At 66.6% G+C, this 56,129-nt stretch carries 55 protein-coding genes and 1 tRNA gene (2 of these 56 only partly in view); 34 read left to right on the top strand and 22 right to left on the bottom strand.

All coding sequences use genetic code 11. The annotated features are described in order from the left end of the window. Both KIT25_12920 and KIT25_12915 read right to left on the bottom strand, forming a co-directional pair. A protein-coding gene (locus KIT25_12920) for an anthranilate synthase component I (protein UYN97772.1) crosses the window boundary here: on the bottom strand, positions 1–978 show its 5' portion. It extends 555 nt beyond the left edge of the window; only the first 978 of its 1,533 coding nucleotides appear in the window; the start codon lies at positions 976–978; the stop codon falls past the left edge of the window. A gap of 2 nt (positions 979–980) precedes the next feature. Continuing rightward, positions 981–2,921 (bottom strand): SurA N-terminal domain-containing protein, encoded by a 1,941-nt coding sequence (locus KIT25_12915; protein UYN97771.1) that lies wholly within the window; start codon positions 2,919–2,921, stop codon positions 981–983. Positions 2,922–3,036: 115 nt separating this feature from the next. Here KIT25_12915 and tpiA point away from each other — a divergent pair, with 115 nt between their 5' ends. The 5 genes from tpiA (at position 3,037) to KIT25_12890 (ending at position 7,622) form a co-directional block, all read left to right on the top strand. Continuing rightward, the gene (gene tpiA, locus KIT25_12910) at positions 3,037–3,792 is read left to right on the top strand and encodes a triose-phosphate isomerase (protein ID UYN97770.1); all 756 of its coding nucleotides are present in this window, start codon (positions 3,037–3,039) and stop codon (positions 3,790–3,792) included. A 21-nt stretch (positions 3,793–3,813) separates the two neighbouring features. Next, a complete protein-coding gene (gene secG, locus KIT25_12905; GenBank protein ID UYN97769.1) occupies positions 3,814–4,164 on the top strand; it encodes a preprotein translocase subunit SecG in 351 nt (116 codons plus the stop codon). A gap of 99 nt (positions 4,165–4,263) precedes the next feature. After that, positions 4,264–5,895 (top strand): CTP synthase, encoded by a 1,632-nt coding sequence (locus KIT25_12900; GenBank protein UYN97768.1) that lies wholly within the window; start codon positions 4,264–4,266, stop codon positions 5,893–5,895. 64 nt (positions 5,896–5,959) lie between these two features. Continuing rightward, the gene (locus tag KIT25_12895) at positions 5,960–6,724 is read left to right on the top strand and encodes a hypothetical protein (protein UYN97767.1); all 765 of its coding nucleotides are present in this window, start codon (positions 5,960–5,962) and stop codon (positions 6,722–6,724) included. Position 6,725: 1 nt separating this feature from the next. Then, on the top strand, positions 6,726–7,622 hold the full coding sequence (locus tag KIT25_12890) for a peptidoglycan-binding protein (GenBank protein UYN97766.1): 897 nt from the start codon (positions 6,726–6,728) through the stop codon (positions 7,620–7,622). Positions 7,623–7,626: 4 nt separating this feature from the next. Here KIT25_12890 and nthA read toward each other — a convergent pair whose 3' ends face one another. The 3 genes from nthA to KIT25_12875 all read right to left on the bottom strand — a co-directional run bounded on the left by nthA (position 7,627) and on the right by KIT25_12875 (position 8,869). Beyond that, positions 7,627–8,187, bottom strand: a complete 561-nt coding sequence (gene nthA / locus KIT25_12885) for a nitrile hydratase subunit alpha (GenBank protein ID UYN97918.1) — start codon at positions 8,185–8,187, stop codon at positions 7,627–7,629. Between the two features lie 80 nt (positions 8,188–8,267). Next, positions 8,268–8,552, bottom strand: coding sequence for a nitrile hydratase subunit beta (locus tag KIT25_12880; protein ID UYN98068.1), 285 nt, complete (start codon positions 8,550–8,552; stop codon positions 8,268–8,270). Continuing rightward, entirely contained in the window at positions 8,549–8,869 is a 321-nt protein-coding gene (locus KIT25_12875) for a nitrile hydratase subunit beta (GenBank protein UYN97765.1), read from the bottom strand. The genes KIT25_12880 and KIT25_12875 overlap by 4 nt, the downstream gene beginning before the upstream one ends. Before the next feature lie 68 nt (positions 8,870–8,937). Here KIT25_12875 and eno point away from each other — a divergent pair, with 68 nt between their 5' ends. Beyond that, positions 8,938–10,239: a phosphopyruvate hydratase gene (gene eno, locus KIT25_12870; GenBank protein ID UYN97764.1), complete on the top strand. Its 1,302-nt coding sequence runs from the start codon at positions 8,938–8,940 to the stop codon at positions 10,237–10,239. On the opposite strand, the gene KIT25_12865 is transcribed toward eno, so the two are convergent. Further along, complete coding sequence (locus KIT25_12865; protein ID UYN97763.1) at positions 10,185–10,520, bottom strand: hypothetical protein; 336 nt, start codon at positions 10,518–10,520, stop codon at positions 10,185–10,187. The two genes, eno and KIT25_12865, sit on opposite strands and share 55 nt — an antisense overlap. 50 nt (positions 10,521–10,570) lie before the next feature. On the opposite strand from KIT25_12865, the gene KIT25_12860 reads away from it, so the two are divergent. From KIT25_12860 to KIT25_12820, 9 genes are all read left to right on the top strand, one after another. Then, positions 10,571–11,401 carry an AraC family transcriptional regulator gene (locus tag KIT25_12860; protein UYN97762.1) on the top strand — a complete coding sequence of 277 codons (831 nt, stop codon included), beginning with the start codon at positions 10,571–10,573 and terminating at the stop codon, positions 11,399–11,401. 47 nt (positions 11,402–11,448) lie between these two features. Next, positions 11,449–12,168 carry an alanyl-tRNA editing protein gene (locus KIT25_12855; protein ID UYN97761.1) on the top strand — a complete coding sequence of 240 codons (720 nt, stop codon included), beginning with the start codon at positions 11,449–11,451 and terminating at the stop codon, positions 12,166–12,168. A 44-nt stretch (positions 12,169–12,212) separates the two neighbouring features. Further along, the gene (locus KIT25_12850) at positions 12,213–12,512 is read left to right on the top strand and encodes a septum formation initiator family protein (GenBank protein ID UYN97760.1); all 300 of its coding nucleotides are present in this window, start codon (positions 12,213–12,215) and stop codon (positions 12,510–12,512) included. Positions 12,513–12,686: 174 nt separating this feature from the next. Beyond that, positions 12,687–13,724: a pyruvate dehydrogenase (acetyl-transferring) E1 component subunit alpha gene (pdhA, locus tag KIT25_12845; GenBank protein UYN97759.1), complete on the top strand. Its 1,038-nt coding sequence runs from the start codon at positions 12,687–12,689 to the stop codon at positions 13,722–13,724. A 5-nt stretch (positions 13,725–13,729) separates the two neighbouring features. Next, complete coding sequence (locus tag KIT25_12840) at positions 13,730–15,115, top strand: pyruvate dehydrogenase complex E1 component subunit beta (protein ID UYN97758.1); 1,386 nt, start codon at positions 13,730–13,732, stop codon at positions 15,113–15,115. A 15-nt stretch (positions 15,116–15,130) separates the two neighbouring features. Next, entirely contained in the window at positions 15,131–16,405 is a 1,275-nt protein-coding gene (locus KIT25_12835; protein UYN97757.1) for a pyruvate dehydrogenase complex dihydrolipoamide acetyltransferase, read from the top strand. Between the two features lie 9 nt (positions 16,406–16,414). Continuing rightward, positions 16,415–17,815 (top strand): dihydrolipoyl dehydrogenase, encoded by a 1,401-nt coding sequence (lpdA, locus tag KIT25_12830; GenBank protein ID UYN97756.1) that lies wholly within the window; start codon positions 16,415–16,417, stop codon positions 17,813–17,815. Positions 17,816–17,821: 6 nt separating this feature from the next. Then, positions 17,822–18,781: a lipoyl synthase gene (gene lipA / locus KIT25_12825; protein ID UYN97755.1), complete on the top strand. Its 960-nt coding sequence runs from the start codon at positions 17,822–17,824 to the stop codon at positions 18,779–18,781. Positions 18,782–18,830: 49 nt separating this feature from the next. Further along, positions 18,831–19,277: a type II toxin-antitoxin system RatA family toxin gene (locus KIT25_12820; protein UYN97917.1), complete on the top strand. Its 447-nt coding sequence runs from the start codon at positions 18,831–18,833 to the stop codon at positions 19,275–19,277. Here the strand turns inward: KIT25_12820 and KIT25_12815 are convergent. Both KIT25_12815 and KIT25_12810 read right to left on the bottom strand, forming a co-directional pair. Continuing rightward, positions 19,237–19,728, bottom strand: a complete 492-nt coding sequence (locus KIT25_12815) for a CinA family protein (GenBank protein ID UYN97754.1) — start codon at positions 19,726–19,728, stop codon at positions 19,237–19,239. The two genes, KIT25_12820 and KIT25_12815, sit on opposite strands and share 41 nt — an antisense overlap. Positions 19,729–19,730: 2 nt before the next feature. After that, positions 19,731–20,903 (bottom strand): bifunctional 2-C-methyl-D-erythritol 4-phosphate cytidylyltransferase/2-C-methyl-D-erythritol 2,4-cyclodiphosphate synthase, encoded by a 1,173-nt coding sequence (locus KIT25_12810; protein ID UYN97753.1) that lies wholly within the window; start codon positions 20,901–20,903, stop codon positions 19,731–19,733. Between the two features lie 118 nt (positions 20,904–21,021). On the opposite strand from KIT25_12810, the gene dusB reads away from it, so the two are divergent. From dusB to KIT25_12745, 13 genes are all read left to right on the top strand, one after another. Continuing rightward, a complete protein-coding gene (gene dusB / locus KIT25_12805; GenBank protein ID UYN97752.1) occupies positions 21,022–22,029 on the top strand; it encodes a tRNA dihydrouridine synthase DusB in 1,008 nt (335 codons plus the stop codon). Between the two features lies 1 nt (position 22,030). Continuing rightward, positions 22,031–23,143 carry a PAS domain-containing protein gene (locus KIT25_12800; GenBank protein UYN97751.1) on the top strand — a complete coding sequence of 371 codons (1,113 nt, stop codon included), beginning with the start codon at positions 22,031–22,033 and terminating at the stop codon, positions 23,141–23,143. Then, positions 23,140–24,615 (top strand): nitrogen regulation protein NR(I), encoded by a 1,476-nt coding sequence (gene ntrC / locus KIT25_12795; protein ID UYN97750.1) that lies wholly within the window; start codon positions 23,140–23,142, stop codon positions 24,613–24,615. The genes KIT25_12800 and ntrC overlap by 4 nt, the downstream gene beginning before the upstream one ends. Before the next feature lie 77 nt (positions 24,616–24,692). Beyond that, a complete protein-coding gene (locus KIT25_12790) occupies positions 24,693–26,852 on the top strand; it encodes a HAMP domain-containing protein (protein ID UYN97749.1) in 2,160 nt (719 codons plus the stop codon). Positions 26,853–26,884: 32 nt separating this feature from the next. Next, on the top strand, positions 26,885–28,297 hold the full coding sequence (locus KIT25_12785; GenBank protein ID UYN97748.1) for a sigma-54-dependent Fis family transcriptional regulator: 1,413 nt from the start codon (positions 26,885–26,887) through the stop codon (positions 28,295–28,297). 21 nt (positions 28,298–28,318) lie between these two features. Beyond that, complete coding sequence (locus KIT25_12780) at positions 28,319–29,182, top strand: D-amino-acid transaminase (GenBank protein UYN97747.1); 864 nt, start codon at positions 28,319–28,321, stop codon at positions 29,180–29,182. Next, on the top strand, positions 29,179–29,835 hold the full coding sequence (locus KIT25_12775; GenBank protein UYN97746.1) for an HAD hydrolase-like protein: 657 nt from the start codon (positions 29,179–29,181) through the stop codon (positions 29,833–29,835). The genes KIT25_12780 and KIT25_12775 overlap by 4 nt, the downstream gene beginning before the upstream one ends. A 105-nt stretch (positions 29,836–29,940) precedes the next feature. Continuing rightward, on the top strand, positions 29,941–30,189 hold the full coding sequence (gene hfq, locus KIT25_12770) for an RNA chaperone Hfq (GenBank protein ID UYN97745.1): 249 nt from the start codon (positions 29,941–29,943) through the stop codon (positions 30,187–30,189). Positions 30,190–30,265: 76 nt separating this feature from the next. Next, a complete protein-coding gene (gene hflX, locus KIT25_12765; protein ID UYN97916.1) occupies positions 30,266–31,531 on the top strand; it encodes a GTPase HflX in 1,266 nt (421 codons plus the stop codon). Between the two features lie 55 nt (positions 31,532–31,586). After that, on the top strand, positions 31,587–31,874 hold the full coding sequence (locus tag KIT25_12760) for a co-chaperone GroES (GenBank protein ID UYN97744.1): 288 nt from the start codon (positions 31,587–31,589) through the stop codon (positions 31,872–31,874). Positions 31,875–31,878: 4 nt separating this feature from the next. Beyond that, positions 31,879–32,721 (top strand): inositol monophosphatase, encoded by an 843-nt coding sequence (locus tag KIT25_12755; protein ID UYN97743.1) that lies wholly within the window; start codon positions 31,879–31,881, stop codon positions 32,719–32,721. A gap of 6 nt (positions 32,722–32,727) precedes the next feature. Next, the gene (locus KIT25_12750; protein UYN97742.1) at positions 32,728–33,306 is read left to right on the top strand and encodes an AAA family ATPase; all 579 of its coding nucleotides are present in this window, start codon (positions 32,728–32,730) and stop codon (positions 33,304–33,306) included. Further along, a complete protein-coding gene (locus KIT25_12745) occupies positions 33,303–34,235 on the top strand; it encodes an alpha/beta hydrolase fold domain-containing protein (protein UYN97741.1) in 933 nt (310 codons plus the stop codon). The genes KIT25_12750 and KIT25_12745 overlap by 4 nt, the downstream gene beginning before the upstream one ends. A 1-nt stretch (position 34,236) precedes the next feature. On the opposite strand, the gene mazG is transcribed toward KIT25_12745, so the two are convergent. The 10 genes from mazG to KIT25_12695 form a co-directional block, all read right to left on the bottom strand. Further along, positions 34,237–35,058, bottom strand: coding sequence for a nucleoside triphosphate pyrophosphohydrolase (gene mazG / locus KIT25_12740; protein UYN97740.1), 822 nt, complete (start codon positions 35,056–35,058; stop codon positions 34,237–34,239). A 76-nt stretch (positions 35,059–35,134) separates the two neighbouring features. After that, positions 35,135–35,866, bottom strand: coding sequence for a hypothetical protein (locus KIT25_12735; protein ID UYN97739.1), 732 nt, complete (start codon positions 35,864–35,866; stop codon positions 35,135–35,137). 2 nt (positions 35,867–35,868) lie between these two features. Beyond that, positions 35,869–36,639 (bottom strand): MBL fold metallo-hydrolase, encoded by a 771-nt coding sequence (locus KIT25_12730; GenBank protein UYN97738.1) that lies wholly within the window; start codon positions 36,637–36,639, stop codon positions 35,869–35,871. Beyond that, entirely contained in the window at positions 36,630–37,418 is a 789-nt protein-coding gene (locus KIT25_12725) for a TatD family hydrolase (GenBank protein UYN97737.1), read from the bottom strand. Before KIT25_12725 ends, KIT25_12730 begins: the two co-directional genes overlap by 10 nt. 1 nt (position 37,419) lies before the next feature. Next, positions 37,420–38,973, bottom strand: coding sequence for a methionine--tRNA ligase (gene metG / locus KIT25_12720; GenBank protein ID UYN97736.1), 1,554 nt, complete (start codon positions 38,971–38,973; stop codon positions 37,420–37,422). Positions 38,974–39,023: 50 nt separating this feature from the next. After that, complete coding sequence (locus KIT25_12715) at positions 39,024–40,169, bottom strand: DNA polymerase III subunit delta' (GenBank protein ID UYN97735.1); 1,146 nt, start codon at positions 40,167–40,169, stop codon at positions 39,024–39,026. Positions 40,170–40,180: 11 nt separating this feature from the next. Then, positions 40,181–40,816: a dTMP kinase gene (locus tag KIT25_12710; GenBank protein ID UYN97915.1), complete on the bottom strand. Its 636-nt coding sequence runs from the start codon at positions 40,814–40,816 to the stop codon at positions 40,181–40,183. Continuing rightward, on the bottom strand, positions 40,813–42,018 hold the full coding sequence (locus tag KIT25_12705; GenBank protein UYN97914.1) for a D-alanyl-D-alanine carboxypeptidase: 1,206 nt from the start codon (positions 42,016–42,018) through the stop codon (positions 40,813–40,815). Before KIT25_12705 ends, KIT25_12710 begins: the two co-directional genes overlap by 4 nt. Before the next feature lie 40 nt (positions 42,019–42,058). Then, a complete protein-coding gene (locus KIT25_12700; GenBank protein UYN97734.1) occupies positions 42,059–43,030 on the bottom strand; it encodes a septal ring lytic transglycosylase RlpA family protein in 972 nt (323 codons plus the stop codon). Positions 43,031–43,079: 49 nt separating this feature from the next. After that, a complete protein-coding gene (locus KIT25_12695) occupies positions 43,080–43,964 on the bottom strand; it encodes a lytic murein transglycosylase (protein UYN97733.1) in 885 nt (294 codons plus the stop codon). Positions 43,965–43,990: 26 nt separating this feature from the next. Between KIT25_12695 and KIT25_12690 the strand changes: the two genes are divergently transcribed. Continuing rightward, positions 43,991–44,080, top strand: a tRNA-Ser gene (locus KIT25_12690). A gap of 719 nt (positions 44,081–44,799) precedes the next feature. On the opposite strand, the gene KIT25_12685 is transcribed toward KIT25_12690, so the two are convergent. Next, a complete protein-coding gene (locus KIT25_12685; protein UYN97732.1) occupies positions 44,800–47,289 on the bottom strand; it encodes a tetratricopeptide repeat protein in 2,490 nt (829 codons plus the stop codon). Between the two features lie 316 nt (positions 47,290–47,605). Here KIT25_12685 and KIT25_12680 point away from each other — a divergent pair, with 316 nt between their 5' ends. Next, a complete protein-coding gene (locus tag KIT25_12680; protein ID UYN97731.1) occupies positions 47,606–49,246 on the top strand; it encodes a hypothetical protein in 1,641 nt (546 codons plus the stop codon). Here the strand turns inward: KIT25_12680 and KIT25_12675 are convergent. After that, positions 49,227–50,321, bottom strand: coding sequence for a mandelate racemase/muconate lactonizing enzyme family protein (locus tag KIT25_12675; protein ID UYN97730.1), 1,095 nt, complete (start codon positions 50,319–50,321; stop codon positions 49,227–49,229). The genes KIT25_12680 and KIT25_12675 overlap by 20 nt on opposite strands. A gap of 14 nt (positions 50,322–50,335) precedes the next feature. On the opposite strand from KIT25_12675, the gene KIT25_12670 reads away from it, so the two are divergent. Next, positions 50,336–51,475 (top strand): alanine racemase, encoded by a 1,140-nt coding sequence (locus KIT25_12670; GenBank protein UYN97729.1) that lies wholly within the window; start codon positions 50,336–50,338, stop codon positions 51,473–51,475. A 1-nt stretch (position 51,476) separates the two neighbouring features. On the opposite strand, the gene KIT25_12665 is transcribed toward KIT25_12670, so the two are convergent. Continuing rightward, positions 51,477–52,232: a glucose 1-dehydrogenase gene (locus KIT25_12665; GenBank protein ID UYN97728.1), complete on the bottom strand. Its 756-nt coding sequence runs from the start codon at positions 52,230–52,232 to the stop codon at positions 51,477–51,479. Positions 52,233–52,291: 59 nt separating this feature from the next. Here KIT25_12665 and KIT25_12660 point away from each other — a divergent pair, with 59 nt between their 5' ends. The 3 genes from KIT25_12660 to KIT25_12650 are packed head-to-tail and all read left to right on the top strand — an operon-like array spanning position 52,292 to position 54,908. Beyond that, the gene (locus KIT25_12660; GenBank protein UYN97727.1) at positions 52,292–53,053 is read left to right on the top strand and encodes an SDR family oxidoreductase; all 762 of its coding nucleotides are present in this window, start codon (positions 52,292–52,294) and stop codon (positions 53,051–53,053) included. 53 nt (positions 53,054–53,106) lie between these two features. After that, the gene (locus KIT25_12655; protein ID UYN97726.1) at positions 53,107–54,252 is read left to right on the top strand and encodes an MFS transporter; all 1,146 of its coding nucleotides are present in this window, start codon (positions 53,107–53,109) and stop codon (positions 54,250–54,252) included. After that, complete coding sequence (locus KIT25_12650) at positions 54,249–54,908, top strand: DsbA family oxidoreductase (protein UYN97725.1); 660 nt, start codon at positions 54,249–54,251, stop codon at positions 54,906–54,908. The genes KIT25_12655 and KIT25_12650 overlap by 4 nt, the downstream gene beginning before the upstream one ends. Before the next feature lie 5 nt (positions 54,909–54,913). On the opposite strand, the gene mfd is transcribed toward KIT25_12650, so the two are convergent. Then, positions 54,914–56,129: the 3' portion of a transcription-repair coupling factor gene (gene mfd / locus KIT25_12645; protein ID UYN97913.1), read on the bottom strand. Its footprint extends 2,192 nt past the window's final position; the window shows 1,216 of its 3,408 coding nt (coding positions 2,193–3,408); the start codon falls outside the window, past its right edge; it ends in the stop codon at positions 54,914–54,916.

Below are 56,129 nucleotides of genomic sequence, written 5' to 3'. Positions count from 1 at the left end.
GTCCTCCTCCGGGGTGGCGCCGCGTCGGATCGTGCCAGCGAGAGGACGAATGGTGACCGTGTTGTCGCGCAAGCGCACCAGGATCTCGGGGCTCGATCCCACGATCGTGAAATCGCCGTAGTCGAAGAAGATCAGGAAGGGCGACGGGTTGATCCGGCGCAGCGAGCGATAGAGTGCGAGCGGCGGCAGCTTGAAGGGCAGCGAGAAGCGCTGCGAGGGTACGATCTGGAAGGCGTCGCCGGCGCGTATGTACTCCTTGCACACCGAGACCATGTCCTTGAACTGCTGCTTGGTCATGTTCGCCCGGGGCGGCGGCAGCTCCTGGAGGGCGTCGGCGTTCTCGCGCTGGAAGGGCAGGGCTCGCTCGAAGTCGGAGACCGCATCGGCGAGACGCTCCTGCGCGGCCTCGTAGGCGGCGCGGGCACCGGTCCCGTCCTGGGGCCACACCGGCGTGACCAGCGTCACCTGGTCCTCGAGCCGGTCGAAGATGCAGATCAGCGTCGGCCGCACCATGATCGCGTCCGGAAGGCCGATCGGGTCGGGGTTCTTGTCCGGCAGCCGCTCCATGTCGCGGACCATGTCGTAGCCGAGAAATCCGAACAGGCCGGACGCCATCGGCGGCAGGCCCTTCGGCAGTTCCATCTGGCATTCGCGGACCAGAGCGCGCAGCGTTTCGAGCGGCCGGCCGTCGAGCGGTTCGAACGCATGGCCGTCGGTTCGGGCCCTGCGGTTGATCTCCGCCCGGCCCTTGGCGCAGCGCCAGATCACATCGGGCTTGAAGCCGATGATGGAATAGCGCCCCCGTACCGAGCCGCCCTCGACCGATTCCAGGAGAAACGAATTGGCACGCCCGTCGGCGAGCTTGAGATAGGCCGAGACCGGTGTCTCGAGGTCAGCCACCAGCTTGGTCCAGACGAGCTGCGGCTTGAGCGCGTCGTACGTAGCCGAAAAGACGTCGAATTCGGGAAGGATCGTCATGGTTACGGCGTGGGCTGTTCCGGCGAGCTGAAAGCGGCGGCGAAGGCCGCTTCGTCGAGCGACACGCCGTACTTCAGGCGCAGCGCCGTCAGGAGCTGGGTGACGAGGTCGGTGGCGATCATCGAGTCGAGCTGCGTCGCGAAGCGGCCGAGAGCCTCGGTCTCCTTGGCCAGATCGGCGGAATCGATCGCCTTGGTGCGCACGATCACGCTGCCCTCGGTGCTGCGCACGGCCTCGGCCTTGCCCGGCGCCAGCTTGAAGAGCGCCTGCGCCGCCTGTTGAGTGAGGTAGTTGCCCGAATCGGATTCGAAACGCGTGACCGGCTTGGTAGTGCGGACTTCCAGCCCGAGTTCCTTCGCTATGGCATCGAGATCGGCGCCTGAATTGGCCTTCTCGACGATGACTTTGACCTTCTCGTCCGCCAGCTTGCGCCGCTCCTGCGCCTGCCAGGCCTCGACGACCTTGGCCTCGACTTCGGATAGAGTGGGGGTGCGGGCCGGGGTGATGCGATCCGTCCGCACGACGAAGTACTCGCCCTGCTGAGTCTCCAGCAGAAGGCTTTCGCTGCTCTCGCGCGTGCCGAAGGCCGCGTGGACCAGCTCGCTTGCCGCGGGGCCGATGACGACCTGGTTGCCCGACGGGTCCTGGCCCTGGGCATCGACATTGTCGTAGGTGCGCACCTTGAGGCCGAGTTCCTGGGCCGATTCGCTCATCGACTGGGTCTTGCTTAGGGAGCGCTCGAAATCGGTCACCAGCTTGATCAGCAAGTCGGGCGTCTGCTGCGCCTTCAACTCGGCTTCCAGCTTGTCCTTGGCTTCCTCGAAGGGGATGACCTTGCCGGGCTCAATCTTGTTCACCCGCACCACGTGCCAGCCCAGCGGCGACTGGATCGGGGCGGGAGCCAATCCTTCGGGCTGGGCGAACACGCCATCGGCGAGCGGACCGGGCGGCAGATCCTTCTTCTCGATGGGGCCGAGATTGATGACGCCGTCGCTGCTGCCCAGCACGTCCTTGGCGGCGTCTTCCAACGACTTCCCGCCTTGGGCGGCGGCAATGAGCTGCTTGGCCTTGTCCTCCGAGTCGGTCATCGCCTGGTCGACGTCGCGCTTCTCGGCGGAGCCGAACTGGCCGGAGCGCGCCTCGTACTCCTGCTTCAGTTGCTCCGGCGTGACCGTCACCTGGTCCTTGACGTCGTCGACCGTCATCAGCACGTAGGAGAAGGCCCGGTATTCCGGTATCTGGAACGCGCTCTTGTTGGCGTCGAAGTACGCGTTGAGCTGGTCGGCCGTTGGCTTGGGTACGTCGACGACGATCGAATCGGGGACATAGACGGTTTCGGCAACCCGCTTCTCGCTCTCCATCTTGAAGATGTCGTCGCGCAGGCTGGTCGGCGCGAGGCCGTCGGTGCGCACGACGCCGAACAGCTGGCTCGAGGCGATCTCGCGCCGTACGTCGGCGACATAGAGTGCCTCGGGAATGCGAGCCTGCCGCAGGCGGTCGCGATAGAGCAGGGGATCGAATGTGCCGCCTGTGCCCTGGAAGGCGGGATTGCGGGCGATCACGGTCCGGACATCGTCGTCGCTGATCGACAGTCCATACTCGCGGATGGCGTTGTCGATGACGGCGCGCTGAATGACGTCTTCGAGCGCACGCAGATGCAGTCCGAAACGCACGGCCTGGACGGGTTCGGGGCGCTGGCCGGTCTGCCGCTGGATCTGCTCGAGTTGCCGGTTGAAGCGGTCACGCACCTCATCGACCGTCACCGAGGTTCCACCGAGCCATCCGTAGAGCGGGATGTGGGTGCCGCCGACATGGGCCACGGTCGCACCGCGGCCGCCCAGGCGCAGCATGTCGCCGATGCCCCAGAAGGCGAAGCTGATGATCAGCATGCCGAAGAGAACCGTAAGGACGATGTAGCGGGCGTATTTCTTGAATTGATTCACGGGGCGGACTTTTGGCAGTCGAAAGAGCGAGGGCGGAATGCCTACCATCGGCGCCCTTTGACCGCAAACGGCCTCGCCGCTAGACAGCCGATGCGAGTTTGGAACGAGGGAACCCATGGCGCGTTCGCGACGGCCTATGATCGCCGGAAACTGGAAGATGAACGGCCTCCGGGAGGAGGCGATCGCCCTCGCCAAGGCGACGGCGGCGGGTGCAAGTGCTGCCGGCTGGAGCGACCGCGACGTCGTCGTTTGCCCTCCCGCACTCTGGCTCGCCGCGGTCGCCGAGGCGGTGACGGGGAGCCGTGTGCTGGTCGGAGGCCAGGATTGCCACGGCAAGGCGACGGGGGCGCACACCGGTGACGTCGCGGCTGAGATGTTGCGCGATGCCGGCGCCAGCCACGTCATTGTCGGACACTCCGAACGTCGCACCGACCACGGCGAAAGCGACGCCATGGTGCGGGCCAAAGCCGAGGCGGCCTGGCGCGCGGGCCTGGTGCCGATCGTCTGCATCGGCGAGACGCTTGGTGAACGCGATGCGGGCAAGACGCTGGCCGTGCTCGAGACCCAGCTTGAGGGCAGCGTGCCGTCGGGCGCGACGGCGGCCCGGCTCGTCGTGGCCTATGAGCCGGTCTGGGCGATCGGAACCGGCAAGACCCCGACGACTCGGGAGGTCGCCGCGGCTCATGCGCACATTCGCAAGGTGCTGGCGACCCTGGTGCCGGATGCGGCCGCCGTCCGCCTCCTCTACGGAGGTTCCGTCAAGGGCAGCAATGCCGCCGAATTGCTGGCGGCCGGCGACGTGGACGGCGCCCTGGTCGGCGGGGCCAGCCTCAAGGCCGACGAGTTTTTGGCTATCGCCAACGCCGCCTGAAACCGCTAGAAGCCCGGCCTCATGGACAGCGTGAGAGGCATCTTGCACGACTGGCAGCCGGTGCTGCTGGTCATTTTCGTGGGCGTCACCGCCGCGATGATCGTCGTCATCCTGCTTCAGCGCAGCGAGGGCGGCGGTCTCGGCATGGGCCGCACCGACGCTCTGTTCTCGGTTCGCGGCCAGACCAACGTCCTGTCGCGCATGACGGCCATCCTGGCCGGCGTGTTTTTCTTCCTGAGCCTCCTGATGGCCTGGAGCGTGAGCCAGCCGACACGGACGAACCGCTCGATCATGGACCAGATGCCGCCAGGATCGACGGCCCCCGGAACGCCGCCGGCGGTTCCGACGCAGCCGGCGGCGCCAACCCGCTAGGAACAATGGGCGAATTGTTCCGTTCCCTTCGCCGATGCGGGTTCGGCGGGGTGATATCCCCATGGCCTGACGTCACCAGATTTAGTAGGCTGTAAGCCCATGACGCGCTTTATTTTTATAACGGGCGGCGTGGTTTCCTCTCTCGGGAAGGGTCTTTCGTCGGCGGCGCTGGGTGCGCTTCTGCAGGCGCGCGGCTATCACGTGCGGCTGCGCAAGCTCGATCCCTATCTCAACGTCGATCCGGGCACGATGAGCCCGTACCAGCACGGCGAGGTCTTCGTCACCGACGACGGCGCCGAGACAGATCTCGACCTCGGCCATTACGAGCGCTTCACCGGGGTCGATGCGCGCCAGAGCGACAACATCACGACCGGGCGCATCTATTCTTCAGTCATCGCCAAGGAGCGCCGCGGCGAATATCTCGGGGCCACGGTGCAGGTGATCCCGCACGTCACCGACGCCATCAAGGACTTCGTGCTGGCCGACACCGACCGGGAGGATTTCGTGCTGGTCGAGGTCGGCGGCACGGTCGGCGACATCGAAAGCCTGCCGTTCCTCGAAGCCATTCGACAGATCGGCAACGAACTCGGGCGCGAACGCACGATGTACATCCATCTCACCTTGTTGCCCTGGGTGCCGACGGCGGGCGAGCTCAAGACCAAGCCGACCCAGCACTCGGTCAAGGAGCTGCTGAGCGTCGGCATCCAGCCCGATCTGCTGGTTTGCCGGTCCGGCGACAAGGAGATCCCCTCGAACGAGCGACGCAAGATCGCGCTGTTCTGCAACGTCAAGCCCGAGCGTGTCGTCGAGGCGCGCGACGTCGACACGATCTACCAGGTGCCGATCGCCTATCACGATCAGGGCTTCGACGCGGAGGTCTGCCGGTATTTCGGGCTGGCGACGGACAAGGAGCCCAACCTCGATCGCTGGCGCGGGGTGGTCCGCTCGGTGCGTGAGCCCGAGGGCAAGGTGACGATCGCCGTGGTCGGCAAGTACACCGTGCTGCTCGATGCCTACAAATCGCTCTCCGAGGCGCTGACGCACGGCGGCTTCGGCTCCAACGTCAAGGTCGCGCTGGAGTGGATCGACAGCGAGATCTTCGAGCGGGACGACGCGGTGGCGCATCTGGAGAACGTCAACGGCATCCTCGTGCCGGGCGGCTTCGGCGAGCGCGGCACCGAGGGCAAGATCCACGCCGTCAAGTTCGCGCGCGAGCGCAACGTGCCGTTCTTCGGCATCTGCTTCGGTATGCAGATGGCCGTGATCGAGGCTGCCCGCAACCTGCTCGGCATGGAAGACGCCTCGTCGAGCGAATTCGGTCCGACGCCCCATGCGGTGGTCGGCCTGATGACTGAATGGATCAGGGGCAACCAGGTGGAAAAGCGCGCGGTGGACGGCGATCTGGGCGGCACGATGCGACTCGGCGCCTATCCCGCCCATCTCAGGCCGGGTACCAAGGTGCACGGGATCTACGGCCAGGACGTGATCAGCGAACGCCATCGCCACCGCTACGAGGTCAACGTCAACTACAAGGACCGGTTGGAGCAGGTCGGCCTGCGCTTCTCCGGCATGTCGCCGGACGGGATCCTGCCCGAGATCGTCGAGATCCCCGACCATCCCTGGTTCATCGGCGTGCAGTACCATCCCGAGCTGAAGTCCCGCCCGTTCGCGCCGCACCCATTGTTCTCGTCGTTCATTGGAGCCGCGAAGGCGCAGAGCCGGTTGGTTTAGCGATGCCCTGCAGGCCGCCCGCGACGGTCGTATTTCGGTCATGTTTTGCCGCTGATAATCGATCATGCTTCGGATCCTCTGGATTGTCCTGACGGCACTCGCGGTTCTTGCCGGCGGGGCGCTGGCGCAGCCGGCGGCGCAGTCGCCCTACGGCAAGGCCGAGCGGCGCGATCCCATTTTTCTGCGCTTTCCCGAGATGGCCGAGCGCTACTGGGTGAACACCGAGACCAACGCGGCGAGCAACAAGGTGGTCGCCATCCCGATGCCGCGACAGTGTGCGTTCCTCTATGCCGACGCCTACACGCGCGGCCAGATGAGCGAACGCGAGGTGCAGGACACCGCCTTGTCGGCCTGTAACCGCAAGCTCGCCGAGCTCGGCCCGCTGGGCGAGAACTACGCCACTGCCTGCCAGTGCAAGGTCGTGATCAGCAACGAAACCTATGTCGTGCCGCGCGAGACGATGCCCGACGAATCCTACGGTCCGGCCTCGATCTTCTATCGCGACGAGCGGGGCAACAACGTCAGGCTGAACGGACAGGCACGTTACGGCGCGCTGATCGGGCGCGATCGATCCGTCACATTCTCGGTGAGCAACGCCCGCGGAGAGCACGTTTGCGACGGCACCTTCACAAACCAGTCGTCGGGCACCGGCGCATTCTCGCTGTCGTGCTTCGGCGGCAAGTTCAGCAGCCGGGGCACCTACCAGAGCAAGGCAGGCGGGCCGAACGACCACATCGTGGCGCGCGGACAGACGGCGAACGGCTCTCCGGTCGTGCTGGTCATCGGACTGCCGTCGCAACTCGCGGCGGGTACCTATGGCGGCCTCTAGGATGCGCGGCCTACCCGTCGTCGCGGCGTTCGTTGCCTGGCTGCCTGTCGTGGCGCTCGCTCAAAGTGCGAGCGAAGTGGAGCGCTGCTTCCAAAATCCGGCGGCCTGTTCGACGAGCGGGCCGGCAGCCCCCTCCAACCAGGCCGGCGCCGTGGCGCGCCCCGCACCGGCACCCGACCATGCCAGTGTGTTGCAGGGCTCGGAGGGAGAGCGGCGGAAGATCCAGGAATCGCTGCGTACTCTGGACAAGTACCCCGGCCCGATCGACGGCAACTTGCAGTCGCCGGCGACCGTGAAGGCCATCGGCGACTGGCAGAAGGGCCGCGGCGCCGCCGCCACCGGCAAGCTCACCCCCGAAGAGGCCAAGGCCCTGAACGAGGAAGCGGCGAAGGTTCCGATCAAGCGGATCGAGCCCGCACCGCAGCAGGTCGCGACGCCGACGCCAGCGCCGGCCTCGCCGTCCTCGAACGCCGATGCCCTCAAGGCACTGCAGGAGCGTCTGGCCGCGCGACGCAAGGCCGCAGAACCCAAGGCCGATGCGGCGATTCAGGCACTCGTCCGAGATCTGAAGGCCTATGTCGCCGCGGACGGCAAGGGGCTCGCGGGCGACCAGTTTCCGGCCTTCGCCAAGTGGTACGCCGAGACCAAGACAGCCGGACGCAGCGTCGGCGACATCAATCCGGCGATCGATGACTATGGCGACGCCAAGGATGGCGCGGCAACGACGGCGGAAGTCCTCCTGCAAGGCAAGCAGGGCGACGTCTCGGTGTCGCAATGCCTCGTGTTCGCCTGGGTCGAGGGCAATCCGCGCAAGAACCCGCAGGCCTTCTCCTGCGACGACATCGCCGCGGTCGAGAAGTGGAAGACCGAACGGGCCCTGCGCAGCGCGTGGCGCTGAGCGATCAGAGAACGCTGACTCCAATCATGGAATCGCGTGTCACCAGCCCTGCGAGCTGGGTCTCGTCGAGGCTTTCGGATCCGGCGGGGCGCATCGGCAGCACCAAGTAGCGCATATCGGCCGTAGAATCGTGCACCCGCACGGTCACGTCGGCCGGCAGTTGCGTGCCGAATTCCGCCAGCACCGCCCGCGGCTCGCGTACCGCCCGGCTGCGATAGGCCCTGCTCTTGTACCAGTCGGGCGGGATTCCCAGGACCATGCGCGGATAGCAGGAGCACAACGTGCAGACGACGAGGTTGTGCGTGCCGGGCGTGTTCTCGACGACGATGAGACGCGTGGGCTGATCCATCTGCACGCCGGCTTCCTCCGCACCTGCCGTGCCGTCGTGGAGCAGGCGCTCCTTGAATGCCGGATCCACCCAGGCTTTCGCGACGATCCTGGCACCGAGGTGAGGGCCGCGGGCGTCCATGCGCTCGATCGCCTGGCGTACCTCGTCCGCGGTGAGAACTCCCTTTTCGATGAGGAGTTCTCGGACGGCGATCTCGAGCATCTTGTGATGCGTCATCGTATCGTCGTGATCCGGACGAGGCGCGTGGGGATCCGGGCCGTCGTGCGTGTGGGTGATGCTGTCCATCATGGCCGGGTTCACCGTTGCTCGAGCCAGTGTTCGTAGAGTTCGATGTCGATGGTGTCGCTGATCGGGCCGGCGTAGTCGGGCCAGACGTCCTTCTGCGAGAAACGCACGCGATACAGCACCTGCTTGGGTTCGCCGCTGCGTCCGTAGGCCAGTTCCTCCGGGTTGCGGAACTCGCCGCAAATCCGTTCCACCACGCCGCTCTTGCCGCGGATGTAGTAGGGTGTCCGGATGTGTCCCGGCGGATTGCCGCGCCGCACGTTCACCGTCGCGCCGACTGGGAACCGGGGCGTCACGGCTTGCCGACCTTCGGGCCGTCCGGCCGTCTCTCGATGTCGGCGAGCTTGGTGCGAAGCTCCTCGACACTGATGATGCCACGGTGCACGAGGGCGGAGGCGATGGAGGCGATCCACCGCTCGTAGTAGGTCAGGCGGTCGTAGGCGTCGCCGGGCAGCGATTCGATGCCCTTGCGCAATTCGTCGACCGTGAAGCGTCGCTTGCGCGACAGCAGTACCATCAGCGCGTCGACGCGCTTCTCCCAGAGCTGGTAGTCGTGTTCGACCCGCTCGACGGGCCCGGCCTGCAGGCCGCCCATGTCATGTACGCCTCGCATGTGGCCACTATAGAAAAACCCGTCGCCAGCGGCTAGACAGGCCGCGCCTGAAAGGAGTTCCTGCCGTCATGAGCGTTATTGTCGAAATTCGCGGCCGCGAGATCCTCGACTCCCGCGGCAATCCGACCGTCGAAGTCGACGTGGAGCTGGAAAGCGGCGCCACGGGGCGCGCCGCGGTGCCGTCGGGGGCGTCGACCGGGGCGCACGAGGCGGTCGAGCTGCGCGACGGCGACAAGAAGCGGTACGGCGGCAAGGGCGTCCTGAAGGCAGTCAATGCCGTGAACGCCGAGATCATGGATCTTCTGTCCGGGCTCGACGCGCGTGACCAGATCAAGATCGACCGTGCCTTGATCGACCTCGACGGAACGCCGAACAAGGGCCGGCTGGGCGCCAATGCGATCCTGGGTGTATCGCTCGCCGTCGCCAAGGCGGCGGCGGCCGATAGCCGGCTGCCGCTCTACAAGTATGTGGGCGGCAGCCAGGCGTCGGTCCTGCCCGTGCCGATGATGAACATCATCAACGGCGGCGCCCATGCCGACAATCCGATCGACATCCAGGAATTCATGATCATGCCGGTGAAGGCGGATCGGTTCGCCGACGCCCTGCGCATGGGTTCCGAGGTCTTCCACGCCCTGCGCACACAGCTCAAGGACGCCGGGCACAACACCAACGTCGGCGACGAAGGCGGCTTCGCGCCAAACCTGGCGACGGCCGACGAGGCGCTGACCTTCATCATGAGGTCGATCGAGAAGGCCGGCTACAAGCCGGGAGAAGACATCATGCTGGCGCTCGATCCGGCGTCGACCGAATTCTTCAAGAAGGGCAAGTACGAGCTCGAAGGCGAAGGCAAGTCCCTCGATGCCGGCGGTATGGTCGACTACTATGCGGCCTTGGTCGGCAAGTATCCGATCGTCTCGATCGAGGATGGCATGGCCGAGGACGACATGGCCGGCTGGAAGGCGATCACCGATCGGCTCGGAAAGAAGATTCAGCTCGTCGGCGACGACCTGTTCGTCACCAATCCCAAGCGGTTGAGACAGGGCATCAAGGACGGGCTGGCGAATGCCATTCTCGTCAAGGTCAACCAGATCGGCTCGCTGACGGAGACGATGGAAGCCGTGTCGATGGCGCGCAACGCCAACTATGGCGCGGTGATGTCCCATCGCTCGGGCGAGACGGAGGACTCGACCATCGCGGATCTGGCCGTCGCCACGAACTGCGGCCAGATCAAGACGGGGTCGTTGTCGCGTTCCGATCGCCTCGCCAAGTACAACCAGCTCCTGAGGATCGAAGAGCAACTCGGCACCCAGGCGCGCTATGCCGGCCGGTCGATCCTGCGCGGAGTCCAGGCCCTCGGCACGACGTCGTAGTGCGTCGCGAATTCGTCGAAGTCCGACAGTACCGCGCGGGCTTCGCGTTCGACATGGGCTTTGGCGATGTCGTCGCCGGCGAAGGCGCGGATGGCATCGCGTGACTGCCAGAGGGTGACGGCGAGGAACTCCATTCCGGCATCGTGCTCCCGGCGCAGGAGCCAGCCATCGCGGTAACCGTCGAGGCGCTGCAGTTCGGGCACCACGGTCTCGTCGAAATGCGCGACATATCGGCCGGCGTTCTCGAGAGTGGCGCGGCCGCGCCAGAGACGTGCGATCATGATGCGAAGCTGCACTGGCCTTTGCCCAAGCTATTGGCGAAAATTGCGCCATGGCCCGCGTCGATCCACGTAACTCGAGCCGATACTGGTGGGACCGGCACTTGACCGGCCTCAGCCTGCTGTGCGCCGACTTCACCTCGCACGACTACCCCCTCCATTCCCACGAGGCGCTGGTCGTGGCCGTGACGGAACAGGGCGGTTCGATCGTCAAGAGCCGCGGGCAGGTCGAGGAGGCCCGTACCTCGACGTTGTTCGTGTTCAATCCAGCGGAGCCGCACGCCGGCTGGATGGGGCGGAGCCGTCGTTGGCAATATCGATCGCTGTATCTAACGCGATTGGCGATGGATCGACTGGCTGCCGAGTTCGGCATCGACCAGGTGCCGTATTTCACGCGCAACGATTTTCGCGACGGCGACCTGATCCAGGGGTTTCTGGCACTGCACCGGACACTTCAGGAAGGCGGCGAGGCGCTGCGCGAGCGCGAGCTTCTCCTCGAGACTTTCGGTCGGTTGTTCGAGCGACACGGCAGCGGTACGCGACCCAAGCTGCCTGGACTCGACGACCGCCGCCGGCTCGAGCAGGTGAAGGATCGGATGCGCGCGGACTATCCGACGGATCTGCGTCTGGAGGATCTGGCGCAGGGAGTAGGGCTCTCGACTTTTCAGCTCATCGGCCTCTTCAAGCGCACGACCGGCCTGACGCCGCATGCTTACCTGACGCAGCTCCGCCTGAATGTCGCCTGCCGCCAGCTTCGCCGCCGCCGGGCCATCGCCGAGGTCGCCTCGGATGTCGGCTTCTACGACCAGAGCGCGCTCACCAGGCATTTCAAGCGGTGCTTCGGCATCACCCCGCTGCAGTTTGCACGGGCCGCTGCACCATAGGCAATTTTCGCCAATACTCTTCAAGCTGCCTGACCTAGCAAGGTGGCATGCAACTCCTGTGTCACGACCAGCCCGAACTCCTGACTCTGTCGAGCGAGGTCACCGACAGCCGGCCTGGCAAGGTCGCCTTGGTGCAAACGCCCTTCTACCCTGGCGGTGGCGGCCAACTCGCCGACCGCGGCCGGATTCGCTGGAATGGCGGAGACGCCGCCGTGATCGGATTCGAGTATTCGGCGGGCAAGATCTGGCATCTGCTGGACACCCAAGCCGAGATCGCAGGTGTCGTGGAAGCGGCTGTCGATCCAACGTTCCGCCGACGGATGCGCCAACTCCACACGGACACCCACATCCTGAACGCGCTCGTGTTCGGGACCTTCGACGGCGCGCTCGTGACTGGCGTGCAGATGGCGGAAGATGGAACGGCGCGCATGGACTTCGATGTCCCCGGGGCCGACAACGACAAGCTCCGGGCACTCGAAGGGCCCATCAACGAAGTCATCCGGCAGGATCTTCCGCTGCAGTTCATCTATCTGTCGATGCACGAGGCTCATGCCGAGCGCGGCTTGATCCGCAGCCGATCGGTCGCCCCGCCGCCGACGCCCGACGGCAAGATCCGCGTCGTCGAAATCGCCGGTCTCGATCGTCAGGCCTGCGGCGGCACTCACCTCGCCTCGACGGGACGATCCCCGCCGGTCCGTATCCTGAAGATCGAGAACAAGGGGCGGCACAATCGCAGGGTCAGGATCGGGTTGGCCGAAAACCCTTGATTCTCAATACCATATGTTGCCATAGTTAAAGGTACAGGCAGCATATGTTGTTGAGACCTCGACAGATCCTGGCGCCCCTGATCTTCGCCACGCTGTTCGGCTATTTCGGCTACCACCTCGTCAACGGCGACCGAGGTCTCTTGGCCATGGCCCATCTGCAGCGCGAGGTGCTTTTGGCTGATCAGAATCTGGCCGAGGCCGAAGCGGCGAGAAAAATCTGGGAGCGGCGCGTCGCGGCGCTGCGCAACCAGAGTCTCGATCCCGACATGTTGGACGAACGCGCGCGCGCGCTGCTTAATTTCTCACACAAGGACGACATCGTCGTCTTCACGCCGACTCGCTGAGCGCGGTTCGAGGAGCGGCCGCCCGAAAGAAACTTTCCGGGGCGCTCCGTCGTTTGCAAACAATCGCTCAATTGCTGCGCCGCACTCTCGCGCATTCTGATTTTTTGTAGCTGGATCAACTACATCGCCATCGGCAATGGTATAAGCCGCGGCGGGGTAAAGAGGGGAACTGCTATGGCGAAGCCGGCCACCAAGCCGAGAGTCGAATCTCTTCCCATCCGATCGAAACCGTCCCGGTCCGGCGACAACAGCGTATCCGCCGAGCAGCTCAAATCCTTCTACCGCGACATGCTCCTGATCCGCCGCTTCGAGGAGCGGGCGGGACAGCTGTACGGCATGGGCCTCATCGGCGGGTTCTGCCATCTCTATATCGGCCAGGAGGCCGTCGTCGTCGGCATGCAGGCGACGATCGGCGACAAAGACGCGGTCATCACCTCATACCGCGACCACGGCCATATGCTGGCCTGCGGCATGGATCCCAAGGGAGTGATGGCGGAGTTGACGGGCCGCAGCGGCGGCTATTCCAAGGGCAAGGGCGGCTCGATGCACATGTTCAGCCGCGAGAAGAACTTCTATGGCGGCCACGGCATTGTCGGCGCCCAGGTACCGATCGGCACCGGCCTCGCCTTCGCCCACAAGTACAACGGCAGTAAGAACGTCAGCCTCACCTACTTCGGCGACGGCAGCGCCAACCAGGGGCAGGTCTACGAGGCGATGAACATGGCGGCGCTCTGGAAGCTGCCGGTTGTCTACATCATCGAAAACAACCGCTACGGCATGGGCACCTCGGTCGAACGCGCCTCGGCCACCACCGAACTCTACAAGCATGGCGAGACCTTCGGCATCCCGGGTGAGCGCGTCGATGGCATGGATGTGCTGGCCGTCCGTGCGGCGGGCGAGAAAGCGGTCGAGCACGCCCGGAACGCCGGGCCATACATCCTCGAGATGCAAACCTATCGGTATCGCGGTCATTCGATGAGCGACCCGGCCAAGTACCGGACCAAGGAAGAGGTCGACAAGTATCGGAACGAGCGCGATCCCATCGACCATGTCCGCAAGCTCCTGCTCGACGGCAAGAAGATGGACGAGAATGCGCTGAAGGTGGTCGACGCCGAGATCCGCAAGATCGTCAACGACGCCGCCGAATTCGCCCAGCACAGTCCCGAGCCCGAGCCTTCCGAGCTGTGGGCCGACGTCCTGGTCGGAGGCTGATCGCCATGTCGATTCCCGTTCTGATGCCGGCGCTGTCCCCCACCATGACGGAGGGCAAGCTTGCCAAGTGGCATGTCAAAGTGGGCGATGCGGTCAAGTCGGGACAGGTGATCTGCGAGATCGAAACCGACAAGGCGACGATGGAGGTCGAGGCGGTGGACGAGGGTACGGTTGCCCGGATCCTGGTGCAGGAAGGAACCGAGGGCGTCGCGGTCAACACGCCCATCCTGGTCCTTGCGGCCGAAGGCGAGGAAGTCACCGATGCGGCGAACGCTGCGCCTGCCCAATCGACGGCCGCCAAGGCCGACGTTCCGAACAACGAAGGCAAGCCCAAGGCGGAGATGCCGCCGAAACCCGCACCGATGCCGCCCGTGGCGGCGCAGTCGGCGGAGCCCGAGTGGAAGGGCAGCACGCACCGCATCACGGTGCGCGAGGCGTTGCGCGACGCCATGGCCGAGGAGATGCGCAAGGACGGCGGCGTCTTCCTGATGGGCGAGGAGGTCGCCCAGTATCAAGGCGCCTACAAGGTCAGCCAGGGTCTGCTCGAAGAGTTCGGCGGCAAGCGCGTCATCGACACGCCGATCACCGAACACGGCTTCGCGGGCCTCGGCGTGGGTGCGGCCTTCGGCGGCCTCAAACCGATCGTCGAATTCATGACGTTCAACTTCGCCATGCAGGCGATCGACCAGATCATCAACTCCGCGGCCAAGACCCACTACATGTCCGGCGGCCAGATGACCTGCCCGATCGTTTTCCGCGGCCCCAACGGCGCGGCGGCGCGTGTCGCCGCGCAGCACTCTCAATGCTACGCGAGCTGGTATGCACACGTGCCGGGCCTGCGCGTGCTCGCGCCGTGGAGCGCCGCCGATGCCAAGGGCCTGCTCAAGGCCGCGATCCGCGATCCCAACCCGGTGATCTTCCTCGAGAACGAGATTCTCTACGGCCAGTCGTTCGAGGTCCCGGAAGACGCCGATTTCGTGTTGCCGATCGGCAAGGCCAAGATCGAGCGCGCCGGCAAGGACGTCACCATCGTTGCCTTCTCGATCATGGTCGGCAAAGCACTCGCCGCCGCCGAGGAACTGGCGAAGCAGGGAATCGACGCCGAGGTCATCAATTTGCGGAGCTTGCGGCCGCTCGACACCGACACCATCGTGGCTTCGGTCAAGAAAACCAACCGGCTGGTCTCGGTGGAGGAGGGATGGCCCTTCGCCGGCATCGGCTCGGAACTCGCCGCCCAGATGATGGATCTTGCCTTCGACTGGCTGGATGCGCCCGTCAAGCGCGTCGCCGGCCTCGACGTGCCGCTGCCCTACGCAGCCAACCTCGAGCGCATGGCGCTGCCGCAAGCCGAGAACATCGTCGAGGCCGCGCGCGCGGTCTGCAATCGCTGACGGCGGGACCACACCATGTCGATCAACATCCTGATGCCGGCGCTGTCACCCACCATGACCGAAGGCAAGCTCGCGAAGTGGCACGTCAAGGTGGGCGATGCGGTGAAGTCTGGGCAGGTGATCTGCGAGATCGAGACCGACAAGGCGACCATGGAGGTCGAGGCGGTCGACGAAGGTCGGATCGGCCAGATCGTCGTTGCCGAGGGCGCCGAGGGCGTTCAAGTGAACGCGGTCATCGCCATTCTGCTGGAAGAGGGCGAGAAGGAGGTGGCTGCGGCGGCCGCACCGCCGGCCGCCTCGGCCAAGCCAGCTCCCGCCGAGACGACTGCTGCCGCCCCGGCGCCGAAGCCCGCACCCGTGCCGAAGGCAGCTCCGGCCCAGTCGGCCGCGGCAGCGTCGGGGGGACGGATTTTCGCCTCGCCTCTCGCCAAACGCATTGCCGCCGACAAGGGGGTCGATCTGGCGGGCCTCAAGGGCTCGGGGCCCAATGGCCGCATCGTCAAGGCGGATGTCGAGAGCGCCAGACCCGGCGCCGCGCGTCCACCGGCGGCAGCTCCTGCGCCGCGATCCACGGCGGCGGCGGCTCCGCTGGCCACGGCGCCGGGCGACACCCGCGTGCCGCACAGTTCGGTCCGCAAGGTCATCGCGCGCCGCATGCTCGAGTCCAAGCAAACGGTGCCGCACTTCTACTTATCGGTCGATTTCGAGATCGACGCATTGCTGGCGGCCCGTCGGGCGATCAACGGCGCGGCGAGCAAGCGCGGTGCCAAGGTGTCGGTCAACGACATGCTGATCAAGGCGTGTGCCAAGGCGCTGCGCGACCACCCGGACTGCAACGCCTCGTGGACCGAGGAGGCGATGATCCAGTACGGGGCGGTCGACGTTTCCGTCGCCGTCGCCACCGACCGCGGCCTGATCACGCCGATCGTGCGCAATGCCGACATGAAAGGTCTGGCGCAGATATCTGTCGAGATGAAGGATCTCGCCGACCGTGCCAAGGTGGGCAAGCTCAAGCTCGACGAGTTCCAGGGCGGCGGCTTCACCATCTCGAACCTCGGCATGTTCGGCATCAAGGACTTCGCCGCCATCATCAATCCGCCGCAGGCGATGATCCTCGCGGTCGGCGTCGGCGAGCCGCGGCCGGTCGTGCGCGATGGTCAGGTCGTGGTGCGCACAATGATGAGCTGCACGCTCGCCGTCGACCACCGTGTCGTGGACGGCGCCATGGGCGCGCAGTTCCTGCAGACGCTGCGGACATATGTCGAGCAGCCGGCGGCGATGCTGGTCTAGGAGCGGATCATGGCCGACACCGCATTCGACTTGATCGTCGTGGGGGGCGGGCCGGGCGGCTACGTCGCCGCCATCCGCGCCGCGCAGCTCGGCATGAAGACCGCCGTCGTCGAGCGCGAGCACATGGGCGGCATCTGCCTCAACTGGGGGTGCATCCCGACCAAGGCGCTGCTGCGCACGTCGGAGGTCTACGGCCTCATCAAGCATGCCGACGCCTATGGCCTGTCGGTGAAGGACGTGTCGTTCGACCCGAAGAAGATCGTCGAACGTTCGCGCAAGGTGGCGGGACAGCTCAGCAACGGCGTCAAAGGCCTGATGAAGAAGAACAAGATCGCGGTGTTCGACGGCACAGCGAAGCTCGCCGGCGCGGGCAAGCTGGCGGTGGCGATGAACGACAAGAGCAACGCCACGCTCTCCTACAAGCACGTGATCCTGGCGACCGGCGCGCGCGCCCGCCAGCTCCCTGGCCTCGAGTCCGACGGAAAGCTCGTCTGGACCTACAAGGAGGCCATGGTGCCGCCGGTGTTCCCGAAGTCGCTGCTGGTGATCGGGTCCGGTGCGATCGGCATCGAGTTCGCCAGTTTCTACCGCACCATGGGGGCGGAGGTGACGGTTTGCGAGGTCGTCGATCGCATCCTGCCGGTCGAGGACGAGGAAGTGTCGGCCTTCGCCAAGCGGGCCTTCGAGAAGCAGGGCATGAAGATCCTCACCGGGGCCACGGTCTCCGGGCTGAAGAAGGGGGCCAACAGCGTCACGGCGACGATCACCGCCGGCGGCAAGAGCCAGCAGATCACTGTCGATCGCGTCATCTCGGCCGTCGGCATCGTCGGCAATGTCGAGAATCTCGGGCTCGAGGGCACCAAGGTGAAGGTCGAGAAGACCCATATCGTGATCGACCAATGGGGCTTCACCGGTGAACCGAATGTCTACGCGATCGGCGACGTGGCCGGCCCGCCGTGGCTCGCCCACAAGGCGATGCACGAAGGCGTCGTGGTCGTGGAGAAGATCGCCGGCGTCAAGGGCGTGCACCCGATGAACGCGGCCAACATTCCGGGCTGCACCTATTGCCAGCCCCAGGTCGCGAGCATCGGCATGACCGAAGTCGCCGCCAAGGCCAAGGGCCTGCAGATCAAGGTCGGCAAGTTCCCGTTCATCGGCAACGGCAAGGCGATCGCGCTCGGCGAACCCGAGGGCTTCGTCAAGACGATTTTCGATGCGAGGACCGGCGAATTGCTGGGCGCCCACATGATCGGTGCGGAAGTGACCGAGCTGATCCAGGGCTACAGCGTCGCCAAGACGCTGGAGACGACGGAAGCCGAGCTGATGGCCACGGTCTTCCCGCATCCGACGCTGTCGGAGATGATGCACGAATCGGTGCTGGCGGCTTATGGCCGGACGCTCCATATCTGAGGCATCATGGACGGTTCGCTCGACAAGCCCCCGATCAGCCGGGCCGAGCGCCACCCCGAGAAGGCGCATCGCCCCGACAATCCCATCCGGCGCAAGCCGGAATGGATTCGGGTGCGCGCGCCCAATTCTCCCGAGTACGCCGAGACCAGGAGGCTGATGCGCCAATACGGCCTCGCGACGGTGTGCGAGGAGGCGGCCTGCCCCAACATCGGCGAGTGCTGGAAGCAGAAGCACGCCACCTTCATGATCATGGGGGAGACCTGCACGCGCGCCTGCGCCTTCTGCAACGTCGCCACCGGCAGGCCCGGCGCCCTCAATCCGCACGAGCCGGCCAACATCGCCGAGGCGGTCGGCAAGCTCGGCCTCGGCCATGTCGTCGTCACGTCGGTCGATCGCGACGATCTCGGCGACGGCGGGGCGGCGCACTTCGCGGCGGTGATCCAGGCACTGCGCCGCTCGGCGCCCTCGACCACGGTCGAAGTCCTGACACCCGACTTCATGCGCAAGGACGGCGCCGTCGAGACCGTCGTGGCGGCGCAGCCGGACGTGTTCAACCACAATCTCGAGACGGTGCCGCGGCTCTATCCGACGATCCGGCCCGGCGCGCGCTACTTCACGTCGCTGCGCCTGCTGGCGCGCGTCAAGGAGATCGATCCGGCGGCGTTCACCAAGTCGGGCCTGATGGTCGGCCTCGGCGAGACGCGCGAGGAGATCCTCCAGGTGATGGACGATCTGCGCGCCGCCGACGTCGATTTCCTCACGGTCGGCCAGTATCTCCAGCCGACACCCAAGCACGCGCCGGTGGACCGCTTCTGGACGCCGGCCGAATTCGCTGAGCTCGGCTCGCTTGCGCGCGCCAAGGGGTTCCTTCTGGTGTCCGCCTCGCCCCTCACGCGGTCGAGCTACCATGCCGGCGACGATTTCGCCCGGCTCAGGGCCGCCCGCGCAGCCAGGCTGAAGGTCTGACGCTTTGGCGGTCCGCCACGGCGAGCGCAAGGTCGTGCCCTATCGTCCCATGCAGATGTTCGATCTGGTGGCGGACGTTGCGCGCTATCCCGAGTTCCTGCCGTGGTGCACGGCGGCGCGCGTGCGCCGGCGCGAGGGGGAGAATGTCGAGGTCGACGAGCTGGCCATCGGCTTCGGCCCGTTCCGCGAGAAATTCATGTCGCGCGTGGTGCTCGACCCGAACCACGTCGGCGGCCCGCGCATCGACACCACTGGAATCCAGGGCCCGTTCAGGGTGTTGACCAGCCGATGGATCTTTCAGCCCCATGCCGAGGGCACGCTGATCGATTTCGAACTGACCTTCGAGTTTCGCTCCCTGCTGTTGCAGCGCACGGTCAGGCTGCTGTTCGCCGAGGCCGTGCGACGCATGGTCGGCGCGTTCGAGGCGCGCGCCGCGGAGCTTTACGGCGACGGCGTCAACGCTCGGCCAGCGACGCCAGCATCGACAGGGCGGTGAGCACCGACACCCGGCGGATGGCGTCGCGATCGCCAGGGAACACGTGCCGTTCGGCGACCGGCTCATGGCCCGCCCGCACGGCGCCGAAATGGACGAGGCCGACCGGCTTGTCCGGCGTGCCGCCGCCCGGACCGGCGACGCCGGTCACGGAGACCGCGATGTCAGCCTCCGACCGGGCGAGCGCGCCGGCCGCCATGGCGCGGGCCACCGGCTCGCTCACCGCGCCGTGGCCCATGAGAGCGTCCCAGGAGACGCCGAGCATGCGGCGCTTGGCTTCGTTGGAGTAGGTCACGAAAGCGCGGTCGACCACGTCCGACGACCCGGCGATCGCGGTCAGGGCTGCGGCGATCAGGCCCCCGGTGCAGGATTCGGCCGTCGTGATCTTGAGACCGCCCCTGCGGCAGGCGTGCAAGACATGCTCCGCGGCTTCTCGAAGCTCGTGATCGAACATCGCTACTCCTCGCTCCTCGGCAGTTCGACGGTGGCCACCGCCTGCGCCGCGATGCCCTCGCGGCGGCCAGTGAAGCCCAGGCCCTCGGTCGTCGTCGCCTTGACACTCACGCGGGCGGGCGCAATTCCTGCGATCGCGGCGATGCGCGCGGTCATGGCCGGCCGATGCGGCCCGATCCTCGGCGCCTCGCAGACGAGGGTCAGGTCGAGATGGACGATGCGGCCGCCGCGCGCCTGGACGAGGCCGACGGCGTGTCGCAGGAAGCGATCCGACGAGACGCCCCGCCATTGCGGATCGGACGGCGGGAAGTGCTGGCCGATGTCGCCGGCACCGATGGTGCCGAGAATGGCGTCGGTCAGGGCATGCAGCGCGACGTCGGCATCGGAGTGTCCGGCCAGTGAACAATCGTGCGGGATCGCGATGCCACCCAACATGACGGTGTTGCCCGGCGCGAAGCCGTGGACGTCGAACCCAAATGCCGTCCGGCTCTCCATGGTCGAGCTCCGCTCCAGGTCCTCCGCCGTCGTGATCTTGCGGTTGTCGTCGCTGCCGGCGACCATGACAAGCTTCAGCCCGGCATGCTCCGCCACCGCGGCATCGTCGGTGAGCGCGCTGGCCTCGTCGCCGGCGAGGTGGGCGACCTGCCGATGGGCGTCGAGCAGCGGCCCGAAGCGAAAGATTTGCGGCGTCTGGGCTCGCCAGAGGTGGACGCGGGGCACCGTCGCGACGACGGCACCCTGTGGCGATGCGCGCTTCAAGGTGTCGGCGACGGGCACGCCCAGCACGGCGCCGTCGACCGCCGGCGCTGCCGCTGCGGCGAGACAGGCCGCTATGTCCTGCGGCCGGACGAAAGGCCGGGCAGCGTCATGGATCGCCACGAGATCGGGCGGGTCGTCTGCCAGTCTCAGCAAACCGTTGAGGACCGACTGCTGACGGGTCGAACCGCCGATCACGGGGGGCGGCAGGCCGAGGTCGGCGGTGGCTGCCTCGAACAGCCGCTCATCGCCAGTGGCGATGACGACATGAACGTCCGCGATACCGACCGCGGCCCTCAGGGCGCGGATCGTATGGCGCAGGACCGGCTCGCCACGGAGGAGGGCATACTGCTTCGGCAGGGGGCCGCCGAACCGGCTTCCCCGCCCGGCGGCGACGATGAGGGCAGCGCAACGAGTCACAGGGTGTTGATAACATTGGTGGAACGGCGGCGCACTTGAAGCGCTTGCCTCGGGCTGCCGGACCCGCTATTGCTCGCCCAATTATTGTGCACTGCACAAGTTGCCCAGAATCTAAACAATGTCTCCTGCTGCCTGCCTTCGACCCATTCACATCGGCCCCGTCCGGATCGACGATCCCGTGATCCTGGCGCCGATGTCGGGCGTGACCGACATGCCTTTCCGGCAAATGGTCAAGCGCGACGGGGCGGGGCTCGTCGTCTCGGAGATGATCGCGTCGGCGGCCATGGTCCGCGAAAATCGCAAGACGCTGCTGATGGCCAAGAACTCGCCCGAGGAGTTCCCGATGGCCGTCCAGCTCGCCGGCTGCGAGCCGCAGGTGATGGCCGATGCCGCCCGGCTCAACGAGGATCGCGGCGCCGCCATCATCGACATCAATTTCGGCTGCCCGGTGAAGAAGGTGGTGAACGGCCATGCCGGCTCCTCGCTGATGCGGGACGAGGTGCACGCCGCGAGGATCCTCGAGGCGACGGTCGAGGCGGTGAAGCTCCCGGTCACGCTGAAGATGCGAACCGGCTGGGACGCGAGCAATCGCAATGCACCGAACCTGGCGCGCATCGCCGAGCAATGCGGCATCCGGATGCTGACGGTCCATGGCCGCACCCGTTGCCAGTTCTACGACGGACATGCCGACTGGGCGTTCGTGGCGGAGGTCAAGGCGGCGACCGGGCTGCCGGTGATCGTGAACGGCGACATCGAGACGCTCGACGACGTCGACCAGGCGCTCGCGCAGTCCGGAGCCGACGGCATCATGATCGGACGCGGCGCCTATGGGCGGCCCTGGTTCCTGAAGCAGGCCATCCACTACCTGCGGACCGGAGAACGGCTGGCGAATCCGTCGCTCACGGAACAATACGCGGCCGTGCGGGAACATTTCGAGGCGATGCTGGATCACTACGGCACCGAGACCGGCGTGCGCATGGCGCGCAAGCATCTCGGCTGGTATTCGAAGGGCCTGCCGGCATCGGCCGATTTCCGCGCCGCCGTGAATCGCGAGATCGACGCCGACAGGGTGCGCCGCATGCTCGCGGAGTTCTTCCTGCCCGCAGCCGAGAGGCAGGCCGCCTGACATGGCGATACGGTCCCTCAAGCGCACCGACGACGTGGGCGAGGAGTTTCCGACGGCGATTCTCGACTCGTTGTCGGAGGCGATCCTGGTCGTCGACAGCGCCGCGCTGGTGCACTACGCGAACCTGTCGGCCGAGCAATTCTTCGGTGCCGGCCGCACCCGTCTGGTCGGCCATCCCCTGAGCGAGTTCTTTCCCGAAGACACGCCGCTCTTTTCCCTGCTCGAGCAGGTCATGGCGGGTGGCGGCGCCGTGGCCGAGAATGGTGTTACGCTCGCGTCGCCGCGCATCGGCAATCGGTTCTGCGCCGTTCGCCTGTCGCCGATCGTGGAAAGCGACGGCCTGGTGGCGGTGTCGCTGATCGAGCAGTCCATCGCGCGCAACATCGACCGGCAAATGTCGCATCGCAGCGCCGCCCGCTCGGTCAGTGCGCTGGCGGCGATGCTGGCGCACGAGGTCAAGAATCCGCTGTCCGGCATCCGTGGCGCGGCGCAGTTGCTTGAGCATTCGGTGTCGGACGAGGAGCGCGAGCTGACCAACCTGATATGCGAGGAAACCGACCGCATCGTCGCGCTGGTCGATCGCATGGAGGCCTTCGCCGACGGCCGGCCGGTCGAGCGCGGCCCGCTCAACATCCATCAGGTCCTCAATCACGTCAGGCGCATCGCCGAGAACGGCTTCGGCAAGCGGGTTCGCTTCGTCGAGAGTTACGACCCGTCGCTTCCGGAGGTTTTCGGTGACCGCGACCAGCTCATCCAGGTCTTCCTCAATCTGGTGAAGAACGCGTGCGAGGCGCTCGGGGATTCCGAGAGGGAGATCGAGCTGTCGACGGCGTTCCGCCACGGCCTGCGGCTCGCCCTGCCGGGGCAGCAGGCAAGAGTGAACCTGCCGCTGGTGGTCTCGGTCCGTGACAACGGCAGCGGAGTTCCGGACGAGATGCGCGCGCATCTCTTTGACGCTTTCGTGACCAGCAAGCCGACCGGAACCGGCCTGGGTCTTGCTTTGGTGGCCAAGATCATCAACGACCACGGCGGCGCCATCGAGTTCGACAGCGCGCCGGGCCGGACGATTTTCAGAGTCATGCTGCCGCTGCAATTGCCCCAGACCGCCCAATGACCTCAGCCGCCACCATCCTCGTCGCCGACGACGACCGCGCCATTCGCACCGTCCTGCACCAGGCGCTCGGTCGGCAGGGACACACGGTCCGCAGCACCGGTGCCGCCGCGACCTTGTGGCAATGGGTGCAGGAAGGCGAGGGTCAGCTCGTCATCACCGATGTCGTCATGCCCGACGAGAACGGCCTGGATCTGGTGCCGCGCATCCGCAAGCTGCGCCCGGATTTGCGCATCATCGTCATGAGCGCCCAATCGACGCTCCTCACCGCGGTGCGGGCCACGGAACGCGGCGCATTCGAGTACTTGCCCAAGCCGTTCGATCTCAACGAGCTTGTCTCGGTCGTCAATCGCGCCCTGACGGCGCCGGCGCCGTCAGGATCGCGGGTGGTCGAACCGCCGGAGGACGGCGAGCGGCTGCCGCTGATCGGCCGTTCGCCGGCCATGCAGGAAATCTACCGCGCGCTCGCCCGGTTGATGTCGACCGACCTGACGGTGATGGTCACGGGCGAGTCGGGCTCCGGTAAGGAACTGGTGGCCCGCGCACTCCACGACTACGGCAAGCGGCGCAAGGGCCCGTTCGTCGCGCTCAATATGGCGGCGATTCCGCGGGAGCTGATCGAAAGCGAGCTGTTCGGCCACGAGCGGGGCGCCTTCACCGGTGCCGTCCAGCGCTCGGCCGGCAAATTCGAGCAGGCGGCGGGGGGCACGCTGTTCCTCGACGAGATCGGCGACATGCCGCCGGAGGCCCAGACTCGGCTGCTGCGCGTCCTGCAGGAGGGCGAGTACACGACGGTCGGTGGCCGCACGCCGATCAAGGCCAATGTCCGGATCGTGGCGGCCACGCATCGCGATCTGCGGCGGCTCATCCAGCAGGGGCTGTTTCGCGAGGATTTGTTCTATCGCCTGAATGTGGTGCCGATCCGGTTGCCGCCACTGCGCGAACGGCTCGACGACATTCCCGAACTCGCCAACCACTACCTGCGGCTGGCGACGAGCGACGGGCTGCCTGCCAAGGTGCTCTCGCCCGAGGCCATGGGCCGACTCAAGCAGCACCGCTGGCCGGGCAACGTGCGAGAGCTCGTCAATCTCGTGCGTCGCCTGTCGGCGCTCTATTCGGAGGAGGTGATCGGAGTCGAGACGATCGAAGCCGAGTTGGCCGACGCCTTGCAATCCCCGGAGCCGGACGTTCCAGCGGGCGGGATGCCGAGCGACGCCAGTCTGGCCGATTCGGTGGACCGCCATCTCCAGGCGTTGTTCGCCGCACATGGCGACCGCCTCCCGCCGGATGGGATGTACGATCGTGTCATTTCGGAGGTGGAAAGGCCCCTGCTGTCGCTCGCCTTGGGGGCGACGCGCGGGAATCAGTTGCGCGCCGCCCGCCTGTTGGGGCTGAATCGCAATACGTTGCGCAAGAAAATCAAGGACCTCGACGTCCCCGTGGTACGCACGCCGCAGGTCCGCAGAGGCGGGTGACATCTGTGACAACTTCGCTGGGCGTTTCGCGCTTGGGCGACAGGGTGGCGGCGTTGAGACGGGGCCTTACCGGCCGCGTGGCAGCCATTTCTCTCGCCGCCCTGGCCATGCTCGCGGGCGCGGCGACCTACGCGTGGATCGCCGGCCTGATGCCGGCAGCATTCGGCACGTCGGGCTGGATGACCGGACTGCTGGTCGCCGATCTGGTCATCGCCATCACGCTGGTATCGGTCCTGGCGGTTCGCGTCACGCAACTCTGGCTGGATCGTCGCAGAGGCGCGGCTGGCTCCCGTCTCCACATGCGTCTTGTGCTGGTCTGCAGCGTGTTCACCATCGCGCCCACGCTCATCGTGACCATCATCCTGTCGCTGCTGGTGATCAATCTTTCGGATTTCGTGGTCAAGCCGTCGCAGGCGGCCTTCGAAGCGGCGCGCGCCATCGGCGAGCCCGTGCGCCGCGCACGCGAGGATGAAATCCTGCGCGACATCGCCGCCATATCGGCGCCCCTCCAGGAGACGGGAGTCGAGGGGGTGCGCGATGGACCCGAGACGGCGAAGCGACTGGAGCAACTGATCGCCGGCCGCGCCATCATCGAAGCTGCCGTGATCGATGGCGACAAGGGAGTGTTGGCGTTGGCCAAGTCCCCCGATGCCGAGACGATCGCAAACCCCGTGCCGCCGCCCCAATTCCTGTGGCAGGCGGTGAATCAGGGCCGACCGGTGAATTTCGAATCGGACCGCGGCGCCTACTTCGTCATGCAGCTCTTCATCGAGGAACCGCTGTTCCTGGTCACGGGACATGCCGTCGATCTGCGGGTCGTCGACTACATCAAGAGCATCGAATTCGCCGGCCAGTTCTATTCTCAGATCGGCGACCGGCTGCGCGACAGTCAGCTCATCATTTTCGTCGTCTGCGGCGCCATTGCGCTTCTGATGCTGCTGGCGGCGGTCTGGTTGGCGATCGTCTTCGCCACGCGTCTCACCGCGCCGATCGGCGGCCTCATGGCGGCGGCCGAACGCGTCAGGGCGGGCAACCTTGCCGCCCGCGTCGAGGAAGGTCCTCCCGACGACGAGTTGGGGCAGCTGTCGCGCTCCTTCAATCGCATGACGAGCCAGATCGAGCAGCAGCGCAGCGAACTGGTTCAGGCGAACACCGAGCTCGACCGTCGCCGGAGATTGACGGATGCGGTGCTGGCCGGCGTGTCGGCCGGCGTGCTGAGCGTCGATAGCGCGGGCACCGTCACGCGCACGAACCGTTCGGCGCTCGACCTGATGGCACTGCCCGAAGATGGCGTGCTGGAGCGGCGACTGACGGAGGTGATGCCGGAGATCGCAGCGCTTGCGGCGCAGGCGGTGGAGCGGCCGGACCGTGTGACGCAAGGACAGATCGAGATCGTCCAGCGCGGCATCCGGCGGATACTGCTGGTGCGCATAAGTGCAGCGTCGGACGCCGGTTTCGTCGTCACCTTCGATGACGTGACGGATCTGATGTCCGCGCAGCGCATGGCGGCCTGGGGTGACGTGGCCCGCCGAATCGCCCACGAAATCAAGAATCCTCTGACCCCGATCCAGCTCTCGGCGGAGCGTCTGAGGCGGCGCTATCTCAAGCAGGTCAAGGAGGATCCCGAAACCTTCGCCATGTGCACTGACACGATCATCCGCCAGGTCGGTGACATCGGACGCATGGTCGACGAATTCTCCTCCTTCGCCCGGATGCCACGGCCGACGGTACAGCTCGAGGATGCCAAGGAACTTTGCCAGCAGGCACTCTTTCTGCAGCGCAGCGGCAATCCGCAGGTTCACTATTACGCCGAACTGCCGGAGCATGCCGTGCCGCTCATCTGCGATCGTCGCCAGATCGGCCAGGTGCTGACCAACATCCTGAAAAATGCCGCTGAGGCGATCGATGGAAGAGAGCAGCAGGGGGATGCCGTGTTGCCGCCGGGTCGCATTTCTCTCGCTCTCCACGACGACGGCGCGCGGGTCAGCGTGGTGGTCGAGGACAATGGCAGGGGCCTGCCCAAGGAGGGGCGCGACCGGCTTACCGAACCGTACATGACGACGCGGAGCAAGGGGACGGGCCTCGGCCTCGCGATCGTCAAGAAGATCATGGAGGATCATGGCGGCCGGCTGTTGCTGGAGGATGCCGAGGCTGGCGGTGCGCGGATCAGTCTGGTATTCCGGCGCGACGCGAAGGAGATCGCGTCGGTGTCGCAGCATGCGACCGCCGCACAATGATCCGCTGACCTATGCGGACAGTTTGAAGAGCAATGGGCCACGATATTCTCATCGTCGACGACGAGCGCGATATCTGCACGCTGATCGCGGGTATCCTCGAAGACGAAGGACACACCCCGCGACGTGCGCACAACAGCAGCGAGGCCATCGATGCTATCCGGCAGCGTCGCCCGGCGCTGGTGATTCTCGACGTCTGGCTGCAGGGCAGCGAACTGGACGGTCTGCAGCTGCTCGACGTCATCCGCAGGGAAGAGCCGCCGATTCCCGTCGTCATGATCAGCGGCCATGGCACGATCGACACCGCCGTGTCGGCGATCAAGAGCGGTGCCTACGATTTCATCGAGAAGCCCTTCAAGGCGGATCGCCTCCTTCTCGTCGTCGACCGCGCCATCGAGGCCGACCGCCTCAAGCGCGAGAACGCCACGCTTCGCCGGCGGGCAGGCGGGGAGGTGGCCTTCGTCGGCTCCTCCTCCGGCGCGAGCGGTGTGCGCAGCCAGATCGAGAAGGTGGCACCGACCGGCAGCCGGGTGTTGATCGCCGGTCCCTCTGGCTCGGGCAAGGAAACCGTCGCCCGCCTGATTCATCAGGGGTCCAGGCGCGCCGACGGGCCGTTCATTGTGGTCAATTGTTCGGCGCTGCCGGCGGAGCGGCTGGAACTGGAGCTGTTCGGGACGGACGGCGAAAACGGCAGCGAGGCACTGCATGTCTCCGGCGCGTTCGAACTGGCGCACGGCGGAACGCTGTTACTGAAGGAAGTCGGCGATCTGCCGGTGCCGTTGCAGGGCAAGCTGGCGCGCGTCCTGCAGGAGCAGTCGTACTTCCGTGATTCCGGCACGACCCGCGTCGAAGTGGACGTGCGGGTGCTGGCGTCGACCGTTCGAAGCCTCCAGGACGAGATATCGGCCGGGCGTTTCCGCGAGGAACTGTTTCACCGGCTCAATGTCGTTTCCCTCAAGGTGCCGGCACTGAGCGATCGCCGTGAGGACATTCCCGAACTGGCGGCCGACCTGCTGGGGCGCGTAGCCGACGCCACCGGATTGATGGCGCGCGCGATCGGCGAGGACACCTTGGCGGCCCTGCAGGGTCACGATTGGCCCGGCAACGTCCGGCAGCTCCGAAACGTCATCGAGCGGCTGTTGATCCTGGCGCCGCCCGGCGGCGGCACGATCCGGGCCGACATGCTGCCGAGCGACGTGAGCGAGGATGCGCCATCCGTCCTGCGCTGGGAGAAGGGCGGCGAGATCATGCAGCTTCCCTTGCGCGATGCGCGCGAAGTGTTCGAGCGGGAGTATCTTCTGGCTCAGGTGACCCGATTCGGCGGAAACATATCGCGCACGGCGACTTTCGTCGGCATGGAGCGCTCGGCGTTGCATCGCAAGCTCAAGTCCCTGGGGCTTCACGGCGGCGGCGTCGACGACCGCGGCGGCTCCGACCCTGCAGCGTAACGGACAGCGGGAGAGCAAACCATGGCGCGCTTCGCCTACGTCAATGGCCGCTATGTCGATCATCGCCTCGCGAGCGTGCACATAGAGGATCGCGGCTACCAGCTCGCCGACGGAGTCTACGAGGTGGTCGGCGTACGTGACGGCCGGTTGATCGACGAGGGACCGCATCTCGACCGGCTGGACAGGTCGTTGCGCGAACTGCGGATCGGCTGGCCCGTGCCGCGCGCGGCCCTGCAATTCATCCTGCGTGAATTGATGCGACGGAACCGGCTGCGCGACGGGCTGATCTACATGCAGGTGACGCGCGGCGTGGCGCGGCGCGATCATGCTTTCCCGACCCAGCCCGTGAGACCGGCTCTCGTCGTCACGACCAAGAATGCCAAGCGGGCGGAAGCCGACGCCGGCACCGGTGTGGCGGTGAAGAGCGAACGCGATATCCGCTGGGAACGCTGCGACATCAAGACAGTGGCCTTGCTGCCGAACGTGCTGGCCAAGCAGGCGGCGCGCGAAAGCGGAGCCTACGAGGCCTGGCTCGTCGACGGTCAGGAATGCGTCACCGAGGGGGCTTCCACCAATGCCTGGATCGTCACCGCCGACGGCGAACTCGTGACCCGGCAGGCCGACAACGGCATTCTGTCGGGAATCACGCGCGGGACGCTGAAGTCGCTGTGCAATGCCTTGCAGCTCAAGCTGGTCGAGCGCCCGTTCACCCTGAGCGAAGCCAAGCAGGCAAGAGAGGCCTTTATCACCAGCGCCACTTCGTTCGTGACTCCCGTCGTGAAGATCGACGGCAGTCCCGTGGGGAACGGCGCGCCCGGTCCGACCGCGCGCCGGCTGCGCGAGGAATATGTACGTTTCGCGTCGGAGGGCGAGGCCGTCTTATGACGGAGCCGGACAGGCCGCAGCCGCCACGGGCGGTTCTGTTCGACTGGGACAACACACTGGTCGACACCTGGCCGACCATCGTCGAGTGCTACCGGGATACGTTCCTGGCGCTTGGACAGACACCGTGGTTAGCGGAGCAGGTGAGGCAGCGCGCGCACGGGTCGCTGAGAGACATTTTCCCGACGCTGTTCGGCGCGAGGGCAGGCGAGGCCGAAAAGGTGTTCTACGAGACCTTCCTTCGCATCCATCTCGAGCGCCTCGCGCCCTTGCCAGGGGCGGCCGCGTTGCTGGAGCGTTGCGTCGCCGCCGGCTACTACGTCGCCGTCGTCAGCAACAAGGTGGGCGACAATCTCCGCGCCGAGGTCGCGCATCTCGGTTGGGATCGCTGGATTTCACGGTCGGTCGGCGCCAAGGACGCAAAGCGTGACAAACCGGCCCCCGATCCGATTTATCTGGCACTTGCCGGCACGGGAATTGCCCCCGACCACGACGTGTGGATGGTGGGAGACACGCCTGCAGACCTCCAATGTGCCCACGCGGCCGGGTGTCTTCCCGTGCTGTTCGGCGGTGCGGAGCAATTGGCGGATCGGCTACGTGAATTCCCGCCGCGTCTTCACGCACGCGATTGTCATGAACTGGCGGCATTGCTTTGACCCGAATGACGCCTATATTTGTTGCAACTCGGTAGTGGGAAAGGACCCACACCCTCCAACCGGCGGTCGCAAGTCTGGCCGGGCGCCCAACAAGAGGCCAAGAATATGAGCGAAAAGGCACAGAACGTTCAGGACGTCTTCCTGAACCATCTCCGCAAGAACAAGACGCCGGTCACGATCTTCCTCGTCAACGGCGTCAAGTTGCAGGGAATCGTCACCTGGTTCGACAACTTTTCGGTGCTGCTGCGCCGCGATGGTCATTCGCAGCTCGTCTACAAGCATGCGATCTCGACCATCATGCCGGTGACGCCGGTCCAGTTGTTCGACGGCGACAAGGGCGAAGCAGCAGGCTGATTTGACCGCGGACATCGATCGCACCGATCACGAAAAGGGCAGGCGGAATCGACACGAGACGGCGAAGCCGGTGACCGTGGCCGCCATCGTGTGTCCGCTCTCGCACGGCGATCGCGGCCGCGACCCGCAGGCCCGCGTGGAGGAGACGGTCGGCCTCGCTCAGGCCATCGCGCTCGACGTGAAGCTGGCCCAGGCCGTGCCGTTGCGGCGCATGACACCGGCCACGCTGGTCGGCAAAGGGACTGTCGAGCGCATCAAGCAGACCGTTGCCGAGCTCGGTGTCGGGCTCGTCATCGTTGACGATCGGCTGAGCCCGATACAGCAGCGCAACCTCGAGAAAGCCTGGCAGGCCAAGGTGATCGACCGCACCGGCTTGATCCTCGAGATATTCGGCGAACGGGCGCAAACGCACGAAGGCCGCTTGCAGGTGGAACTGGCGGCGCTCGAATACCAGCGCGGTCGTTTGGTCCGATCGTGGACCCATCTCGAGCGCCAGCGAGGCGGCTTCGGCTTTCTCGGCGGCCCGGGTGAATCGCAGATCGAGATCGATCGCCGACTGATCGGTGAGCGCATCGTCAAGATCAAACGGGATCTCGAGGCCGTCCGGCGCACGCGCGCCCTCAACCGGTCCGGCCGCCAGAAGGCGCGCCTGCCGACCGTTGCCCTCGTCGGTTACACCAACGCCGGCAAGTCCTCTCTCTTCAACCGCCTCTCCGGCGCCGACGTCCTCGCCAAGGACCTTCTCTTCGCGACGCTCGATCCGACGATGCGTTCGATCACGCTGCCCAACGGACGGGATTGCGTGATCTCCGACACGGTCGGATTCGTCTCTGATCTGCCGACGCATCTCGTCGCGGCCTTTCGCGCCACCCTCGAGGAGGTGCTCGAGGCCGACCTGATCGTCCATGTCCGCGACATCGCCCATCCCGACAGCGAGCGGCAGAGGACCGACGTCGAGATCGTCCTGCGCGAGCTCGGCGCCACGGAAGAGAGCGGAGCGACGATCATCGAGGCTCTGAACAAGATCGACCTGCTGGCGCTGGAGAATCGCCGGACGCTGCAGCTGCGGTCGACGACGGGCTCGCGACGGACCCGCCAATTCCCGGTCTCGGCGGTGAGCGGGGAGGGGATCGAAGGGCTGCTCGAGGCGATCGGAGAATTGGTGGCGGACGACAGTCAGACCCGTGAAATCGCCGTGCCGCTCAGCGACGGGGCGACGTTGGCCTGGCTGTATCGCCATGGCGAGGTGCGCAGCCGCTGTGACGACGGCGAGACGGCACGCCTGACGGTCGCGCTCGATGCCGCCGCGGCGGCCCAGCTCGAGCGCCGCCTCGCGCGTTGACACCCGGGGGTAGGGCTTCCTATAAGGCCGGCCGGCCCGGATGAAGGAAAACCTCATGAAATTCAAGCCGTTGCACGACCGCCTGCTGCTCAAGCCGATGTCCGCCGAGACGCGGACCAAGGCCGGCATCATCATTCCCGACACAGCCCAGGAAAAACCCATGCAGGGCGAGGTCGTCGCCGTCGGCAAGGGCAAGCGCCTCGAGGACGGGCGACTGCAGCCCCTCGGCGTCAAGGTCGGCGACAAGGTGCTCTACGGAAAGTGGTCGGGCACCGAGGTCAAGCTGGGTGGCGTCGAGCACGTCATCCTCAAGGAAGAGGATTTGTTCGGCATTCTCGGCTGAGCCCATGCTGGACGCCCGCGATGCCGAGCGTGTCGCCGGGCTGATTCGCGAGACTGCGGCGGTGGAGCTCGTGCCGCGGTTTCGCAATCTTGCGAAGGACGAGGTTCGGCTGAAGGGGCCGGGCGATGTTGTTACCGTGGCCGATGTCGCGGCCGAGCAGCGGCTCGCCTCGGGCCTGGCGAAGATCCTGCCGGGTGTGCCGGTGGTCGGCGAGGAAGCGGTCGAGAGCGATCCCGGCCTTCTCGAACTGATCGGTCGCCCGGGCGAGAGATGCTGGATCGTCGATCCGCTCGACGGCACGGCCCATTTCGCCGCCGGCCGCGATCGCTTCGCCATCATCGTTTGCCTGGTCGAGGACGCCCGCACCGTTGCCGGATGGATTCTCGACGTGCCGGGGGACCGCTTGGCGGTCGCCTTGGCGGGCGGGGGAGTGACGCTGGACGGCAGGCCCGTCTCGAGCCAGGAGTGGCCGGCGACCGACCGGCCGAACGGCCTCGTGGGCTACAGGATCCGCAGGGAATTCGAACGGCAGTTGCCAAGAGCGGTGCGCCGGCGCCTCGGCAAGCTCGACACGCTGGGCTGCGCCGGTGTCGAATACTTGGAGATCCTGTCGGGCCGCTGGGATTTCTGCCTCTACCGGATGATCAAGCCATGGGACCACGCAGCCGGCGCACTGATGCTGACGGAGGCCGGTGGCGCCGCGATCCAGTTCGGTGGCGCCCCCTACGCTCCGGCGCAGGGGCGCGAGGCAGGCATCATCGCCGCTGCGACGCCGGCGGTGCTGGGCGAGGTGCGCAGGTTGTTGGAGGCGGTCGAGATGCCGTTGCTGGCGTCGAAATCGAGGTAGGGGCGCATGCGTATTGCAGTGTCGGGGACCCATTCGGTGGGCAAGAGCACGCTGGTGGCGGACATCCACAAGTCGATCGGCAAATTCGTCCACGAGGAGGAGCCGTATCGCGCGCTACGTGACCTCTATCCGATCAAGTTCGGCAAGGAATCGACGCGCTACTGCAACGGCATCCAGTGCTTCTACAACATCAGCCGAGTGCAGCAGTATCGGTCTGCCCGCGATCACGTGATCTTTGATCGCTGCCCGATCGACTACATCGCCTATTCCATCTATACGGCCCACCACAAGCAGACAGACCTCGATATGGCCTTCGTCCAATCGCTGGTCGAGCCGGTGCGGGAGTCGCTCGCCTTCCTCGATGCGGTGGTGTTCGTGCCGGTGACGCAGAAGCATCCGATCCATCTCGAGGACGACGGCATTCGCCTGGTCGACAAGGAGTACCGCTGGGAGGTCGACCGGCACTTCAAGCGCATCTACCGTGACGGACTCTACGACCTGTTCGGCAGCAAGGGGCCGCGGCTTGTCGAGGTGACGGGTTCGCGTGAGGAGCGGATCGATCAGCTTCGCTCGTTGTTGGCATGACGGACGAGGGTCTGCCGGTCTGGCAAAGGCCCGGGTCAGCGTCGGCGATCTACGCCAAGTTCGCGGGATCTCGGAGCTTGCGGGACCAGTGGGTCCAGATGGTGCGGGCGAGCTGGGGCAATCCCGATCACCCGGAGCTTTGCCTATTTCAGGACGTCACGCGCGAGGACGGAGTGGTTCGCGGGCCGGCGGGAAGGGCGGTCCCGGTCACGGTGATGCGGCCGCCGGGGCGCGTGCGCGATGCCTTCCTGTACCTCCATGGCGGCGGCTGGGTCGCGCCCCTTTCCGGCAAGCATGTTGCCTGGGCCAAACGCCTGGCGAGCCTGACGGGACAGGAAATCCATTGCGTCGAGTACGGCCTCGCGCCGGAGAAGCCGTTCCCCCAAGGGCTCGAGGATTGCCTGGTTTGCTACAACGCGTTGCGATCAAGGTGCGACGGGCAGGTTTCGGTCGGCGGGGACTCATCCGGAGGGAATCTCGCGCTCGCGCTTGCCCTGTACTGCGCGGACCATGGGGTGCGGCGGCCCGACAGGATCGCTGCCCTCAGCCCCGCGACCGACATGCATTTCGAGGACTACCCGGCGTTCGAGCGACTGGGCAGGGGCAATCCCATTGCCGATCCCAGTGTGCTGGCCTTCCAGCGCGCCTGCTACCTGTCCCGCGCCGATTGGCAGAACCCCTACGCCAGCCCGATGCTCGGGCGGCTGGAGGCACTACCGCTGCTGTTCATCCTGGCCGGCGGACAGGACCCGTTGCACGAGGAGAACCTGGTCTTTGCCCGCAAATGCGAGGCGGCCGGGGTGCCGACGACGGTGTACTACCAGCCCGACCTGCCGCATGCGTTCCACACGCATCACGACGTGCTGCCCGCCGAGGCGGACGCGGCCAACGCGGCGATCGCGGCCTTCTTGGGCACGCCAGCGGGCTAGATTAGGCGCGCGTCTTGGCCTCCTGCCACAGGAGTTCCATCTCCTCCAAGGTAGCCTCGGCAGGCGTGCGGCCTTGGGCGGCAAGCTGCCGTTCGATGTAGCGGAAGCGGAGCTCAAATTTGTCGTTGGTCGCGCGCAGAGCCGCCTCGGGATCGACCTTGCAGTGGCGGGCCAGGTTGGCGACGGCGAACAGTACGTCGCCGAGTTCGTCGGCGAGGCGGTCTTGCCGCACGGCGCTCGAAGCGAGTTCGGTGCGCAACTCGCCGAGTTCCTCTTCGATCTTGTCCATCACCGGCCCGATGGTCGCCCAGTCGAAGCCGACCCGTGCCGCCCGCTTCTGGAGCTTCTCGGCCCGAAGGAGGGCGGGCAGGGCGCGGGCCACCCCATCCAGGACGCCAGCCTGACTGGCGCCCTTTGCCGCGCGTTCGGCCGCCTTGCGGGCCTCCCAGGAGGCTGTCTGGACCTGGGTGTTGGCGACGGTCGCCTCGCCGAACACATGCGGGTGGCGATCGACCATCTTGTCGGCGATCGCTCGAGCGACGTCGCCGAAGCCGAACGCGCCGGCCTCGCTCGCCATCTGGGCGTGGTAGACGACCTGAAGCAGCAGGTCGCCGAGCTCTTCCTTGAGCGCCGGCATGTCGTCTCGATCGATGGCGTCGGCGACCTCGTAGGCTTCCTCGATGGTGTAAGGCGCGATCGTTCGGAACGTTTGATCGATGTCCCAGGGACAGCCGTGCTGACGATCGCGCAGCCAGGCCATGACCCGGAGCAGGCGTGCCAGGGGCTCCTTCGGGAGGTCGGCGGCGGTGGGACGACCGGACATCAGCATCTTCTCTCAGACAAGATTATCGCATAATATATATTATGACAAATATTAATTAACTAGATAAAACAAATAACTACCAAGAGATTTCCATCTTATCTCTAATCAAGGCCAGCAGGCTCAGGCCGCGCTCCGCGTCGCTGGCGGGCACGCCGAGCGTCAACAGCACGCCCTCTTTCGCATTCCTCGGGTTCGCCGTGAGCAGATCGAAAACCACCCGCGGGCTGCCGCCGTCACCCTGGGCCGGCGGGGCGTTCTCGTAGGCGATGAGAAACGAGCCATCGCCCAATCGTCGCACCTGCGTCTGGATCTGCGGCCGCCGGGCCCGAATGGTACCGCTCTTGGTCGCCGCGTAGTGCTCGGCGTCCTTCACGCCCTCGAACGCGAAATCCACCCGCCACACGATGACCCGGTAACGGCGATCGCCACTGTAGGCGACGCCGCGCTCCCAATCTTCGGTCGCGGCCCAGCCCAGCGGCAGCGCCACCGAGACCCGGATCGAGTCGAAGCGAATCCGGGCGAGGCCCTTGTCGGCTTCGATCGCCAGCACGCGCGACGGTACCTGGTTGGGGCCACCGACCCTGTCGGAATGGCCCCCGCTGAAGCTGGCACCCTTGTCGGGGGTGGCAAAGTCGCGAAAGCTCAGACCGCCCGTCGCCAAGCCGTCCTTCGCCACCGCATCAAACCCGGAGACGAATGCGGCGCCAGCCAGCACCCAGGCCGCGAACCCGGCAAGCGTTCGGCGCCGGCCCCCGGACTCGTTTTGTCCATCCTCAATTGATTTATAAAGAATGGTGAATAACCACATGATTATTCGCAAGTAATTACCAATCCATCATGGCATGGACGAACATGCGCCGGCGTCTCCCGCTCGAGCGCCGCATAGTCCATGTCCACATGCAGGTTGGTCAGGAACGCCTGCCTCGGCTGAATCCGCTCGATCCATCCCAGGGCCCTCTCGAGATGGGCGTGAGTCGGGTGAGGGCGATAGCGCATGGCGTCGACGATCAGTGTGTCGACCCCGGCCATGGTGTCAAACGCCTCCTCGGGCAGCTCGACCACGTCGTTGGCATAGGCGATCGGGCCGAACCGGAAGCCGAGCGACTGCGTGGTGCCGTGATCCTGCGCGAACGGCACGACCGGGATGCCGGCGGCGCTAAATGGCCCGTCGATGGCGTGGCGGCGATAGATCGGGTTGTAGAAGCCGTCCTCGGCCTCGAAGCAATAGCCGAACCGCTTGCGCAGCACCGCGTAGGTGCGATCGTCCATCCAGGAGTCGAGCGCACCCTGGCGCAGGGCGTAGGGGCGGAGGTCGTCGATGCCGTGCACCTGATCGGCGTGATAGTGCGTCCAGATCACCGCGTCGATGCGCTCCACCCGGGCGTCCAGAAGCTGCGCCCGCACATCCGGCGAAGTGTCGACCAGAACCGTCCGGCCGGCGTCCTGGACCAGGATCGAGCAGCGTCGCCGGCGGTTGCGCGGATCGTCGGGATTGGCCGCCCCCCACTCCCCCATCCCGTTCTTGCCCCCCGGCCGCGGAACGCCCGCCGAGGTGCCGCAGCCCAGGATCGTCACGCGCACGGGCGCCGCTCCGCCTTGGTGAACAGCCGGAAGAAGTTGGCGGTGGTCGCCGCCTCGAGTTCGGCGACGCTCACGCCCTTCAGTTCCGCGACCTTGGCCGCGGTATGGGCGACGTAGGCGGGCTCGTTGGTCTTGCCGCGCCTCGGCACCGGCGCCAGGTACGGCGCGTCGGTCTCGACGAGCAGCCGATCGAGCGGGACGTCGCGGACGATCCGGCGCAATTCCTCAGCCGCCTTGAACGTGACGATGCCCGAGATGGAGATGTAGAGGCCGAGCGCCATCGCCCGCTCGGCGACCGCGCGGCCGCTGCTGAAGCAGTGGATCAGCCCGGTGAAACCGCCCCGGCGATGTTCCTCCTCGAGGATCTCGGCGGTCTCGCGGTCGGCGTCGCGGGTGTGCACGATCAGCGGCAGGCCGGTCTGCCGGGCGGCCGCGACGTGCGCACGAAAGCTTTCCGCCTGCTCGGCGCGCGGGCTGTGCTCGTAGTAGAAGTCGAGCCCGGTCTCGCCGATGCCCACGACCTTGGCGTGACGCGCCGCCTCGATCAGGCGATCGGGGGTGCGCTGCCCCTCCTCCTTCGCCTCGTGCGGATGCACGCCGACCGAGCACCAGACGTCGTCGTGGCGCTCGGCGATCGCGCGGACCCGCGCGAACTGGTCGAGCCGTGTGCCGATCGTCAGCATGCCCCCGACTCCGGCGTCGCGCGCGCGCGCCACCACGCCCGCCTCGTCGGCCGCCAGCTCGGGAAAATCGAGGTGGCAATGACTGTCGATCAGCATCTCAGCCTGCCGCCTTGGCCGCTTCGACGAAGCGGGGAAACACGCCCTGCGGTTTGGGCAGCACGGTCCCCGGCGCGAGCTCCACGTCGAACGACGAGAAGCCGCGCGTCCCGGCGGCCACCGCCAGCTGGTCCAGGATTCTCGTCGCGGAATCGGGCATGAAGGGCTGCACCAGCAAGGTGACGCGCCGGATGGTCTCGGCCAGCACCCAGAGCACGGTGTCGCGTCGCGCCGGATCGCTCTTGGCGAGCGCCCACGGCGCCTGCGCGTCGACGTAGCGGTTGGCCTCGGCGATCACTTCCCAAATCGCCGTCAGGGCGCGATGGAAGGCCTGCTCGTCGATCTCCGACCGGACCGTGGCGAGCAGCCCGCGAGCCCGGGCGAGCAGGGCATCGTCAGCCTCCGTGAGCGGCCCCTTGGCGGGCACCTTCTCGCCGCAGTTCTTGGCGACGATCGAGAGCACCCTCTGGCAGAGATTGCCGTAGGCGTTCGCCAGGTCGGCGTTCAGCCGGCCGATCAGGGCGCGGCGCTGGAAGTCGCCGTCGCTGCCGAACGGCACCTCGCGCAGCAGGAAGTAGCGCACCGGGTCGACGCCGAACTCGCGCGTCACCGCCACGGGGTCGATCGCATTGCCGAGCGACTTCGAGATCTTCTGGCCCTCGGTGGTCCACCAGCCCGAGGCGAAGACGCGCCGGGGCGGCGCGACGCCGGCCGACATCAGGAAGGCCGGCCAGTAGACGCAGTGGAAGCGGATGATGTCCTTGCCGACGACATGCACGTCCGCCGGCCAGAAGCGCCACAGCGGGTCGGTCGTGTCGGGGTAGCCGCACTCCGTGATGTAGTTTGTGAGCGCGTCGAGCCAGACGTACATGATGTGCTCGGGGTCGCCGGGCACCGGCACGCCCCACGAGAAGCTGGTGCGCGACACCGAGAGGTCCTGCAGCCCGCCCTTCACGAAGCTGATGACCTCGTTGCGCCGGCTCTCGGGCGCGATGAAGCGCGGGTTCCTGTCGTAGAACTCGAGCAGGCGCTCGCCCCAGGCCGACAGCCTGAAGAAATACGACGGCTCCTCGACCCATTCGACCTCGTTGCCAACCGGCCCGGCGCGGCGCTTGCCGTCGAGCCCGACCGCGGTCTCGTCCTCGGCGTAGAACGCCTCGTCGCGCACCGAGTACCAGCCGGCATACTTGCCGAGATAGATGTCGCCAGACGCGACGAGTCTCTCCCACAGCGCCTGGCACGCCGCGTGGTGCCGCTTCTCCGTGGTGCGGATGAAGCCGTCGGGGCTGTAGTTCATCACGCCGACCAGTTCGCGGAACGATTGGCTCACCTTGTCGGTGAAGGCCTGTGGCGACATGCCGGCCGCCGCGGCGGCCTTCTCCACCTTCTGGCCATGCTCGTCGGTGCCGGTCAGGAAATGGACGTCGTAGCCGTCGAGCCGCTTGAAGCGCGCCATCACGTCGCACGCCAAGGTCGCGTAGGCGTGCCCGATGTGCGGCACGTCGTTCACGTAGTAGATCGGCGTCGTGGTGTAGAAGGTTCTCGCGGGCGACATGACAGGAAACTCCGTCCCGCCGCCCCTCCCGGAGCGCCAGTGACGGCGCTTCAGCGCATCGCCGATTGAAGAGCCAGGAAACTGCCGAGCACCGTCTGTTTGCGATCGAGGTTGACGGCGTCCGCGCGGGACAACAGGTGGGCGACCTTTTCCCACGCATCGTCCCACCGATCAAGGCTGGCAGCCGCGAGTAGGCGGGCCGCGACGTCGCCCTCGACTTCCCGTGCGGCGTTCGCGTCGCGGCCGAGCGCCGCCTGGCGCGCCAGCCGCTTCCACCATCCATCGAGCAGGAAGTTGAGCGCCCGCCAATCGGCGTTCGCTTCCTCGCCGCGGCGCGCGAAACGCTCGGCGAACCCGTGTAGCCGGGCCATGTCGAGCTCGGGCAGGCCCGCCAGGATTTCGACCATTTCGCCGTAGAGCTGCAGGCTGCCCGCCGCCGCGAGGTCGAGGGCGCGACCGATGCTGCCTTCCGCCAACCGTGCCAGGGCCGCCCTCTCCGCTTCCGCCAGCTGGGGCGCGTAGACGGCGAGCAGGTCGCTCACCCGTTCGTCGGACAGGGCGTGAAGCGGCAGGCGGCGGCAGCGCGACAGAATGGTCGGCAGGAGCCGCCCCGGCGCATGGGCGACGATGAGCAGCACCGCCTTGGGCGGGGGCTCCTCGAGGATCTTGAGCACCGCATTGGCGCTGTTGCGATTCATCTCGTCGGCCGAATCGACGATGGCGACGCGCCAGTCGCCCATCGCCGGCGTCATGTGCATGAAGGCGCCGAGGTCGCGCACGTCGTCGACGGCGATCTCCGCGCGGATGCGTCCGGTGTCCGGATTGAGCGTGCGTCTGAGGTGGAACAGGTCGGGATGCGAGCGCGCGTCGACCAGGCTGCGTCCGGGCGCGTCGCGCTCCACCTCGAGCGAGTCGGCCTCGGCCGATTCCGGTGCACCGCCGAACAGCCCCGGCTGACTCGCTCCCGCCAGCAGGAAACGCGCGAACCGCCACGCCAGCGTCGCCTTGCCGATGCCGCGTGGCCCGGTGACGAGCCAGGCGTGGTGCAGGCGCCCGCCCTGCCGCGCCTGCAGCAGCGTCTTCTCGGCGGCCTCGTGGCCGACGAGCCGTTCGTTGCGCCACGGCGGCGGCCAGTCGTGCGGCCATTCGAGCTTCTCGAGCTCGCCCGGATCGGCGCTCGTCTTGCCTCTCGCCATCGCGTCCCGTGCTATGCCTTCAGCCGTTCCACGACTGTACGCGCAATCGCCTTGGCGATGACATCGATTTCCGCGGTGGCGTCGATCAAGGCGCAGCGACCGGGTGCTCGCCGCGCGATCTCGCGGAACCCCTCGCGGACACGCTCATGGAAGCCGCCCGGCAGCGCCTCGTAGCGCGTCTCGTTGCCGCGCCGGCTGGCGGCGCGCGCCAGGCCGACCTCGACGGGCAGATCGAGCACGAGGGTGAGGTCCGGGCGAAAGTCGCCCACGGCCACGTCGTAGAGCCGTTCAAGAAGTCCGGGATCGAGGCCGTGGCCGTGGCCCTGGTAGGCGAGGGTCGAATCGGCAAAGCGGTCGCTGATCACCCACGCGCCGCGTTCCAGTGCGGGCCACACCGTCACCCGCAGATGGTCGCGGCGGGCGGCGAAGTGCAGCAGCGCCTCGCTGACGCCGTCCCACCTGTCGGCGGGTCCTTCGACCAGCAGCTTGCGCACCATCTCCGCGCCCGGCGAGCCACCCGGCTCGCGCGTGGCGACCACATCGTGCCCGCGCGCCTCGAGCCAGGCCTTGAGGCGCGCGATCTGTGTCGACTTTCCTGCGCCTTCGCCGCCTTCCAGGGTGATGAAGCGCCCCCGCGGGAGGGTCACGACCACCAGCCGAAGAGGTAGTGCCTGAGCAACGTGGTCGTGCGCCCGAACAGTCCCTCGCGCGGCACATCGGCGCCTGCCTCGAGCGGATATTCCACGGTCCGGCCGTCGGGCATCGTGACGGCCGCCGTGCCGAGTTTGGTGCCCTTGGCGATGGGCGCCGGCAACGGCCCCTCGAAACGCGCCACCGCGCGGGGCTGGTAGGATTGCCCGGCCGGCAGCGTGAGCTGGATGGTGCGGCTGATGACCAGGGGTACCGTGCCACGCGTGCCCAACCAGACCGGCGCCTCGGCCAGCACGTCGCCGGCACGAAAGACGGTGGTATTGGTGAACTCGCGGAACCCCCACTCGATCAATCGTGCCGTCTCCTGCGCCCGCTCCGCCATCGATCCCAGGCCGTTGACCACCAGGACGAGCCGGCGGCCCTCACGAACGGTCGACGTCGTCTGGCCGTAGCCGGCCTCCTCGGTGTGGCCGGTCTTCAGGCCGTCGGTACCCGGTGTCGTGCGCAGCAGCCGGTTGCGGTTCTCCTGCCTGATCCTGTTGTAGGTCCACTGCTGCTCTGCATAGTAGCGATAGAGCTTGGGGAAGTCCTCGATGGTGCGCCACGACAGGACTGCGAGATCGCGCGCCGTCGTGTGCTGGCCTTCGGCCGGCCAGCCCGACGAATTCCTGAAGATCGAATTCGTCATGCCGAGCTCGCGTCCACGCCGGGTCATGAGGTCGGCGAAGTTCTCCTCCGTGCCCGACAGTCCCTCGGCCACCACCACGCACGCATCGTTGCCGGACAGCACGATGATCCCGCGGATCAGCTCCTCCACCGTGACTTCCGAGCCCAGCTCCAGGAACATCCGCGAGCCGCCCATCCGCCAGGCGCGCTCGCTCACCCTGAACTTGGTGTCCAGCGAGATGCGCCCCGCCGTGATCTCCTCGAACAGCAGGTAGACCGTCATCATCTTCGACATCGAGGACGGCGCCATCGGCGCCTCCGCATCCTTGTAGAGAAGGACGGTTCCGGTGATCGGGTCGACCATGTAGGCCTGCCTGGCCGGCGTCGTGATGCCGATCTGCGAGAGGCTCGGCGGCGGCTCGGGCTTGGCGGCCGGAGGCGCCGCAGGCTTGGCCGCGGGCCGCGTGCCGGGTTTCTGCGCCTGGGCATGAATTTCGACCGGCTGCGACACCGCGGGCAACGCGGTGGTCATGACCAGCAGGGCCGAGAGCACTGCGAGCAGGAACGGTCGTTCAGTCCGCGACAACACGCGCATCACCATATCCCGAGCGTTGGAGCCGGTCGGCGACGATGCCGGCGGCATCCGAGGTGGTATAGGGGCCGAGCCGGACGCGGTAAACCTCGCGCCCGCTCGCCGATCCCTGGAAGATTTCCGAGAAGCCGTAGCTGCTGATCATGCCGCGTTGCCGCTCGGCATTGTCCATGGTCGAGAAGGCCCCCGTTTGCACGTAGAAGCCGCTGCCCGGAGGCGTCGCCGACTGGGCGATACCGGCGATGGTTGTCGAAGAGGATGCGGCAGGCGGAGGGGTCGCCGCCACCACGACCGACCGGGTGGCGGGCGGTGGCACGGTTGCCGGCTGCGGGCGCACGGCCGTCGCGACCGGCGTCGTTGTGTGCCGGCTCGAGGCGTATTGCACGAGCGCGTCGCGCTGCTCGGCGGGGCCGCCGCCGGCCATGGCGATGTCCTTGACGACGCGGCTCTCGGCCGGAAGCTGCTCGATGCGCACCCGGGCCGTGCCGCGGCGGACCATGTCGATCTCGTCCGCTGCGGCGCGGGAAAGATCGATCACCCGGTCGCTGGCATAGGGCCCGCGATCGTTGATCCTGACCACCGTCGACAGGCCGTTGTCGAGATTGGTGACCCGCACCATCGAGGGCATCTGGAGGGTGCGATGCGCCGCCGTATGGTCGCGCTGGTCGTAGCGCTCGCCGTTGGCGGTCGACTTGCCGTGGAAGCCCGGTCCGTACCACGAGGCGACGCCCGTCTCGACGCGGTCGAACTCCTCGCGCGGATAGTACGTCGCTCCCTTGATCGTATAGGGTTTGCCGACCTTGTAGCTGCCGCTGGTGGCGACGCTCGCGCCGGGGCCCGACCCCTGCCGCGAGCCGCACGCGGCGGCGCACGCCAGCATCAGGAGGATGCCGACGATCTTGATGTATTTCTGCGGCGCTTCGCGCTCGTTTCCGGCGAGGGGTACCGACATTGACCGGCGCATCATACACGATGTCGTGCCGTCCGTGCAGGCTGCTACTTTATCGGCCGGCGATCCGGTCGCTCAGCAGGCCGACGGCCAGCGCGAAGAAGTTCGACTGGTTCCAGCGCAGGATGACCTTGAAGTTCTCGCTCGTGCGGAAGGCCGGACCGTCGGCGCCGGCGGGCCGCACGATGTGCGTCCCCTGCCCCGCCTCGGCGCTGCCGATCTCGTTGCCCCAGTGTACGCCTGGCCGCCAGCCGACCCGGCGCAGATAGTTGACCGTCGAGGCGAAGACGTCGGGCCTGCTCCGCCAGATGTCGGCGCGGCCGTCGCCGTCGCCGTCGGCCGCGTAGGCGAGGAAGCTCGTCGGGATGAACTGGCATTGGCCCATGGCGCCGGCCCACGATCCTTTCATGTCGGGAAGGCCGACATGGCCCTGCGACAGGATCTTGAGCGCCGCGATGAGTTGGCTGCGGAAGAAGGCCGCGCGGAAATTGTTGTAGACCAGCGTGGCCAGTGCGGGCACGACGTCGAAATCGCCGAGCCGCGTGCCGTAGTTGCTCTCGATGCCCCACAGCGCGACCACCACCTCGGCCGGTATGCCGGCCGGGCCGGAGAACTGCTCGATGACGGCGCGGTGCTCGGGCAGCAGTTCGCGCCCCCGCCTCACCCGCTCCTCGGAGACGACGATCTCGAGGTAGCGCGCGAAGGTCATCTTGAATTCGGGCTGGTTGCGCGCCAGCTCCATCACCCGCGGGATCGGCTCGACGTTGGTCAGCGCCGCGTCGAGGGTCTGCGCATCGACGCCGGCCCGTTGCGCCTCCTGGCGCACGCCGGCGAGCCAGGCGGCAAACTTGGCGTCCTGCGCAACCGCGGACGTTGCGCCCAGCACCGGCACGGAAGCACCGGCAAAGCCAATGCAGAAGGATCGACGGAACAACATGACGGCCTATGTTATACAGCGCGGCGGGACGGGTGGCCGAGTGGTTTAAGGCAGCGGTCTTGAAAACCGCCGTACCGGCAACGGTACCGTGAGTTCGAATCTCACCCCGTCCGCCACGGCGCGGCACCCACCATCACAAGACGAGTGGTCGTGCCGGAGAGTCAGATTCGCGGCCGGCGCCGGAATCGGGGGGTCGAATCGCCTTCCGATGCAGACGCCATCGGCATCGGACGGAATCCATCGACCCGATTAGGTCCTCAAGGGCGCGTCGAGGTAAAATGCGCGCATGAGCACCCTGACCACACCCGGCCGCGAGGGCCGCGCGGGATTTCCCGTATCGACGTTCTGTTTCGCCAATCGCCCGCCGACCCGTCCTCCCGACCCGTGACAGCAGGTTTCCGCAGTTCCCGCAGTTTGCGCAACGCATTCCGGCAGAGAGCAGGCACACCACCCTGAGGGCATCTCGGGCGGGTGCCCGCGACGTCGATTGTCCGGCGACACCTCGCCGGAGGTTTGCGAGGTTTCCGAGGTTTCCGAGATCGATTTCCGCGATTTGCGCGATTTGCGCGACGGGGTGCGCCCCAAAAGTGAGACAGGAAAACTCCGGCAACTCCGGCCGGCGTTTTTGCTCGTGTACACGCGGTCTCGTCCGATCGCCCGGCCACGACGCCTGTCGCCCTGAGCGGGTGCATTCACGGGCGCCCGCCCGGGGTGACAACGGGGCGCGAGAGTGGCCCCCGTCCCTACATCTGGAACGAGGACGAATTAATTGCCGTTTTTTAATTCGGCCGGCTCTACATCTGGCATACCGGCGGCGATCCGAGGCCGCCCTTCGCTAGATTTTGACGCCGAAGCGCGAGAATTCCTCGGCGACGTTGCCGTCGATCCTGGCCGCCGCAGCCATGTCGGCTTCGCCTCCCGCCTTGTCGCCGACCTTGATCTTGGCGAGGCCGCGCCCGAACAGGGAGCGGGCATGATTGCCGTCGATCTGGAGAGCGGCGTTGTAGTCGCCGATAGCCTTGTTGAAATCGCCGAGCTTGAGATAGACGAAGGCGCGCGTCGTGCGGACGTCGATGCTGTTCGGCACCATCTTGAGGGCCTGATCGCAATCCTGCAGGGCCTGGTTGAGATCGGTGCCGCCCATGACGCCGAGCGTGAGGCAGCGGTTGTTGTAGGCCGCCGCGAAGTTGGCATTCAGGCGCAGCGCCTCGCTGTAGTCCGACAGCGCATCCTCGTACATGCCCTTGGCGAAGTAGGAGAAGCCGCGATTGTAGTAGGACGTCGCGTCCTTCGGCTGGACCTTCAGGGCGACCGTCAGGTCCTGGATGGCGCGGTCGTGATCGCCCAGCCGGGCATAGAGGCCGGCGCGGCTGACCAGGGCTTCGGCCGAATTCGGGTCGAGCCGGATCGCCTCGGTGTAGTCCGAAAGAGCGCGATCGGCGTTGCCGCGCAGGGTGAACAGGACGCCGCGATAGAAATAGGCCTTGGCGAAGTCGGGCGAGACCTCGATGGCGCGGTTGAGGTCGGCGAAGCCCCTGTCGAATTCGGTGTTGGCGCCGTAGGCGACGCCGCGATGCATCAGCGCGTTGACGTTGTCGGGCCCGAGCTTCAGCGCATGGGTGAAATCGGAGATCGCGCCGTCGAAGTCGCCGCGCCGCGTGTAGCGGATGATGCCGCGATTGAGGTAGGCGGTGATGTAGTGCGGGTCGAGGCGGATCGACTCGGAATAGTCGACATAGGCCTTATCCGGCTCCTCGAGCGCATGATAGGAGAAGCCGCGCTGGAAGTAGGCGAAGGCGTACTCCGGATCGAGGCGGATGCCCTCGTTGAAGTCGGCAATCGCCTTGTGAAAGTCGTTGCGATAGAGGAACACGCCGCCGCGCGACACAAAGGCGCGCGCTTCGGTCGGATTGATGCGGATCGATTCGTTGAAGTCGGCCAGCGCCAGGTCGAACTCCTTCTTGGCGACATAGGCGTTTCCGCGCTGATAGCGGGCGTGGGCGACCTGCGCCCAGTGCCGCACGGCATCCGGATCGTTGGAGCCGAACTGCAGCACGTCGCCCGTGAGCAGGCCGAGCCGCAGGGCCTCGCTGAAGTCGGCGATCGCCTTGTCCGGATCGCCCTTCTCCCGATAGGAGATGCCGCGGTTGATCAGCGCGTTGATCTCCTTGCGGTCGATCTCGAGCGCCCTGGTGAAGTCGGCGATCGCGAGATCGTACTGGCCCTTCTTCGAGTAGTAGACGATGCCGCGGTTGATCAACGGCGCCACGTCGAGCGGATTGATCCGGTGCGCCTCGGAGTAGTCGGCGATGGCGTTGTCCGGTTCGTTCACCGAGTGGTAGGCGATGCCGCGGTGCAGGTAGGTGTAGGCGTCACCGGGCGCCAGCTTGATGGCCATGCTGAAATCTTCGATGGCCGGCCGGAACTCCTCCTTGTTCATGTAGGACGACGCGCGGCCGACATAGTGCGCGGCCGCGCCAGGGTTCAGGCGGATCGCCTCGTTGAAGTCGGGAATGGCGTTGTCGTATTCCTTCTTGTCGATCTTCACGAGGCCGCGCTGGTAGTAGGCGTCGGCGGCCTGCGACGCAGCCTGAATTCCCTCGTAGTACTGGGTCGTCGCATTGGCCGGAGGCGGTGTCGTCGGCACCGGCTGGACGCGTCCGCCCATGCACTTGATGGCATCGGTGAAGTCGGCGATCGATTGGTTGAGGTCGCCCTTGCGCTTGTAGACCAGGCCGCGATTGATCCACGCCGTCGCCTCGCAGGGCTTGATCTTGAGCGCCGTGTTGAAATCGGAAATCGCGCCTTCGTTGTTGTCCTTCTTGGTGTAGAGCACGATGCCGCGGTTGACGTAGGCATAGGTTTCGCGCGGTGCGAGCCGGATGGAATCGCTGTAGTCGACGATCGCCTGATCGGCATCGCCCAGCGTGTGGTAGATCAGGCCGCGCTGGAACAGGATGGGCGCGTTGGCCGGCGAGACGCGAATGACGTCGGTGAAGACGCGCAACGCTTCCTTGTAGTCGGAGACGGCACCCTTCTGATCGCCGTCGTTCGCCTGGGCAACCGCGCGGTGATAGTAGGCGATCGCGAGCTCGACGCCGCGGATCTTGCCGCCCTCGATCACCTCCGAACAGGCCGCGATCTTCTGCGCAGGCTTCAGGCCGTACGGTGCGTAGCAGGTGTCGAGCGCGCGCTTCTCGCTGGGCTTCTCGCCGGCGATGGGGGCCGCCCGCTGTTGTGCGACAGCGGAAGAGGCCGCACCGAGCGCCGCAGCTGTCGCCAACCCGATCGCGGCGATGCCGACCCGAATTGCTCGTCCGTTCATTTGACCAAGCATCGAACTTTTCCTCGCCCGGGCCGAGAGACCGTTCCGGCGGGTATCCACAGTCGCGTTCAACCTGGCTTCCCGCTCCACGTCCATCGGACAGGCGCCACCGGCGTCCTCTCGACCACATCCGCGGCCGGCGGCGATCCGGCGGGGGGTCGTCCCCGGGGCGTACCTACCACATCGGGGCATGCTTCGATAACAATTTCCAGTGGCTATGCGAGGACCGGAAAGCGGCAATTTGGCTGCGACACTCGACGCCTCTCCTCCGCTTTGGCACGCTCGCGCCCCATATCAGCCTCAATCGGGAATTTGCATGACCCAGATCAAATCGACTGCCCAGGCCGTCGTGTCGACGCTCGAACTCAACGGCATCGACACTCTTTTTTGCCTGCCGGGCGTGCAAAACGACCCCTTCTTCGACGCCCTCTACGACCGCACCAACGCCATCCGACCGATCCATGCGCGCCACGAGCAGGCCTGCGCCTATATGGCCCTGGGCTACGCCATGGCGAGCGGCCAGCCGTCGGCCTATGTCGTCGTCCCCGGCCCCGGCTTCCTGAACACGACCGCAGCGTTGTCGACCGCCTACGCGGTGAATGCTCCGGTGCTCGCCCTGTCGGGACAGATCCAGCAGGCGATGATCGGCCGGAACGTCGGGTTGCTGCACGAGTTGCCCGACCAACTCGCCATCATGCGCGGCCTGACCAAGTGGGCGGACCGCATCACCGCCCCCGCCGAGGCGCCGGGCCTCGTCAACGAGGCGTTCCGCCGCCTGCTCTCGGGCAGACGGCGGCCCGTGGCGCTGGAGTGCGCGATGGATACCTGGGCGCGTCGCGGCCCGGTCGTCCTGCCGGAGAGCGCCGCCGTTGCCGATCCCTGCCCGGTCGACGAAGACCTGGTCGAGCGCGCTGCCAAGCTGCTCGGGGCGTCGCAGCGGCCGTTGATCGTGGTCGGGGGCGGAGCGCAGGACGCCGGCGCGTCGGTGCTGCGGATCGCCGAGATGCTCGACGCCCCGGTCGTGACGGGCCGCATGGGACAGGGCGTGATCGACGGCCGCCATCGTCTCTCCGTCACCACGCCGGCGGGTTACCGGCTGTGGGGGGAAGCCGACGTGGTGCTCGCGGTGGGAACGAGGATGCAGCCGCAACAGATGGTCTGGGGCCTCGACGATCACCTCAAGATCGTCCGCATCGACACCGACAGCCAGGAGCTCGACCGCCATCGCAAGCCGGAGATCGGTATCGTCGGCGACGCAGCCGCGACGCTCCGTGTGCTGGCCGAGCGGCTGGGCAGGCATAACATCAAGCGTCCCGGTCGCTCCGACGCGGTGGCTGAGATCAAGGCGCAGGCGACGAAGAAGATACGCGACACTATCGGGCCGCAGATCGCCTACCTCGAAGCCATACGCAAGGCGCTGCCCGAGGACGGCATCCTGGTCGACGAGCTGACGCAGATGGGCTACGCCGCCCGCCTCGCCTACCCAACCTACGGGCCGCGCACGTTCCTCTCGCCGGGCTACCAGGGAACCTTGGGCTGGGGCTATGCGACGTCGCTCGGCGTGAAGGTTGCCAAGCCCGACACGCCCGTCCTTTCGATCAGCGGCGACGGCGGCTTCCTGTTCACGGCGATGGAAATGGCGACGGCAGCGCAGAACGGCATCGGCGTTGTCGCCGTGGTGTTCAGCGACGGCGCCTACGGCAACGTCAAGCGCATCCAGCAGCAGGCGTTCAACAACCGCACGATCGCCAGCGACCTGCACAACCCGGACTTCGTCAAGCTGGGCGAGAGCTTCGGCATCGCGTCGGAGCGGGTGAAGAGCCCGGACGAGCTGGCGGCGGCGATCTCGCGTGGCTTCGCGCGCGGCGGTCCGACGCTGATCGACTGCCCGGTGGGGCCGCTGCCCGATCCGTGGCCGCTGGTGGCCCTGCCGCGGATCAGGCCGAGTAGGTCTTGATGACGTCGGGATCGGGATCTCGGCCCAGTCCTGGTCCGTCGGGCACCTTGAAGCCGCCCTCCACCGGATCGATCAGCCCGCCGTACAGGCTGGCCTCGAGGTCCATGTGGTAGCGCTCGATCATGCCGCCGGGCTGGCCGCGCGCCGCCATGAGGTGCAGCGTGGCGAGGAAGCCCGGACCGAAATAGGGCGAGTGCGGCATCAGCGTGACGCCCGCCGCTTCCGTGAGCGTCGCGACCTTGAGGAACTCGGTCACGCCGCCCACCTTGGTGACGCTCGGCTGGGCGTAGTCGACGGCGCCGGCGGCGAGCATGTCGCGAAACTGGAACGACGTGCAGTTGTTCTCGCCGGCCGCCATCGCCACGCCGGTGCCGGTGCGCAGTTTCGCCAGGGCCTGGAAATCCTCCGGCGGAAAGATCGGCTCCTCGAGCCAGTGCAGGTCGTAGGGCCTGAGCTTCAGCGTCATGTGGCGCGCCTGCTCGGGCGTCCACGGGCAATTGGTGTCGACCATGATCGCGACGTCGCTGCCCGCCGCGTCGCGGGAGGCGCGTACCTCGGCCTCCTCGGTCTCGTGCAGCTTGATGTGCCGATAGCCCTGCTGGACGGCGAGCCTGGTGCGGGCGGCGACGCGTTCGGGGTCGCGGTACTTGAGCAGGCTGGCATAGGCCGGCAGCAATGTCTGCCCGGCGCCGCCAAGCAGCCGGTGCAGCGGCACGCCGGCGGCCTTGCCGGCGATGTCCCACAGCGCGATGTCGAGGCCCGACAGGGCGAAGACCGTGATGCCGTAGCGGCCGAACAGGTGCAGCATCTGCTGCAGCTCGTAGGACAGGCGGGCGATGTCGCGGGCGTCGCGGCCGACGACGATCGGGGCGATCATGGACTGCAACGCGGCGCGCACGGCATCGCCGCAGCCGTAGCAGAACGCCTCGCCCCAGCCGGTGATGCCGGTGTCGGTCTCGACCTTGACCAACAGTATGTTGTTGGTCGTCCAGTTGCGCCCGCCGTAGCCCGTCGGCGCGCCGCCGAAGGTAAACGGAACCTTGATGGCGATACTGTCAACTTTGGCGATCTTCATTATGCTCGTCTCCCATGAGCCTTCGGACGATCGACGACCTTCCAACGCCCGCCCTCATTCTCGACCGCGCCGTGCTGCGACGCAATCTGAAGCGCATGAGCGATCGGCTGCGCAACGCCGGGGTCGCGCTGCGGCCGCACGTGAAGACGGCGAAGTCCATCGAGATCGGCCGCATGGCGGTTGAAGGTCACGACGGGCGCATCACCGTCTCGACGCTCGCCGAGGCGCGCTACTTCGCCCAGGGCGGGTTCAAGGACATCCTTTATGGCGTCGGCGTCGTGCCATCCAAGCTCGCCGCTGTTTCCGAGTTGCGCCGCCAGGGCATCGGCCTGCGGATCGTCACCGACAACATGGCCGTTGCCCAGGCGATCTGCGCTGCTGCTGCCGGCGGCGACACCTTCTCGGTCTTCATCGAGATCGACAGCGGCGGCGGCCGCGCCGGTCTGCCCGCTCCGGAGCTGCCGGGCCTCCTCGACATCGCCCGCATTCTCCACGCTGCGCCCGGCGTGGAGTTCGCCGGCGTCATGACGCACGCCGGCCACTCCTATCACGAGTGCACCGCAGACGGTATCGCCGCGGTCGCCGAGCAGGAACGGCGGGCGGTCGTCGGCGCCGCGGAGAAGGTGCGGGCGGCGGGCATTCCCTGCCCCATCGTCAGCGCGGGCTCGACGCCGACGGCGACGCATTCCCGAAACTTCGAGGGTATCACCGAAATGCGTCCCGGGGTCTACGTCTTCAACGATCTGGACCAGTCCCTCATAGGCTCGTGCGGCGCCGAGGACATCGCGCTCACTGTCCTCGCTTCGGTGATCGGCCACTATCCGCACCGCAACCAGATGCTGATCGACGCCGGCGCGCTGGCGCTGTCGAAAGACATCAGCGCGCAGGAGTTCCAGCCCAAGGTCGGCTACGGCACGATCGCCGAGGCGCCCGCCGCCAACATGGCGGTGGTCGCCTGCTCGCAGGAGCACGGCTTCGTCGGCGCCGACGATCCCCTGCCATACGGCAACATGCCCGTTGGTACGCGCGTGCGGGTGCTGCCCAATCACGCCTGCATCACCGCGGCCGCCTACGACCGCTACTACGTCGTCGACAGCGAGCTCGACGGCGGTCGGTCGGTGGTCGACGTCTACGACCGCATCAACGGCTGGTGACTCACAGCGAATTCACCGTGTGACCGCCATCGACGGTGATGACGCTGCCGGTCATGAACTCGCCGGCGTCGGAAGCCAGCAGCAGCAGCGCGCCGTCGAGATGCTCCGGCTGGCCGATGCGGCGCTGGGGGATGCGCTCGATCAGTCGCTGACCGCCCGGCGTCTTCCAGAAGTCACGGTTCATCTCGGTCTCGATGTAACCGGGGCAGATGGCGTTGACGCGGATGCGATGGCGCGCCCATTCCATGGCCAGCGCGCGCGTGAGATGGATCAGCCCCGCCTTCGAGGCGTTGTAGGGCGCCACGTGGCCGATCGTGCGCAGTCCGAGGATCGAGGCGATGTTGACGATGCTGCCCGGCCTCTGCTCCGCCGCCCAGCGCTTGGCCGCGCCCTGAGCCACCAGCCAGGCGCCGCGCAGGTTGGTATCGACGACGGCGTCCCAGTCGCCCTCCGGCATCTCCAGCGCGGGCTTCACGATGGAGATTCCCGCATTGTTGACCACGATGTCGAGTGGGCCGGCCTGCTCAAGGGCGGTAGCGACCTGCACGGCGGACGTGACGTCGAGAGCGAGCGACCTGACGGCGGTTCCCCCGATTTCGAGTTCCTTCTGCAGGGCGACCAGCCGATCGGTGCGGCGCGCGGCGATCACCAACGCGGCACCTGCCGCCGCGAGGCAGCGGGCGAAGTGCGTGCCAAGTCCCGACGACGCGCCAGTGACCAGAGCCACCTTGCCGCTCAGGTCGAAACGCTTGGACATCGCAGCCGCTCCCTTGTTCTATGGCCACCTTATTAGCGGGCATGAAGTTGGGAGGGAACATGGACCTCGGCCTTAAGGGCAAGCGCGTCCTGGTCACCGGTGGCACGAAGAGCATCGGTCGTGCCATCGTCGAGGCCTTCCTCGCGGAAGGGGCCATCGTCGGCTTCTGCGCGCGCGACGGCGGCCTGGTCAAAGAGCGCGAGGCCGAGTGGCGTGGCCGGCAGGCGCGTGTCGAAGGCAGCGCACTCGACGTCACCGACGACGAAGCCCTGCGCAAGTGGGTCGACGGATTCGCCGGCGCCGGCGGACTCGATCACTTCGTCGCCAATGTCAGTGCGCTGGGCATAGAGGACAGCGCGGACAGTTGGCGAAAGAGCATCGAGATCGACCTCGTCTCGACGGTGAACGCATTGCGTCATGTCCGCCCGCACCTCGAGAGGCGCGGCGCCGGCAGCACGATCACGGTGATCGGAACGGTGTCGCTGGTGGAGATCGCCGGTCCGACGCAGCCCTACCGTTCGGTGAAGGCGGCCCTGGTGCCGTTGGTGAAGTCACTCGCGATCGATCTCGCGCCGAAGGGAGTGCGCGTCAACATGGTGTCGCCCGGTACCATCATCGAGGACGGCAACACATGGGGGCGGCAGCGCGATGCCGGTGCGGAACGCTACACGCGCATGCTGGCGCGCAACCCGACCGGGCGCATGGGCACGCCGCAGGAGGTGGCGGCGTGCGTCGCCTTCCTCAGCGGAACCCCCGCTTCCTTCGTGACCGGCACTAATTTCATCGTCGACGGCGCGATCACAGCGAGGGTCCAGTACTGAGCGACCAGGGCCGCACTCCCTGGGGCCTGGTCGGCCTGCTTGTCGCGGCCGGCATGGTCGCCGCCTTGCATGTCGGCAAGGTGCCGCCGGCGCTGCCGTCCATCCGGCAGGATTTCGGCGCCAGCCTCGGTCAGGCCGGATGGCTGCTCTCGCTCGTCAATCTGACCGCGGCGCTCGGCGGCATGGCGATCGCGCTCACGGTCGACCGCTTCGGTCACCTCCGCCTGGTCGTGGTCGGCACGGCACTGTGTGCTCTCGCGAGTCTGTTCGGCAGTTTTGCCGAAAGCATCCAGTCGTTGCTGGCTTGGCGCTTCCTCGAGGGGCTGGCGTTCGTCATCGTCACCGTGTCGGTGCCCACGCTCGTGTTGCGCGTGACGCGGCCACCCGACCGTCACCGCGCGATGACCGCGTGGACGTCCTACATGCCGGCAGGTGCCGGTACCATGATGCTGGTGGCCGCCGTCATCCTGCCGTTGACGTCGTGGCGAGTGGTATGGCTCGTCGCCGCCGGCGCTTCGCTGGCGATGCTCGTGGCATTGGCGTGGCGTGCCTTCCCGAGACGCGAACTCGACGAAGTGCCATCGCCTCGACGGCCGCTGCTCAACGAGATGGTCGACGTCGGCACCAGCCCGGGGCCGATCGGGATTGCACTTTGCTTTGGTGCCTATTCGTGCTGCTGGCTTGCGATCGTCGGCTTCCTGCCGACGCTGCAGGTCGAGCGCCTGGGGTTCGCGCCTTCGACGGCGGCGATCGTTACGGCCATGGTTACGGTGGCGAACGTCGTGGGCAACCTCGCCGCCGGCTGGCTTCTGCAGCGTGGCCTGTCGCGAGCGACGGTCATCATCGGTGCGACCATCCCGATGGCGTTTTGCGCCGGCGCGATCTTCGTCGACGGCGTGCCGGACATACTGCGATTGGTGTTCGCCGGCGTGTACTCGGCCGTGATCGGCGTGGTTCCCGGAGCGCTGTTCACCGGCCTGCCGGTCCACTCGCCGCGACCCGAACTTCTTGGCGCCTCGACCGGGTTGCTGATGCAGGGCTCGAACGCTGGTGGCCTGATCGGCCCTCCGCTCGTCGGTACGCTGGTCGCAGGCGGAGGCTGGCCCGCCGCCGCGTGGTTGACCTCGTCGGCGCTGACGCTCGTCGTTGCCTCGGCCGCCTTCCTGCAGTGGCGTGAAAGGCGTAGATTTGCCGGATGATCTACGTCGACATCGTTTCCGACACGATTTGCCCCTGGTGCTACATCGGCAAGCGTCGTTTCGAGCGTGCCCTCGCGCTCAGCAGCCGAAACGACATTGCCTTGTCGTGGCGCCCCTTCCAGCTCAATCCGGACATGCCGCCCGAAGGCATGACGCGCGACGATTACGTTCGCGCGAAATTCGGTGGTGGCGACCGCCCGCGCCAGATCTATCAGGCGATCGCCGAGAGCGGCCGCGAGGCAGGCATCGAATTTCAGTTCTCGCGCATCAGGCGAACGCCCAACACCGTGCTGTCGCATCGGCTGATCTACTGGAGCGCAAAGAACTTGCGCCAGGACGAGGTCGTGACCGAACTATTCAAGGCCTACTTCGAGGAAGGCCAGGACATCGGCGATCTTGACACGCTGGTTTCTTGTGCCGCACGGGCCGGCATGGACGAAGCCGCAGCGCGGCAGTTCCTGTCGAGCGACGAGGGACGCCAGGAAGTGGTCGCGTCCGACGTCTATGCCCGCCGCCTCGGGATCAACGGCGTGCCATGCTTCATCGTCAACAGGAAGTACGCGGTTTCGGGGGCGCAACCGCCGTCGGCCTTCGTTGAAGTGTTCAACCTTGCTGAACGGGACGCCGCGACAAGTGCAGCGCAATCAACCGCCTGATGCGCTCAAGCCGCGAGCTTCGCCAATGCCGAAACGATCCCGGTCACGCCGGACAGACGTTGGCGCTCGTCGTTCCAAACGCGCTGAACGATCACGCGTTGATCGGGGCGGGCCTTTACAAGCGGCGAGTTCTTCTGGATCCACGCGATCAACTTCTCGGGGTTCCTGAATTTGTTGTCCCGGAACATGAAAACCAGGGCCTTGTCGCCGGCGTCGATCTTCTCGACACCTGCCTCGCGGCACAAGATCTTCAGCGCCACGGTCTGCAGGAGGAACTCGGCCTCGGGCGGCATTTTGCCGAAGCGATCGACGAGCTCGGCGGCGAACGCATCTATCTCGGCTTGGTGCGTGAGTGACCCGAGTCGGCGATAGAGACCCATCCGGACCGAGAGATCGGCGACGTACTCCTCGGGAATGAGAACGGGTATGCCGAGATTGAGCTGGGGAGACCAGTCGGCCTGCGCGGCCTCCTGGGCCCTGCCCTTGGCGGCCGCCACCGCCTCCTCGAGGAGCTGCTGATACAATTCGATGCCGACCTCGCGGATGTGACCCGACTGCTCCTCGCCCAGCAGATTGCCCGCACCGCGAATGTCGAGATCGTGGCTGGCGAGCTGGAAGCCGGCGCCCAGCGTATCGAGGGTCTGCATGACCTCGAGCCGCTTCGACGCCGCTTCGTTCAAGGCGCGTCCCGGCGGCACGGTAAGGTAGGCGTAGGCTCGCATCTTGCCGCGGCCGATTCGTCCTCTGAGCTGATAAAGCTGAGCCAGGCCGAACATGTCGGCACGATGGATCACCATCGTGTTGGCATTGCGGATATCGAGGCCCGATTCGACGATGTTGGTCGACAGCAGGACATCGAATTTTCCGTCGACGAAATCCTGCATCGTGTTCTCTATCATGGTCGGCGGTAAGCGCCCGTGCGCCATGGCCATGCGAATTTCGGGTACAAGCTCGCGCAGTTGCTCGGCGACTGCGGCCAAATCCTCGATGCGTGGACAGACATAGAAGCTCTGACCTCCACGATACTGCTCGCGCAGCAACGCCTCGCGGATCGTCACCGGGTCGAACGGCGTGACGAAGGTGCGGACGGCCAGTCGGTCGACCGGTGGCGTGGCGATCAGGCTCATGTCGCGGACGCCGGTGAGGGCGAGTTGCAGGGTCCGTGGAATGGGCGTCGCCGTCAACGTCAGGACATGCACATCGGACCGCAGTTCCTTCAAC

This window comes from Enhydrobacter sp., assembly GCA_025808875.1.
Classification (GTDB): Bacteria; Pseudomonadota; Alphaproteobacteria; order Reyranellales; family Reyranellaceae; genus Reyranella.
Note: the sequence above shows the minus strand (reverse complement) of the source record. Positions and strands in the feature narration are given on the sequence as shown.

Excerpts from the sequence above, each read along its gene's own strand:
- KIT25_12835 (UYN97757.1), top strand. The coding sequence starts at position 15,131 with ATGTCGATCAACATCCTGATGCCGGCGCTGTCACCCACCATGACCGAA.
- lipA (UYN97755.1), top strand. The coding sequence starts at position 17,822 with ATGGACGGTTCGCTCGACAAGCCCCCGATCAGCCGGGCCGAGCGCCAC.
- KIT25_12820 (UYN97917.1), top strand. The coding sequence starts at position 18,831 with ATGCAGATGTTCGATCTGGTGGCGGACGTTGCGCGCTATCCCGAGTTC.
- KIT25_12900 (UYN97768.1), top strand. The coding sequence starts at position 4,264 with ATGACGCGCTTTATTTTTATAACGGGCGGCGTGGTTTCCTCTCTCGGG.
- KIT25_12650 (UYN97725.1), top strand. The coding sequence starts at position 54,249 with ATGATCTACGTCGACATCGTTTCCGACACGATTTGCCCCTGGTGCTAC.
- KIT25_12705 (UYN97914.1), bottom strand. The coding sequence starts at position 42,018 with ATGACCACCGCGTTGCCCGCGGTGTCGCAGCCGGTCGAAATTCATGCC.
- KIT25_12890 (UYN97766.1), top strand. The coding sequence starts at position 6,726 with ATGCGCGGCCTACCCGTCGTCGCGGCGTTCGTTGCCTGGCTGCCTGTC.
- KIT25_12665 (UYN97728.1), bottom strand. The coding sequence starts at position 52,232 with ATGTCCAAGCGTTTCGACCTGAGCGGCAAGGTGGCTCTGGTCACTGGC.
- KIT25_12785 (UYN97748.1), top strand. The coding sequence starts at position 26,885 with ATGGGCCACGATATTCTCATCGTCGACGACGAGCGCGATATCTGCACG.
- KIT25_12685 (UYN97732.1), bottom strand. The coding sequence starts at position 47,289 with ATGAACGGACGAGCAATTCGGGTCGGCATCGCCGCGATCGGGTTGGCG.
- KIT25_12860 (UYN97762.1), top strand. The coding sequence starts at position 10,571 with ATGGCCCGCGTCGATCCACGTAACTCGAGCCGATACTGGTGGGACCGG.
- nthA (UYN97918.1), bottom strand. The coding sequence starts at position 8,187 with ATGACGCATCACAAGATGCTCGAGATCGCCGTCCGAGAACTCCTCATC.
- KIT25_12695 (UYN97733.1), bottom strand. The coding sequence starts at position 43,964 with ATGTTGTTCCGTCGATCCTTCTGCATTGGCTTTGCCGGTGCTTCCGTG.
- KIT25_12655 (UYN97726.1), top strand. The coding sequence starts at position 53,107 with ATGGTCGCCGCCTTGCATGTCGGCAAGGTGCCGCCGGCGCTGCCGTCC.
- KIT25_12700 (UYN97734.1), bottom strand. The coding sequence starts at position 43,030 with ATGTCGGTACCCCTCGCCGGAAACGAGCGCGAAGCGCCGCAGAAATAC.
- lpdA (UYN97756.1), top strand. The coding sequence starts at position 16,415 with ATGGCCGACACCGCATTCGACTTGATCGTCGTGGGGGGCGGGCCGGGC.
- KIT25_12840 (UYN97758.1), top strand. The coding sequence starts at position 13,730 with ATGTCGATTCCCGTTCTGATGCCGGCGCTGTCCCCCACCATGACGGAG.
- KIT25_12895 (UYN97767.1), top strand. The coding sequence starts at position 5,960 with ATGCTTCGGATCCTCTGGATTGTCCTGACGGCACTCGCGGTTCTTGCC.
- metG (UYN97736.1), bottom strand. The coding sequence starts at position 38,973 with ATGTCGCCCGCGAGAACCTTCTACACCACGACGCCGATCTACTACGTG.
- KIT25_12775 (UYN97746.1), top strand. The coding sequence starts at position 29,179 with ATGACGGAGCCGGACAGGCCGCAGCCGCCACGGGCGGTTCTGTTCGAC.
- secG (UYN97769.1), top strand. The coding sequence starts at position 3,814 with ATGGACAGCGTGAGAGGCATCTTGCACGACTGGCAGCCGGTGCTGCTG.
- KIT25_12725 (UYN97737.1), bottom strand. The coding sequence starts at position 37,418 with ATGCTGATCGACAGTCATTGCCACCTCGATTTTCCCGAGCTGGCGGCC.
- KIT25_12875 (UYN97765.1), bottom strand. The coding sequence starts at position 8,869 with ATGCGAGGCGTACATGACATGGGCGGCCTGCAGGCCGGGCCCGTCGAG.
- KIT25_12850 (UYN97760.1), top strand. The coding sequence starts at position 12,213 with ATGTTGTTGAGACCTCGACAGATCCTGGCGCCCCTGATCTTCGCCACG.
- eno (UYN97764.1), top strand. The coding sequence starts at position 8,938 with ATGAGCGTTATTGTCGAAATTCGCGGCCGCGAGATCCTCGACTCCCGC.
- pdhA (UYN97759.1), top strand. The coding sequence starts at position 12,687 with ATGGCGAAGCCGGCCACCAAGCCGAGAGTCGAATCTCTTCCCATCCGA.
- KIT25_12670 (UYN97729.1), top strand. The coding sequence starts at position 50,336 with ATGAGCCTTCGGACGATCGACGACCTTCCAACGCCCGCCCTCATTCTC.
- KIT25_12675 (UYN97730.1), bottom strand. The coding sequence starts at position 50,321 with ATGAAGATCGCCAAAGTTGACAGTATCGCCATCAAGGTTCCGTTTACC.
- KIT25_12780 (UYN97747.1), top strand. The coding sequence starts at position 28,319 with ATGGCGCGCTTCGCCTACGTCAATGGCCGCTATGTCGATCATCGCCTC.
- KIT25_12815 (UYN97754.1), bottom strand. The coding sequence starts at position 19,728 with ATGTTCGATCACGAGCTTCGAGAAGCCGCGGAGCATGTCTTGCACGCC.
- KIT25_12745 (UYN97741.1), top strand. The coding sequence starts at position 33,303 with ATGACGGACGAGGGTCTGCCGGTCTGGCAAAGGCCCGGGTCAGCGTCG.
- KIT25_12715 (UYN97735.1), bottom strand. The coding sequence starts at position 40,169 with ATGGCGAGAGGCAAGACGAGCGCCGATCCGGGCGAGCTCGAGAAGCTC.
- KIT25_12660 (UYN97727.1), top strand. The coding sequence starts at position 52,292 with ATGGACCTCGGCCTTAAGGGCAAGCGCGTCCTGGTCACCGGTGGCACG.
- KIT25_12865 (UYN97763.1), bottom strand. The coding sequence starts at position 10,520 with ATGATCGCACGTCTCTGGCGCGGCCGCGCCACTCTCGAGAACGCCGGC.
- KIT25_12855 (UYN97761.1), top strand. The coding sequence starts at position 11,449 with ATGCAACTCCTGTGTCACGACCAGCCCGAACTCCTGACTCTGTCGAGC.
- KIT25_12800 (UYN97751.1), top strand. The coding sequence starts at position 22,031 with ATGGCGATACGGTCCCTCAAGCGCACCGACGACGTGGGCGAGGAGTTT.
- KIT25_12750 (UYN97742.1), top strand. The coding sequence starts at position 32,728 with ATGCGTATTGCAGTGTCGGGGACCCATTCGGTGGGCAAGAGCACGCTG.
- ntrC (UYN97750.1), top strand. The coding sequence starts at position 23,140 with ATGACCTCAGCCGCCACCATCCTCGTCGCCGACGACGACCGCGCCATT.
- dusB (UYN97752.1), top strand. The coding sequence starts at position 21,022 with ATGTCTCCTGCTGCCTGCCTTCGACCCATTCACATCGGCCCCGTCCGG.
- hfq (UYN97745.1), top strand. The coding sequence starts at position 29,941 with ATGAGCGAAAAGGCACAGAACGTTCAGGACGTCTTCCTGAACCATCTC.
- mazG (UYN97740.1), bottom strand. The coding sequence starts at position 35,058 with ATGTCCGGTCGTCCCACCGCCGCCGACCTCCCGAAGGAGCCCCTGGCA.
- tpiA (UYN97770.1), top strand. The coding sequence starts at position 3,037 with ATGGCGCGTTCGCGACGGCCTATGATCGCCGGAAACTGGAAGATGAAC.
- KIT25_12680 (UYN97731.1), top strand. The coding sequence starts at position 47,606 with ATGACCCAGATCAAATCGACTGCCCAGGCCGTCGTGTCGACGCTCGAA.
- KIT25_12735 (UYN97739.1), bottom strand. The coding sequence starts at position 35,866 with ATGTGGTTATTCACCATTCTTTATAAATCAATTGAGGATGGACAAAAC.
- KIT25_12755 (UYN97743.1), top strand. The coding sequence starts at position 31,879 with ATGCTGGACGCCCGCGATGCCGAGCGTGTCGCCGGGCTGATTCGCGAG.
- KIT25_12760 (UYN97744.1), top strand. The coding sequence starts at position 31,587 with ATGAAATTCAAGCCGTTGCACGACCGCCTGCTGCTCAAGCCGATGTCC.